The organism is Prevotella amnii DSM 23384 = JCM 14753 (assembly GCF_000378745.1).
GTDB lineage: Bacteria > Bacteroidota > Bacteroidia > Bacteroidales > Bacteroidaceae > Prevotella > Prevotella amnii.
This window is the reverse complement of sequence record NZ_KB905280.1, coordinates 1-46,404: the sequence shown is the minus strand read 5'-3', so window position 1 is coordinate 46,404 and position 46,404 is coordinate 1. Positions and strand designations below refer to the sequence as shown.

Here is a 46,404-nt window from a genome sequence, read left to right as displayed (position 1 = left end):
GAAACCGCAAATATCAGATTGGAAGTTCCTTATCGGCACAATCAAAAGAATTGGAAACCTACTTTTATTCCTTTTGCGAAGGCGAGAAAAAGGATTGAAACAGACTTCTCGCAGATGTGCGACCAATTTATGATTTGCCGCAACTATGCAAAGGAAACAGTAGGATTGTTTACAAGAATTATCGGTAAAATCAGTGCCTTTACCGCAATGCAATATTTAAATCACATTAATAATAGACCCATTGGAAGAGTCAAGTATGCACTGGCTTAATTCCGCCAACGGGTAGTAAATATATTTTAAATGAATATGATAATAAAACATATTAAAACTTTTTTCTCTCGCCCTTTCTTTAGTGATAAGCGCACACTCTTAGCAGTATGGGTTCTTATAGGCATTCTCTCGTGGGCATTTAAGTTTACCCGTCAGCATAATAACTTTGAGATATTCCGTGGAGTTTATTGGCATACCGTGCAAGGAACTTCTCTTTACGAAGCCTACCCTAAGGAGTATTTTGATGTTAATCACTACGGGCCTTTTTTCTCATTAGTTATAGCTCCCTTTGCTATTATGCCCGATTGGCTGGGTATGCTCTTCTGGTGTGTGGGCTTATCGTTAGTGCTTTTTGTTGCGGTAAGCCGTTCTAATATGAAGCATAACGAGAAGATATTTCTCTTTTGGTTTTGTGCTCACTCGCTCTCTACTGCCCTTTTTATGCAGCAATTTAATGTTGCTATTGCCGCTATTATTATAGGTGCTTTTTATATGATAGAGAATAAGCGCGACTTTTGGGCAGCTTTTCTTATCATGCTCGGCACCTTTGTTAAGCTGTATGGCATAGTGGGCTTGGCTTTCTTCTTTTTTTCTAAGCAAAAAGGTAAGTTTTTGTTATCGTTATTGTTTTGGGCAGTAATAATGTTTGTAGCTCCAATGCTTATTAGTTCGCCTGCATATATATTAGGGCAATATCAAGAATGGTTTACCAATCTGATAGAAAAAAATGGCGAAAACATTGGTTCCATCGCTCAAAACATATCCGCTTTAGGATTAGTTCGTCGCATTTCAGGTAACAATACCTATTCCGATTTATGGTTAATATTGCCATCTTTATTACTTTTTGCTCTGCCTTATCTGCGCATAAATCAGTATAAATATTTAGGCTTTAGGCTATCGTTACTTGCTTCTGTATTGCTCTTTGTGGTGCTGTTTAGCACAGGCAGCGAGTCGAGCTCTTATATTATAGCTCTTTGTGGTGTTAGCTTTTGGTGGTGTTCAGCTCCAAGCAAGCGTGGAAAGTGGGGGGTTGCACTACTTGTTTTTGTGTTTATGATTTCTGGTTTTGGCTCGTCAGACCTCTACCCTCCTTGCATAAAACGTGGACTTATACAGCAATATGCCCTCAAAGCCTTGCCTTGCCTTATTGTTTGGTTGAGGCTTTGCTATGAGATGATGGTGTATGATTATAAGGAGTCGCCAGCTCTTTCTCCGCAACAACATATACCGGACGATGTTTTATCTCATTAAACACCTTGCCGAGGTATACACCAATAATACCTAAAGATAGTAGCTGTATACCTCCAAGAAAAAGTATTACTGTAAGTATAGTAGGGTAACCTTGTACGGGGTCGCCATATATCCATGTGTGTATGAGTGTGTAAATAAGAAACATAAAGGCTACAACGGAGAAGAACATTCCCACAACCATTGACCATTTCAGTGGAGATACCGTAAACGAAGTAATACCATCTATAGCTAAAGATAGTAGAGAGCGTATAGACATATGGCTTTTACCCTCAGCCCTGTCTTGTGTTTCAAACTCCACTCCTATTTTCTTAAATCCTATCCACGCATACATACCTTTAGTATAACGTTCTGTTTCACGAAGCTTTTGCAGTTCGGTTATACACTTTCGGTCTAACAAACGAAAATCGCCTACGTTTTCAAGAATATCGTAACGTGTAGAATGTTGTAAAACCTTATAATATAATAGTGATATATGCTTTCTTAAAAACGACTCTTTCCCTCTTGTTTTTCGTTTACCATATACATCATCATATCCCTCTTCCCACTTTTTAAGCATCAAAGGAATGACGTGAGGAGGGTGCTGCAAGTCGGCATCCATTATAACAACACAGTCGCCACTGGCATTATCAAACCCTGCCAACATAGCATTTTCCTTGCCAAAGTTTCGAGACAAATTTATATAACAAATGCGGTTATCTTTTTTTCTTAGCTGCTGAATAATATTCAGTGTATGGTCAGTACTACCATCGTTAATAAATAATATCTCCCAAGCGTAGCTGTTATTTTGCTGCATTAAGTCTGCTAAGGCAGTGTATAACTTGTTAAGACATGCTTCTTCGTTAAAGCAAGGAATAAGAATGGTAACTTTTCTCATTGCATAAAAGTTATTATTGCTTTGTTTTTTGTTCTGTAAAATATCTATATGTAACAAACTTTTCACCTCTCGCCTTTAGCATCTTAACGAGCTTATCAAGGCGATGTACCATAGCCCAACCGCTATTTTTCTTTATTATATATGGCATTTTATATTCTGGGTGCTCTTTAAGGTCGTAAAACTCCCATGGGTGGAAATAAGTAACAAAATAGCCATCATGACGCAGCACACGGCGCACCATAGCATGATAGAGAGCTTGTGGAAGATTATGAAGTGAAAGCCAAAATAACGGAAAACGTATTATAGGGGTAACAGAGGCTGGAATTTGTAATACTTTTCCTTTCATAAAATACGTACGAGGGTCAGTAAGATGCATATAACGACCGGGAATAAAAGCAGGATTGAGCGATGAATTATAGCTATATCCTGCCTTTTCTATATCAGCATCTGATACAGGAAACATACGTGGCTGCCTATATCCATACACCTTAACGCCTGCTATGCGTTCTACAATCTCTTTTGATAGGAACACATCTTCTGGTTTAGGCTGCCAATGATCCACCCCATGACACGCCACCTCGTGTCCTTCTGCGACAATGCGCTGTATAATCTGTGGTGCGTGTTGAGCAAAATTGCCTGTACAGAAGAATGTTGCCTTTACATTGTTAGCTTTCAAGGAGTCGAGTATTCTGGTAGTTCCTTCTACAGAAACAGCCATACCCTCCTCAAGCGTAAAGGGCACACCGTGCTCCTTAGGGACATCAAATTCTTCTGTATCAAAACTCAATAAAATCATAACTTTTTGCTATATATTGATAACTTTGATATACACAAAGCCTATGCGTGTAATATTCTGTTTTATGCAAAGTTATCTATTATTAGCGGAGTATGCAAATATTATGACGAATAGTATATTGTGTAGTCCCATTGTTATGGTTTATTGCTTACCTAAAAAGCAAAGTATTGCCAATATATTTATTGTTACAATATAAAAAAAGATATAGTTTGCTTATTAATAAATAAAGTTTATTACATCTTTATACAAAAGTTTATCTTGAAAAATAAATTATTTTTAACGGAAAAATAAATTAAAAATAAGGCAAAAATAGATTATTTTTCATTGCAATGATTTATATTTTTATAAATAAGAGGTTATCTTCTTTTATTAAAAAGATAACCTCTTATATAATAACACATTACAAATGAGCGTACGTTTTATTCATCAAAGCCTGTGGGGCGAAACTGTTTTTGCTCCTCGCTATATATATACCCTTCTTCTTTCATGCGTTTTTTAACCTCTGCGGGGTCTTCATTAAAGTTATAACACAGCGATTCTAATGAATCAAATTCGCCATCTCGTAACAGCATATTCACTGCACTAACAAGTATAGCTGGTTCTTTTGGTAGATATTCCATATTCTTTTTTTAGTTTATTAAATTGGTTTTATATATGTTAAGACGGTTATATTCGTCTTAATAGTTTTTAAACGATGTAATTTCGTATAATTTATTTCATTGATTCTCCTACAAATTGTAATGGTAGAATGTCTTTAACAGAGTTGATGACATAAACACCTTCAGTACCATATAAAAGAATGCGAATGGGCTTTTTATAGCGATCTTCCATCTCGAGGAGTACCTGCCTACATGAGCCACATGGCACTATAGGGTTTTTAGTAAAGCCATAACCGTTGCGGGCAGCAATGGCAATGGTAGTGATAGGCTGGTCTGGCTGTGTAGATTGGGCAGCAAAGATAGCAGACCGTTCTGCGCATAAGCCTACGGGGAATGCTGCATTTTCTTGGTTAGCACCACGTATTTCAGTGCCATTAGATAGTAACAACGCTGCACCTACAGCAAAATTGCTATATGGCGAATAGCTCTTAGAGGTGGCAGATATTGCACCGTTAATGAGCTTTTGTTCTTGTTCGGATAGCTCATCGAGCTGACAAAATCCTATTTTGATGCTTAAATCTATTGTTTTCATGTTTTTTTATATTTTCGTTTTTCTATTGATTTAGCTACTATAAGAAACTGGTAAAAACCAGAAAGACAGCTTGAGATGAATCCTGGAAGTCCTTTCTTGTACTGCTGATCCATAATGTAAGCCTTAAAAAAACGCCATATAGGTCGCCATAAGAGTGCACCTAAGCCATATTGTTTGCTAATGCGTTTGTCTATTTCTCCGTCAGAATAGCGATTTATTTTTTCTATCCTCTCATGTAGATAGTTCTCATCAAGATGTATAAGCACAGCTCCATTGCTATCTGTAAGTTTGCCTATCCTTCCTTGCACTTGTGGGAAAGTATGCACGTATGGTGGCCAAATGGTGCCTTTACGTATAAAGAAACGTAGCTGAAAATCTCGTAATCGTCCCTTATCTAACACATTCATATCACGGTTACGGCGAGCTATGTATAATCCTTTAGGGCAGGCCTCTTGCTTGATAATATTATATAAGTAGGTACGAAGTTCTGTAGTAACAAGCTCGTCAGCATCTACTACAAGCACCCATTTATAACTCGCACTTTGTATGGCAAATGTACGTGCTGGCTCTGCGCTAAGGTGATTTGCTTTGGGAAAGGTAACTATTTTGCAGTTATATTCTTTGGCTATGGCGAGAGTATTATCCTTACTCTCCATGTCGCATATTACGATTTCATCGAAACATTTAACACTTTCGAGTACTTCACGTAGATATTTCTCTGCGTTATAAGTATTAATGACTACTGATATTTTATTTTCTTGTGGCATTGCTTTCATAAGAATATAGTTACTCTAATGTAATGCGTTTTACTGTGATTTCATCGGTAAGAAAGATGCGAGCATTCTCAGTAAACTTAGAGGGATTCTCTGTAGTATAATATTTTGTTGTGCCTTGCTTAGTACATTTTTTATCCATTTCAGGGTGTCGGTATAGATAATCTTTTAAAGACTGTGCAACATACTTTCCTTGTGCTACTATTTTTATTCCTTTGTTAATATGTTTTAGTATCTTAGGCATAAGTATAGGATAGTGTGTACAGCCTAAAATTATGGTATCTATTTGAGGATCGAGCCTCATAATATGCTCTATGCGCTTCTTAACAAAATAATCAGCACCCGGCGAATCCGCCTCATTATTCTCTATGATAGGTACCCAAAGAGGGCAAGCAATACCTGTAACTGATATTTTAGGCCATAGCTTTTGTATCTCAATATTATAACTTTTACTACGTACAGTACCTTCTGTAGCTAAAATACCTATATGATTAGAGTGGGTTAAAAGTCCTACTACTTCGGCTGTAGGACGAATAACACCTAACACACGGTTATCAGGTGCTATTACAGGAAGGTCGTTTCGCTGAATGGTTCGAAGAGCTTTTGCAGAAGCAGTGTTGCAGCCAAGAATAACTAAGCTACACCCCATATCAAAGAGTTTCAATACTGCTTGACGGGTAAACTCATATACTACATCAAACGAACGAGAGCCATAAGGAGCGCGTGCGTTATCTCCTAAATAGATATAATCATATTCTGGTAATAGCTTCTGTATAGCATGAAGGATAGTTAAACCACCATAACCACTATCAAAAACACCTATCGGACCAGTTTTTTGCAAGGATTGCATCATGTGTATATATAAAATTATAGATACTTTATATAGATTGTCTTTCAGCTATAACCCATCTTTTATAGCTATTTTAAAATTGCTGTAAGCATGCTCGTAATATCTTCACCTATAGCATCGTTTATGAAAGGAACAGCGTCGTTATCGGTATTAAAGATAAAAGCATAACCATTCTCCTTACCTATCTGCTGTAATGCCGCATTAAGCTGTTCTTTAACAGGCGCAAAAGTGTCTTGTTCGGCTTTCTGAAGGAGCCGTTCTGCCTCGCTTTTAAAAGTTTTGTTGCGCTGCAAGAGCTCTTCAAGCTCGGCCTGACGCTTATGAAGTATGGAAGGAGCAAGAGTGCGTTGTACCTCTAAAAAGTCTTCATAACGCATGTTAAAATCATCTTCCGACCGTTTTACCTCTGCATCATATTTGGCTTTAATAGAAGCATAAGTGCTTAATGCTTTTGTATAACCTGCCATAGCATGGAACACTTTGTTATAACTAAAATACCCAAACTTTAAGTTTTGAGCACTTATGAGCAAGGGAAAAAATATAATTAGAAGAGCAAAACAGATTTTTTTCATTCTTTTTTTATATAGATTTTTAACAAAAAGTGAAATCAACGCAAGAAATTTTATTCATGCGATGACTTCACCCTAAAGCCCTATTCCACAACAGAATGGGGTAAATATTTATGGGGGAAAGACACCCCACGACTTTTCTTTATTTAGTTTTTGATAGCTGAGCCTTAACCTCGGCGGTAACGTCCTTGCTGATAGCTTCATTTATATATATAGGCTGACCAGCTGCCTTTTCCATAATATAGGTATAACCACCTCTTTTAGCAACGGCAGCAATAGCTTTACGTACCTTATCAAGTACAGGACCAAGAAGCTTTTGTTGCTCTTCGTTAAAAGCCTTTTGATTGTCTTGTGCTGTCTGCTGTATCTTTGCATATAGCCCCTGAAGCTCTTTTTCGCTTTCAGCTTGCTTAGTTGGGTTCATAGTGTTCTTTGCTTTTTCATATGCCTCACCTTTACGTTGAAGCTCAGCTTGCATTTCTTCTATCTGCTTTTGGTACTCCTTTCCTTTAGCTTGTAGCTTGTTTTGGATAGCTATAGCCTCTGGAAGTGATTGTAAAAGAGCCTGAGAGTCGAGATGACCAAACTTCTGAGCAAACATTGTCATTGGTGCGCATAGCATCAATATCAATAATAACTTTTTCATTTTTTGTTGTTTTGTTAAAGTGTTTATAATTTTTTTTATTTATTAATTAGAAATACTACCGAGAGATTGCAACACTTCATTGCTTATATCGATAGCTGGTGAACCGTAAATAATACCTGCCGTTTCGCTCGAACGGTCGATAACCATACTATAACCACGCTTTTCTGATATTTGCTTAATAACCGTATATACTGCATCTTGTATCGGACTAAGCATTTCTGAGCGTTTTTTTGCTAATTCTCCTTGTGGCCCAAAGTATTTTAACTTAACCTCTGCAGCCTTCTTCTCCTTATCCATAATGGCATCTTGACGTTTCCTTTTTTCCTCAGGGGTTAAAGTAGATAAGTTCTTTTGATAATCTCGGTAGAGGTTAGCAGCATCTTTTTTTACTGCATCTATTTGCTCCTGTACCTTCTTACTTAACTGGTTAAGCTCATAATTAGCCTTTGTATAATTGTCTATATGATTGAGGATATATTCCATATCTACAAGTGCAAAGCTCTGCGCATTAGCTGATATTGACAAAATAGCCAGTATAGATAGCAATATTAGTTTCTTCATCTTTTATGTTTTTTTATTAGTTTCTTCTAAGTCTTAAAACTCTTGTCCAAGTATAAAGTGGAATTGACTTCCGCCTTTCTGACCATATACCTTATCAAAGCCATATGCCCAGTCGATACCCATCAACCCTATCATAGGTAAAAATATACGTACACCAAGACCTGCTGAACGCTTTAATTGGAAAGGATTGAACTTGCTGGCCTCTGTCCATGCATTACCAGCCTCAACAAAGCCAAGTCCATATATTGTAGTGTTGCCTAAAAGGAATGGATAACGTAGCTCAAGAGTTAAGCGATCGTAAGCATAACCTTCAGCACGATACGGAGTTAGCGAACCGTTTTCATACCCACGTAGTCCAATAGTTTCGGTAGCATATCCAGTAGAGTAACCACTCATACCATCACCACCCATATAATAGGTTTCAAATGGACTCTTTTTATACTTATTATAACTACCTAATATTCCAAATTCTACACGAGTCATCAATACAAGATTCTTTTGTCCATTAGTAAGAGAAGTAAAGGTACGTGCCTTAAATTTCCACTTATGATATTCTATCCACTTATATTTTTCCTGTTGCTCTGCACTATATGCACCCGACTTAAGATCCGTTGCCAAATGCTCATAATCCTTATTATCCCACTTACTCCATGGAGGAGTGATCGTAAGTGATGCTATAAATTCGGAGCCACGACGTGGGAAAAGCTGATTATCTGTAGAAGAACGGTTAAGCGAAATACTTAGATTTAAGTTGTTTGCAGTACCGTTAGCCATAATAAAATAACGCCAATTTTTAAGCATATAACGCTGATAAGATAACTGAAGAGATAGGGTAAAATAGTCATCTGGCCATGTTAGACGCTTACCCCAACCAACGTTAACACCTAATAATTGTATATATTTGTTAGGGTCAAGATAGTTTTCGTAGTTGTTATAATTATAATTACCATATCCATACCTATAGTTATAGTAATTATTCATATAAGCATTGTTATAGTAGTTGCTACTTACATCGGTCTGTTTGCTATAATAAGAACCCACGGAAAACTGAATAGGACGCTTCCCTCCAAACCAGTTAGTAGAGTAATTTACACTATAAGATTGATAGTATCTACCATTACTTTGTGCACTTAAAGACAAAACCTCTCCATCGCCAATTGGTAAAATACCACGGTGTTCACGGTTTTTATTAAAGAGGTTAGCTATAGAGAAATTGTTTAGCTTTAACCCTACTTTACCTACAATACCTGTTTGTTGCCAGCCAAGAGATAACTCTATTTGGTCATTAGATTTTGGTTTTAAGTTCCAATTAAGATCTACCGTACCTGTTTCATAATTTGGTTTTACATCTGGATTAACATGTTCTGGGTCAAAATGTCCCATAGATGCCAATTCTCGAGCTGTACGTTGCAGAGCTTCTTTAGAGAAAAGATCGCCTGGTTTGGTACGCATTTCACGACGTATAACATTTTCATATAAACGGTCATTACCATTTATACGAACATGATTAATATGAGCTTGTGTACCTTCAAATATACGCATCTCCAAATCAATGCTATCTCCATCTATATTTATTTCCGTAGGTTGCAGATTGTAAAACAAATAACCATTATTCCAATACGCATTTCCTACAGCATCTTCGTCCTCAGATAAACGCTTATTAAGGCGCTTTTGGTTGTACACATCTCCCTTATGCATATCAAGCAAACGTGATAGATAATCAGTACTATAAACAGTGTTTCCTACCCAAGTTATGTTTCGGATATAGTATTTCTTACCCTCATTAATCTTAATATATATATCAACGTGTTTTTTATCAACATTGATTACACTATCTTTAACGATGTTTGCATCTCGATAACCATATTCATTATATTTTGAAATAAGATTTTTCTTATCCTCTGCCCAACGCTCTGGGGTATATTTTTTAGATTTAAAAAAGTTAGCAAATTTACCAGATTCGTGTATTTTAGCAAAAGCACCTTTTTTAAACAAGTTTCCTTTCAGCTTTTTATCAGAAACCTCTTTATTACCTTCTATGATAATATTGCGGACTTTTATTTTTTGTCTTTTATCTATATTTACATCAAGGATAACATGTTCCTTACTATTATCATCATGTTGTATTATATTTATTTCTGCATTTTTATAGCCTTTGTCTTCAAAATATCTTTTTGCAATCATCTTAGCACGGTCTATCATGTTAGGTGTTATTTGCCCACCTTTTAATAGTCCGAGCTTACTTTCCATATCATCTTTTTCCTTTTTTGATACCCCATTATAGTTAATAGTAGATACACGTGGCCTTGCTTTTAAATAAATGTTGAGATAAATATCTTCACCAACAATAGAATCGGCACTTATAGAAACATCAGAAAAGAGACCATGCTTCCAATATCGTTTTACAGCATCTGATATAGCTGTACCGGGCACTTCTACTTTTTGCCCAATAGAAAGCCCAGAGATACCTGTTAAAACATAATCTTCATAACCTTTAATACCAGTAACATGCATTCCTGCGATGCGATAAGTAGCAGGGACACCTGAATATGAAATATTAGGTTTGATAATTTTCTCTTGTGCATTAACAGTATATATACCTCCAGTAGCAAAGGCTATAAGTATTAATATTTTATTTATATTTTTCATCTATATCACGTTTGCTTATTTATTTTCATTTTCTATTTGGTATCCAGTCTTTCCGAATCGGCGTTGACGACTTTGGAAATTAGCTATAGCTTTGTATAAATCTTCTTCTGAAAAGTCCGGCCAAAAGGTATTACAGAAATATAGTTCAGTATAAGCTATTTGCCAAAGTAAATAGTTCGATATACGTACTTCTCCCCCAGTCCTTATTAATAAGTCTGGATCAGGTATAGAAGCTGTAGTAAGGTGTTGTGAGATTGTTTCTTCTGTAATATAAGTCTTTATATTATCAGCATTGAGCTGAACGTTCTTTTGCTGTAACTCGCAGGCTATATCTTGTGCTGCTTTTGTTATTTCCCATCGTGCAGAGTAGCTAAGAGCTACAACCAACGTAAGCCTTTTGTTATTTTTTGTATTATTGATAGTACGTTTAAGAGCCAATTGTACATTACTTGGTAAACGTCCAATGTCCCCAATAACAAGTAATCGCGCATCATTTTTCATAAATATTTCATCTTCTAAAGAAGAGATAACAAGCCCCATAAGAGTGGATATCTCATTTGAAGGACGATTCCAATTCTCTGTTGAAAATGTATAAAGTGTTAGATATTTCACTCCTATTTTGCCACATATATTTGTTATACGTCGCACAGTTTCTACTCCAGCCTTATGTCCTTCTGTACGTGGCTGGTTACGTCTTTGTGCCCATCTGCCATTGCCGTCCATAATAATAGCTATGTGTTCAGGAATGCGGGTCATATCTATTTTTTCTTCCATAATGAAAAAAATAAGGTGCTTGATAAAGTTTTCTCTATATGTGCTATTTATGTTAATGTTGAATATTTATATATATATTAAAAGATTATCTTAGCAATCTTCTCCATACTTTACTACCATTAATTATCCATAGGTTATTATTTTTATCTATAGTAGCTGCCATTGTTTTTGCTGTAGTTGTAGAAGAAGGTATTGTGTATGCTTTATTCTTTTTCCATGTTATACCCTGATCGTAACTTATTAGCAGTGGAGCTATTTTGTTATCGCTTGTCAACCCTAATGCTATTGGACAATTATTATAGCTTGTTACAATAAGATTTTTATATTCAGGAAGCGTATAGCTTGAAAACGATTCTATAGTGTTCCAATTATAATTATTGCTATTGTTAGCAGTATTTATAAGTCGTGTCCATTCCACCATGTTTTTATTTGAGTTATATCCAATAAAAAGTAAACGTTTTAAGTTGTTTCCAGAGTTAGTGGAAAATAATAAAGCATCGCTAATACTACATATAGGCAAATCTGAAACATCACTTGATAATACTTCCTCTTTCCATGTTTTACCATTATCTGTTGAAATTTTAATTTTATTATCTGCTGTGATAGCATATAAAGATAATGGTGAAGCAAAGAGGCTTACTATATTATTATCTTCATTTACAACTGTCCAAAGCTCTCCATCATTAGAACTCAACACTTGATGGTTATCCAGTATAAAGAGTGTATTATCTAATGTTACTATATTTTTGTATGCGTCTTTTGAGAAAGTATGACTATATTTTTCCCATGTATTTCCATCTGTTATAGATGTAGAATATAATGTAGTAGTTGTTTCATTTACACCTGCTACAAAAATTTTATCATTAGTGCAAACAGCTTTTGTTGCAGAGAGAGTTTCAAAAGGTTTATAGTCCTTTAAATCTGTCCATGCTATATTATTATTATTTTGCTGCTTTTCTACATTCACAGTAACAGTATATATGCGATATACTTTTGAATTATTTGCATATACATATAGCTTTCGTTCTTTGGAAAAGTCTATAGAATCGTTTGTTCTATATGGTTTAAATGTATCATTAGTAAGCGATTTTATAGCAATAAATCCACCGTTTTTGGTTTTTATAGATGCTAAAACAGCATTAGTCTTTATGCCATAAGGCAGCATCTCTGTATTATAAATCTTAGCATTAGCATGATCTATATGAAATTTATATTTATTTCCAGCACATATTGCTATATAAGTGCTATCCTTGCCATTCTTTCCTATGGTGTCTCTAACTTGTTTTAGCTTTCCCAATGTAAAGCTCATTATGGCTGTATCATCATAATTTACATCTTTATTTTGCGTATCTTCTGTTAAGCACGAAGAAGTTGCAAACAATGTTGCAGCTGACGTGATGAGCGTAAATATCTTGTAGTTCATCTTTATTCTAATAAATAATTTATCTGCAAATTTAATTAGAAAACTTTATATATCACTGCCTTTTAGTGGTTTATTATGAAAATAAGCAAAATATATTAGTTTTTTAAGGTTGTTTAGTAGTGATAGATATGTATTATCATGCTATTTGTTTCTATTTTATCTCATTTGATATGTTTTATATTATATTATTTTCATCATGAATAGAGGTTTTATTAATATATAATATTTAGCCTGTATATATCTTTATAAAAATAGTCTTTATATAAAAAGGTCTTAAAGTCCACTTATAGAGTTTGAAATAATTACTGCAAGAACTATAGCAGTGATAACAACATATAGCCAATCGCGCTGAATAGCAAAGTCGAACAAAGAGAGGATTATGCGCGAAATAGGGGTTAGCAGCAGAATGATGACCCCTAATTGGATACAGTTTTCTGCTTGCTTTTGGTACACACCTGCAAAAATTCCTTTCAATGTTGTAAGATTAGTAGCCTCACCGTGGAACTTATGATAGTTTGGTATAGTATCTGCACCATGACAGATGAGATAATAAATACCACCTATTAAAGCTATCGTTGAAGCAGTAATAACACCAATGCGTAGCGTAGAACTGATGAGTAACTGCATCTTTTTACTTTCGTTATTCGTTTCCATATCCTAAAATTTACCAATTATTCCATTATATATCATATTAAGAGCTACTAAAACTATTGCTATTGAGAAAACTTTTCTTAGAATATTTACATTAAGACGTTTTAGCAATTTTGCTCCTGTTAATGAACCACATAGTACTCCAATGATAATAGGAAAAGCTATTCCTGGGTCAATATATCCACGTTGAAGATATACTACAGCAGAAGCAACAGCAGTTACGCCTATCATAAAATTACTCGTAGTAGTACTCACTTTGAAAGGTACTTTCATAGCAGTGTCCATAGCCAACACCTTTAAAACACCACTACCGATACCTAATAAGCCTGATAAAATTCCTGCACTAACCATTATAGAGAATCCTCCTCCCACATTTGTTAGTTCGTAAGATTTAATACCTTCTTTGGTAGGATAAGTGCCATAGAGTTTTAGCTTCTTAGCCATTGTACTACCTATAACGTTAGAATGGTCGGTTTTACGTCGTTGTTGTAACACAGCTGTCATCATCATAACAATGCCAAATATAACAGCAATAATATTTGTAGGCATCCAAATGGCAATAAAAGCTCCAAGAACAGCTCCTATCGTAGTAGCTATTTCGAGAAACATTCCTAAGCGTATATTTGTAATACCTTCACGAACATATGCACTTGCTGACCCTGATGAGGTAGAAATAGAAGCTATAAGAGCTGCTCCTATAGCATAATGAAAGTCTATACCAAAACCTAAAGTTAAAACCGGTATTACTACTACCCCACCACCTAATCCTGTTAAAGATCCTAATAGTCCTGCTAAATATGCAGCTAATATTAAGATAAGTGTAAACGTTAAAATTGTCATCCTTATATCTTTTATACAAAGGTAAATAAAAGTTTATCAAAAAGGTGCCAAAAGTTTATTTTTTTTACCATTACAATCTAAAACTTCATATAAAGAGAATGGATATTGTATTATAAAAAAATCCCAATTAGCATTATACTAAATGGAATTTTTCTGTACTCTGACTGGGAATCGAACCCAGATCAAAGGTTTAGGAAACCTACGTTCTATCCATTGAACTATCAGAGCAACATTTGTTTATATCTGCAAAGGTAATTATTTTCCTTCGTCAAACAAAGAACATGACTAAAATTTGGGCAATAATCACGCGAATAAACATACCTAAAGGATAAACAGTGGCATAGCTTATATTACTTGATTCGTCCTTAGAAGTATCATTGGCATAACCCAAAGCCATAGGATTAGCCATGGAACCACATAAGATTCCACACATAGTACCAAAATCTAATTTCTTTGTTTTTAGTGCTATAACGCCTATTATAACAGTAGGTAATACTGTTATAGCCAAACCTAACCCTATCCATAACAATCCTTCGGGACGTACTATAGTATTTAAAAAATCCTTTCCTGCTTCTAAGCCTAAGCACGCCAGATAGAGGGACAATCCTAATTTGCGAAGCATGAGAGAAGCACTTCGGGTAGTATAAGTTATTATTCTGAAACGCGGGCCAAAGGCACCTATTAGGATTCCCATAATAATAGGACCACCAGCAATACCTAAACGTATAGGAGCGTCCATGCCAGAGAATGTTAAAGGGATAGTACCTAAAGCAAGACCAAGTAGCATACCAAAGAGAATACTTGCTACGTTAGGTTCATTAAGTGTCTTAACAGAATTTCCAAGAAACTTCTCTGCATGAGCAATATCTTCATGCTGCCCAACAATAGTTAAACGGTCACCGTAACGAAGTACAAGATCTCCTGTTGCCAAAAGCTTGATATCACCACGAAGCACACGGCTAACTGTAACTCCATAAGTTTCACGAAGGTGCAAGTTTCCTAAATGTTTACCATTTAGAACGCTACGAGAAAGCACAACAACTCTACTTTCCATTTTTGTGTCAAGGTGATTCCAGTCTATCTTTTCTTTGTTAAGATCGCGATGAACCATCTTGCCAAACATTATTTCCATAGCTTCTTTCTCATGGTTACCTGTTACAACAAGTATGTTATCATCTTTTTTAAGCACTGTATCTGGCATAGGAGTAACCACATCCTCTCCACGCCATATACGTGAAATAATAAATTTTTGATGACTTCCTTCTGCTATTGCACCTATATTTTTACCAATTATTGCAGGGTTAGCTACAACAAATTGTCCTACAAAAGTATGATTATCATTTTCGCGCGACTTTGATTTCATATCCTCAGCCCTTGCAAATATTTTCCTTATAATTATCATTGAAAAGATAACCCCCACCACACCAAGCGGATAAGTAACAGCAGTTGCTAAAGCAGCACGTGCCCCACTCACACCAGCATGCTGAAGAGCTTGCTGAGCAGCACCAAGGGCAGGAGTATTAGTTGTTGCACCACTAAGAATACCAACCATATCCGACATAGGAATATTAAATATATACACAAGAGCAATAGAAAACAAAGTTCCTAATAATATTACAGCTAAAGACCATATATTAAGCCCTAAGCCTTCATGGCGCAATGACCCAAAGAAATTAGGTCCCACATGCAATCCAAGTGTATAAACAAAAAGAACAAGACCAAAAGTCTCGCAAAAAGAAAGCATTTGCTTATCAACACTTAAGCCAAAGTTACCTACGGCAATGCCTATAAAAAACACAAAGGCTATGCCAAGAGAAATACCAGCTACTCTTATCTTGCCAAGTGAAAGCCCTATAGAACAGACAAGAGCAACAATAGTAATACATTGTAGGGCAGAGTGTAAGGAAAAAAGCCCGTTAATCCAATCCATACTTGTTATAATAAGTGTAAATATTTTTCTAAAGGAATTCCTCTATTCTTATCTTCATTATCCTTGTTATAGTCTATAAGCATATATACCCCGTCCATAGCTTTACGAGTACTACTAACAAGAGCTTCACCTCGTAGCAGATGCCCTATAAGGATAGCAGAGAAAATATCTCCTGTACCGGGGAAGTGGACAGGAATTTCTGTATAAGGAAGTGTGAAATAATCATCATCAATATGGTTATAACCCACCACAGAGGGCTGACCATCTACAGTTATAGATGTTATTAAAGCCGACCTTGTGCCTATTCTACATAAATTGTCTAACAGCTCTTTTGCTTCTTTTTTAGTTACTCCCTTTTCCGAGAAAGACGCCCCTGTGAGATAACAAGCCTCTGTATAATTAGGAAAAGTAAGGTGAGCCACACTTATCATTTCACGCATAGAAATAATAGTAGAAGGAGTAACACCATTATAAAGTTTTCCCTCATCACCCATAATAGGGTCTACATAGATAGTTGTTCCGTTCTTTTCTTGTTCACGACAATACGCTGAAATTATTTTAGCCTGATGTTCCGAACAGATAAATCCTGTAGCAATAGCATCAAAACTAAAGTTTAGTTCTTTCCAAATAGGAAAAACTTCCTTAATATAATTAGTAGTTTCTAAAATCTTAAACTTACCATAATCTAATGTATTAGAGACTAAAGCTGTGGGCAGATTATACACAGGGTTACCAAAATAAGACAAGATAGGCAGCATAGCTGCTGTTGCTACCTTACCATATCCTGCTACATCATTAATAAGAAGAATTTGTTTCTTATCCATTCAAATAACTATTAAACGTTTGCAAAGATACAGCAAACTGTATAAAAGACAAAATATTTAGTTGGTTTTGATTATTCTAAAAAGTAAGATAGTAACACTATATATTACGAGAATTAGCTGAAACAACCTACTTAAACGAAAAAATATTAATAATTACCTTTTATTGCTTTCCTTTTATACTATTTACTCCTATTAATAATATAAATACCTATTGTGGCAAAAGTACCTGCTAAAACATATTTCCAATAAAAGGTCTCATTAAGGCATAAACAAGAAGAGATAGCTCCTATAATAGGAATTAGCGAATTGTAAATAGCTATTTTTCCTACAGGATTACAGCTGATTAGCTTGTTATATAAAGCAAAACCTGTTGTAGAAATACCTATTAGAAGCAGCAATATCACAACACCCCAAGTAGTAATTATAGGGAAAGTACCTCCTGCAAGCAGTCCAAACACTACAAGCAAAGCACCACCTAAGGCAAGGCTATAACCTGTTCCTACAAAGATATCTACTCTATGGCTCAAACTGCGGGTGAGTAACGACGCAAAAGCAGAACATAAAGCATTAAGAACTATTAAATTGTCGCCCAATATAGAATAATCAGTCTCTTTTGAAGTATCGCCAAGATTTAACATAGCAAGACCAGCGAAACCTATAATACAACCAAACAACTTGTTTTTAGTCATCTTATCGCTTTTAAAAAATAAGCAAGCAAGAATAACTACTGCAAACACACCTAAGGAATTGAGTAAAGCAGCACGAGAACCTTGACTATGTGATAAACCAAAATAAAAGAATGCGTAATGAAGAGTAGTATTAAGCAGAGAATAAACGAAAATAAAATAATAGTCAGAAGTTTTGCTAACAGAAAAAGAGCGATGCAATCGTTGTGCTATAACGAGGATTATCAATCCTGAAATAAAAAACCTTACCCCAGCAAAAAGCATCTTACTCCCTGTCATGGAAGTAGTAATTTGAAACTCTCTAAACCCTATTTTTATTAATGGATAAGCCCACCCCCACACTATAGCTGCTATAAGAGCAAAAACAGTTACCCATATAGGACACTGAAAAATACTTTGCTTTCGTTCCTGAAACATCATACTCTTTCTTATTTGCATAATCTTTTTCACCTTAACATATAAAATACTTTTACAAAGGTACTGCTTTTATATCATTATAAGGAATATTTTATATAATGCTATATTTTAAAAGTTTTACTCACACAGTTTTGTATTATCTTTATAAAAGTAGATAAAAGCAAAGATAAAAATATTATATTACAAATCCTTAAAAAGAAATTTCACCGAAAAGTTAGATTATAATAACTTTTCGGTGATTATTTTTATAAAACCTAAAAGAACCTTCACTGCTCTTTTAGAACTATATGTTGCTACTACCAGCATTAATTTATATCATCTCCTTTTACCATTTATAATGGTAAACACCTATATATTAATGCTTTGAAGTAACGTCTACTACACTATATTTACCTGTATCATCTGCCACACCAAGCTCATAATACGTATCTTTGCTAACACCAACTATATCCTTTGTTTGTACCGCATTTGCCACTTTCCCTTGGTTAAAAATCACATTTACAGTATATCCTCCTTTATTAATATCAAAGTCGTAATAATACCAACTCTCACCATTTATAGTAGTAGCATGCATTGAAACTCCTGGCCACTGAACTCCTAACAAAGCCGAATTATCAGCGTCCCATGCCCATATATACACCTCGTTCCAGTCTGCCGGCTTCTTAAAGTAAACTCTTGCCTTATGAGGTGTAAAAGATAAAACGGTATACTTATGACGTACTATTGTAGTAATAGCACCATTTTGAACAATACCCACCGATAATGTTGCTGTCTTGTTCAAAGTAATTATGCCATTATCTGGCACAGCAGAAGAAGTTACTAAAGGGTCAGAACCATCTAAAGTATATACTAATTTAGCACTTTTTGCTGTAGCTGGCGAACTCACTTTTACCGCTACACTATTATAATATGTGCCTTCTGACTTATCAAATAATATTGTATTACCTGCGTATTTACCTGTATTTTCCAATAAATAAGCATAGTTATTACCATTAAGAACGTTAGTATACCCTGCTTCTGCCGACTCTTTACCAGCTTTTGTACCTACACAAACTATAAGTTTTCCGTTTTTACCAGTAACTTCTGCTCTGAACAGATCATGCTCTGAAGTAAGTATTTTATAATCGGACATATTTGTTATACCTACTGTTTTGCGAATATCTATCATAGACTTTATTTCTTCCTTATATTTTTTCCAATGCGGAAGAAAAACACATGGAGTGCCTGGCATGGCTAACATATAGGCATTGGCTGCTAATATGTTATTATTAATAGGATCTTTTGTATATCCACTGGCATTGCCACGATCCTGCATATCATGGTTTTCTACAAAAGTTACAGCATATCTTCTGAAATTAACATCGTGTATTAAGTTGTTCTCCGTGTTAAGTTTTGTCCAATCTCCATTATTTGCTGCATCTCGCACATTATATCTAAACTGGAAATCGAATGCCGCACTCTTTCTGTTTGTACGATTTATCCAAATCTTTATGGCCTCATTATTGTCCCAATATTCACCTACAGAAAACTCAATATTTGCTGCATCATTATAATTACCTACATGATAACCATCATATCCTTTTACCATGTCATAACGAAAACCGGTATATCCAAGGTCGTTTTTAAGATATTTCAAATAAGCTTTTATAACCTTTTGTACATTCTCGCTTTTATGATCTAAGTCGCGACAACCACCCCAATCAGCTCCTTCATCATTATTTATGCTTAGCTTATATCCTTGTTTGGCTGTGTTTCCACCATCATCATTAGCAACAATATCTGTTGGCAACATTTGGAAAGTCTCACCCTTATATGTCTCGACAGGAAAATCTACCCAAGAACCACCTGCACCAAGATTGTTACGATGGTTAATAACTACATCTGCAACAATACCAGTACCTTTTTCCTTAAAAGTTTTTATCATTTCCCTAAGCTCTGACTCTGTACCAAAACTGGAATTTTGCTTAAAATAATATACTGGCATATACCCCATATTTTTATAAGGAGTATTACAATCGCCGCTCTGTGGTACCCAAATAAGTGAAAAATACTTAGATAGCTCATCTGCCTGACTGGATAGATTTGTCCACTTAGTATCATCAAAAGAGTCCCAAGAAAAACCTTGAAGCATCACCCCTTCATAGTCTTTAGGCCACCCCTGAGATACCCCGACTTCCTCTACTTTTGGCTTAGGCGGATTAGGTTCTTCTCCTGTAATGCCAAGATCACTGCCCTTAGCACAAGCAGATAGCAGCAATACTACGGCTGCTGAATAGGTAAAAGTACGAATTTTCATATCTTGATCGATTAATAAATAATAGTATATAAAGGTTGTATTAATAAATAAAAATAACAGCTCATGCTGAAGACTGCCATAAATAATTTTAGGCAACACTACATCATATCGCATGATAAAATTACATTTTGTTTTTTAACCTATAAAGGAAAATGATACAAATCAACACATAACCCTTGTGCAAACGTTTGCCCTAAATTTACCTACCCTCCTACTCTTCCATATAAAAAGTCCACAATTTTATAGCTAAAAATCACATCTTTCCAACCTAAACATAAACTGCTACATATCAACACATTATAAAATAGTTTGAAAAATAATTTATTTTTAGATGAAAAATAATTTATTTTTAGATGAAAAATAAATTAAAAACCATGTAAAAATAGTCTATTTTTGAGTACAATATAACATATTTTGCTCTTTAATAGTTTGCTGATGTTTGCTATAAAGGTAATCTTTCGTAAAACAAAACATATACTTCCTTACTTTTAAAAATTCCATTTACCTCTTCTAATATCCTATTTATATCTACTTTACAAATACTATTATAAAACATATATTTAACACCTTAACAATACCTAACATAACCTATTAGACAAACATGTCGTTATTAAAAAAAGATAATGTTGTTTGGCTTTTTGCATATTAATTACTATTTTTGCATGTTTTAAAAATTTATAATAACATAATATAACAATGTCATTAATAAAAATAAAAAAGGTTGAAACAAAGAAAGATTTAAAAACTTTCATTGATTTCCACCATGACCTTTACGAAAACAATCCCTACGATGTTCCTAACTTGTTTAGCGATGATATGAACACACTATCTAAAGATAAGAATGCTGCGTTCGACTTTTGTGAAGCAGAATATTATCTTGCTTATAAAGATGGTAAACTCGCAGGACGTGTAGCTGCCATTATTAATTATAAAGCTAACGAAAAATGGAAAATAAAAAATGTCCGCTTTGGCTGGATCGACTTTATAGATGATATAGAAGTGTCTAAAGCATTGCTAAATGCTGTAGCAGAATTTGGTAAAAGCAAAGGAATGGAACAAATAGTAGGACCATTAGGCTTTACCGATATGGACCCAGAGGGTATGCTGATATGGGGATTTGACAAGCTCGGTACAATGGCTACTATTTATAATTATGATTATTATCCTAAACACTTAGAACAGCTTGGAGGCTGGGAGAAAGACAACGATTACATCGAACAATTCATTACTATTCCTTATGGAGTTCCTGAGAAATATGCTCAAATAGCAAAAATGATACAACAAAGATATAATCTTAGAGTAAAAAAACTTACTAAAAAAGATGTCTTTGAAAAAGGATATGGACGCAAGCTGTTCGAGATAGTAAACAAAACCTACAAAGACCTATATGGATATTCACAGCTTACCGACAGGCAAATAGATCAATACGTAAACATGTATTTCCCTTTTGCTAACCTCGATTTCATAACAGTTATAGTAGACGGAAATAAAAACGATGCTATTGCAGGCATGGGAATAACTATACCTTCGCTAAGTAGAGCTCTTCAAAAATGCCATAGAGGAAGGCTGCTTCCTTTTGGTTGGTGGCATTTGTTGAAAGCTATTAAGTTTAACAAAACAGAAGGTGTCGACTGTCTATTAGTAGGTGTTTTACCCGAATATCGCACAAAAGGAGCAAATGCTCTTCTCTTTAGCGACTTAATTCCACGATTTAATAAAGCTGGATTCAAATGGGGAGAAACACAAGTAGAAATGGAAACCAACGAAAATATACAAAATCAGTGGGGACCTCTATCACCTGAAATTCACAAAAGACGTCGATGCTTTAAAAAGAGCTTACTATAAAAAGACACCATAACATTATCTCATAAAGAAAACTTTTCATAACCTCTAAAAAGGTAAAACTAAAAATCAATATGGTAGAAGAAACTAAAAACATAGTACAATACACCGATGATAACATACGACATCTTTCAGATATGGAACATGTTCGTACACGTCCCGGTATGTATATAGGAAGATTAGGTGATGGAAAGCTACCAGAAGATGGTATTTACGTTTTACTAAAAGAGGTTATAGACAACTCTATTGACGAGTTTAAAATGGAAGCTGGCAACAGAATAGAGATAGATATAGAAGATAATCTTCGTGTTACAGTACGCGATTACGGACGTGGCATTCCACAAGGAAAGCTCATTGAAGCCGTTTCTATGCTTAACACAGGAGGTAAATACGATTCTAAAGCTTTCAAAAAAAGTGTCGGACTAAACGGAGTTGGTGTAAAGGCTGTAAACGCTTTAAGCTCTAAATTTGAGGTGAAAAGTTTCCGCGATGGTAAAGTAAGACATCTATGCTTTGAAAAAGGCTGCTTGAAAGACGACAAAACGTCTAAAAGCAACGATGAAAACGGAACTTTTATATATTTTGAACCTGATAACACTCTATTTAAAAACTATAAATTTCTTGATGAAATAGTAGAAACAATGCTCCGAAATTACACTTACTTAAATACGGGACTAACCATCATGTACAATGGACGCCGTATATTAAGTAGGCATGGTTTGAAAGATTTACTAACCGATAATATGACCGTTGATCCGTTATACCCTATCGTACACATGAAAGGAGAGGATATAGAGATAGCATTTACTCATACAAATCAGTATGGTGAAGAATATTACTCGTTTGTAAACGGACAACACACCACACAAGGAGGAACTCATCAAAGTGCGTTTAAAGAACATATTGCTAAAACCATAAAAGAATACTATGGCAAATACGAATACATAGATATTAGAAATGGATTAGTAGCAGCCATAGCTATAAACGTAGAAGAACCTATATTTGAATCACAAACAAAAGTAAAGTTAGGAAGCACACTTATGGAACCTAACGGAGACACCATAAACAAATATATAGGCGATTTCATAAAACTTAATGTTGATAACTACTTACATATTCATAAAGAAGACTGTGCTGATATTTTAGAGAATAAAATAAAAGAAACAGAACGGGAACGAAAAGCGATGGCAGGTGTAACTAAGTTAGCACGCGAAAGAGCAAAAAAAGCTAATCTACACAATAAAAAACTACGAGACTGCCGTATACACTTTAGCGATATAAAGAATGATAGAAAAGAAGAAAGCTCTATCTTTATAACAGAAGGCGACTCTGCAAGTGGGTCTATTACCAAAAGTAGAGATGTTAATACACAAGCAGTATTCTCACTAAGAGGAAAACCACTTAACTCGTTTGGACTTACAAAAAAAGTGGTATATGAAAATGAAGAATTTAATCTTTTACAAGCCGCTTTAGATATAGAAGAAGGACTTGATACACTAAGGTATAACAAAATAATAGTAGCTACAGATGCCGATGTCGATGGTATGCACATCAGATTGCTAATTATTACATTCTTCCTACAGTTCTTTCCTGAACTAATTAAGAAAGGACATGTATATGTTTTACAAACACCTTTATTTAGAATACGTAACCGAAGAACAAAAATAAAAAACAAAAAAACAATCATAGAAGCTGACCAAAACAGAGTAAAAGGTGAAAAGAAAAATGACTTTATTACACGCTATTGCTACTCTGAAGAGGAACGATTAGAAGCTATTAACGACTTAGCACCTGAACCAGAAATTACACGATTTAAAGGATTAGGCGAAATATCGCCTGACGAATTTATACATTTCATCGGTCCAGAAATGCGATTAGAACAAGTAACACTTCATAAAACAGATCAGGTACAAAAGCTTTTAGAATACTATATGGGTAAGAACACCATGGAAAGACAAAATTTTATTATAGATAATCTCGTCGTAGAAGAAGACGTTATTGACGAAGATAGTTAGTAAAAACACAAACTTTTCAATAGCTAAACATATACTTATCAATATATATAAAACATAATTACACTTACTAAAAAGCCACAAAGTAATGAAAAAAACAACCATATTAATAATACTTATCACACTATTTCCTATATATTCTTTAGCACAAATAAAGTTTAATTTTGGGAAAAACTCACCTCTTCGCAAACTTCAACTCGCCGAAATGGCTATAAATTCTCTTTATGTAGATTCTGTAAACGAAGAAAAATTAGCAGAAGATGCTATACGAGGAATGCTTAAAGAGTTAGACCCTCATTCAACTTATTCCGATGCAAAGGAAACAAAAGCGATGAACGAACCTTTAGAAGGCGACTTTGAAGGCATAGGTATACAGTTTAATATGATTAATGACACTTTAGTAGTTGTTCAGCCAATAGTAAAAGGACCGTCTGAGAAAGTTGGTATTTCATCTGGTGATCGCATAATAGCTGTTAACGACACTACCATTGCCGGTGTAAAGATGGATAAAATAGATATAATGAAACGACTACGCGGTCCTAAAGGCTCAAAGGTAAAACTAACCATCATACGACGCGGAACAAAAGAACATTTACATTTTATTGTTACTCGTTCAAAAATCCCTGTACACACAATAGATGCTGCATATATGATTCGTCCAAAAATAGGATATATACGATGGAGCAGCTTCGGAGCAAAAACTTATACTGAATTTATGAGTGCTATTGACACACTTCAGCACAAAGGAATGAAACAATTAATAATTGATTTGCAAGACAACGGAGGTGGATATTTACAAGCTGCCGTACAAATTGCTAATGAATTCCTAAAAGATGGGGATATGATAGTATACACTAAAGGACGAAATATGAAGCAACAAGAGTTTCGCTCAAATGGTAAAGGAAAACTAAAAGATATAAAGATATATATACTTGTAAACGAGTTTACAGCTTCTGCAAGTGAAATAGTGTCTGGTGCTATACAAGATAATGACAGAGGAATTATAATAGGACGCCGTACATTCGGCAAAGGATTAGTACAACGCCCCATTGATTTGCCTGATGGAAGCATGATACGTCTTACCATAGCTCATTATTATTCTCCAAGTGGAAGATGCATTCAAAAGCCTTATAAAAAAGGTTATCAAGAGGATTATGATATGGATATTGAAAACAGATTGAAACATGGTGAACTAACAAATCCTGACAGTATACACTTTGATAAATCACAAAAGTTTTATACAAAAAGACAACATCGATTAGTGTATGGTGGTGGGGGAATAATGCCAGATATATTTGTTCCACTCGACACAACGCAATATACAAGATTACATCGACAATTAGCCATTAAGAATATAATTATGAATGCATATCTAAAATATGCAGATCAAAATCGTAAACAGCTAAAAAACACATACCAATCATTCGAAACTTTCAATAGAAACTATACTATACCTTTATCGCTTATCAATCAAATTATAACAGAAGGAAAGAAGCAAAAGATAGAAGCAAAAGATGACAAAGAGCTGCAAAACACTCAAAAATATATAAAACTACAATTAAAAGCTCTTATAGCTAGGGATCTTTGGGACACAAATGAATATTTCAGAATATGGAATGAGCAAAGCCATATTATAAAAAAAGCATTAGAAATAAGTCGCAAATAATAAAATTATATGTCTTTTACAAATACATATAAAAAATATTTATATTACTATTATTAAATAGTATACTTATAAAACTTTTGGGCAAAAGTTAGTTAATAAAAACAATAAAACTACTTTTGCTCAAAATACTCATTAATTTCCTTAAGTATATTACCATCTTTATGACTAATATCATTAACCACTTTCCCTTTTTCAAGTAAAAGAATGCGAGTAGAAATATCTGCTATAAACTGAATATTATGACTGGATATAAGTACTGTTGTACCATTCTCGCTACAAATATTCTGTATTTTTTTAGCTACAAAGATTTGAGACGAAGGGTCTAAATAATTAAAAGGTTCATCTAATATCAACACTTTAGGGGCAATTATCATTGCACCTATAATACCTATCTTTTGCTTATTACCCTGCGAAAAATCTTTAATTAGCTTATTTGTACCAAGTATTTCACCCCTATCTATATCATAAAATTCAGCTAAACGCTGTTTAAGAATAGGCTCTTGGATATGATATACCTTAGCAATAAATTCAAAATACTCCTCTGGTGTATAAAAATCAATCAAAAAACTACCATCTATAAAAGAGCCAACCCAATTTTTCCATACATCTGTATCACATACTTTATTACCTGATATAAGCACCTCACCTTCTGTACTCTGTATTAAATCGAGCATAAGACGCATCAAAGTAGTTTTGCCTGCACCATTATTACCTACTAAGCCCACCAACTCCCCACTTTGGATTGTTAAGGCTTCTATATCCAATACTGTATTATCACCATATTGCTTTTTAAGGTTACTAATCTGAATTTCCATCGTTTGTCGTATTTTTTAGTCGTTTATTTTCTTACTTTCTCAACTCTTCTAAGCGGGCATACTTTTGCTTCATAAATCTATTTACTAACATTTTAATAACTCGTTTGTGAAACATGAAAGCTAAAACACCAATCATACACAGGACAGCCTCTGCCATATAAAAGGACGGAAGCATTATTAGTAGAGCTATATAGACCACTACTCCTATAATAGGCATTAATCCATATACATTAAAACCCATATTAGCACCTTGATAATTAAAGAAGCCACTGGAGAAAAGATCTATCCTCTTCGATTTTAAACAAGTAATAAATAGCAACAGATCGACGGCAAAACTAAAGACTACAGATACTATTATAAGGTCTAATCTCCATAAATTAAAGAATACACCAGGTAACAATAACAACGAAGAAGCAACATTTAAGCACATAAAAAAGTAATATTTCGTGTTTAAATGCTCCTCAAGTACATAAGGTTTAGTAAAGAGTCCGTCGATAAAATTTGCTTCTATGCCTAACATAAACTGTCCCAACATAAATGGAGCGTAAAGAATAATAAAAATAAAGAATAAATAATAGCTTGACATAGCTGACCAACCCATATCTGTTTCATTTAGATTTACCAGTAGATAAAGATCTCCTGTAAACAACAATAAGAATAAAATAATGGGATTTTTAAAACGTTTTGTACGCCATAAAGCAGCCCATTCCATCGTAAAACGCCCTACCTTACTATTTTTCCTACTACTTCTTTTATACTCTTTTTGCTCATTATAATTATCTAAATTATAAATAAAAACAAACAAGCTACAAGCATATAACACTGTAATAACATCTATCTCAAAGGCTAAAGCTACCTCTGTAAGCATCGATATGCCAAATATCATTACAAATGTAATAAACATAAGGAAACAAGCAAAGCCTACCCAAGTAGCAATTCTTAAGAGATAATTATTGGATAAACGCACACTAGTAACAAAAAGTGCCATCGTTGTACTAAGTATATATGCCAAAACAAAGGTTAATAGAGCATACCCAACAGGCATAATAAGGCAAGCCACTATACCTATGAGTATGGGTGGAAAGGCTGTCCAATAATCTATTACACTTGAAGCTACGATAAACTGACCCCACGTCAGTTTTGAAATAGGACGAGATTTGATAGCATTATCCATACCGTTCTCCTCTATCTTCATCATAAACATTGACATAAGGCAAATAGGAATACTCCCCAATGCAATGGGAACAGCTGCTATTTGTAATGTTCTATCGTGTAAAATCTTAGTGATATTAGCATTTACCTCAAAAAGGAAACCACCTATCATTATCACTATACATAAGAAAAAATAGATCAATATACCCATTTTCTTCCAATCGAAGGTGCGCCTCTTTTGTGTCCACCATAATTGAAGTAATACTTTTAACATACTTATAAAATTATTATTGCTCCAACAAATATAAGAAGAAATGTATAATATATAACGCTTTAGAACATCATTTTGCCAAAACGATTAAAAAGCTACGTCTATAAAAACGCTAACATACACTTTTACTCTTTATTTTGCTTTAAAGACCTCTTTTTATGTTTAACCTTTAAACGATCAAAACCATTACCATAAACACCTGTTACCTGACTTTGTGTTACAAATGCATGCGGATCTATTTCATCTACTAATCTATACATTGCTGGTGCCTCTCTCTTGCGCGTTACCGTAAGAATAAGTTTTGTTTTATGACCTGTATAATAGCCTTCTGCATCAAGAAAAGTACAACCGCGTGGTATTGCACCACCTGATATCTTCTCTGCTATTTCTTCATAACGTTCTGATATAATAAGAAACTGTACCGACTGCCGACCTACACTCACAACCTGATCTACAACAAAGGCTATAGTAAACAATGTTATATATCCATAAATAACATGTTCCCAGTCATGTAAAACAAGATAACTAAGCGTTACTATAATAATATCTACTAACAAGATAACACGCCCTAACGAAATATTACGATACTTATTAACCATTGCAGCTACAATATCAGACCCTCCTGAGCTGCCATTAAATGCCAATCCAAAACCAACACCAACACCACAGAACAGACCTCCTATTATAGTTACCATGAAAGGTTGTGAATGAAGAATCATTGGATGAGGAAAGAAATGCCTCACAAGCCATGTGCAAATAGTTAACGTTACCACACCATAAATAGTACGAACACAAAAGCGCCAACCTAAAACCTTGAGTGCTATTGCTAATAAAACAACATTCATTAAGAAATAAGTGTAGGTAATAGGTGTACCTGTACCCCAATAAATAATAGATGAAAGACCTGCTACCCCACCATTACCAATATTATTTGGCAATAAAAAAATAGCCCAACCTATAGCATATGACATCATACCTACGGCTATCATTACATAATCGATGATCTCACGATACAAAAGTTTCTTACTTATACTCACAGTTTATCTAAATAAAATAGGTGAATGATTATGTGTGCAAAAGTAGACATTTTTTCCCATATATATATACTATAAACATGTATAATACTCATTTTGAGTTTTTTTTTGTACCTTTGACTTTCAATTAAACATAACTATAGCAAATGAATATTTTCACAAAATATAGTATTGAGTTAGCTAATCAAAAAGATTATTTAGATCAATTATTCTCTGTATATCCTCTAAGTCCTGACTCTATTCGTGAAATAAATAAGGATACTTGGCATAATATTGAAGAATATTACAAGTCTTATAATAACGTAGAACTTTTCAAATCTTTATTAAAATTAAAACTGTTTCCTATAAAAGACAGTTATGTTTCTTTCTTTAAACATGCAAAATCAGCAGTAGAAAGGAATCCACTAACTGTCAATAGAATTTGTGGACGTATTAGAGAATTAGGACTTGATAAACTATATGAAAGATGTACACAACCAAAAGAGACTAACAGACAGATAGGACCACTATTTACAAACTGGTTAAACTCTGGTACTTTAGGCTGCTTACCTATTGAAGAAGATGCTTTCTTAAATGCAAAAGACTTTGCTATTCTGAAAGGAACAGACCAATCTTTAAAAGAATTTGCACATAAATATTTAGGCTATAATAGAAATAAAGGGTTAGACTTCATTGCTAAACGCAAAAATAAATATATCATAGGTGAGGCTAAATTCATTACAGATGAAGGTGGACACCAAAACGATCAGTTCTTAGATGCAATAACAACACTTAATACTCCAACAAATAAAGATGTCATAAAAGTAGCTATTTTAGATGGTGTCCTATATATAAAAAGTAGAAAGAAAATGTATACAACTATTACAACCAACAGTCTTAATATAATGAGTGCATTGTTATTAAAAGACTTTGTTTACTCTCTTTAAACTTATGAAAAATCTACTTATAAAAGGTAACAATATTGATGGTCTACAGCTCCTTTTAGATAAAGGCTATAAAGGAAAAATAGATCTTATATATATAGACCCTCCTTTTGCTACTGGAGGGACATTTTCCATAGACTCTGGAGGAAGAGTTGCTACTATTAGTAAATCGAATGATGCTAATATTGCTTATACTGACACGCTAAAAGGGAGAAACTATTTAACATATATAAGAAAACGCATTGAACTCTTATACCTATTATTATCAGATAAAGGGTCGTTTTATCTACATATAGACTACAAAATTGGACACTATATAAAGGTGATGTTAGATAGTATTTTTGGTATAGAAAACTTTAGAAATGACATCACTCGCATAAAATGTAATCCTAAAAATTTTCAAAAAATAGGATACGGTAACATAAAAGATATGATTCTTTTTTATACTAAAGGAGATAATCCTATATGGAATAATCCTATATTTGAATATTCTGAAGATGAAATAATCAAACGCTATAATAAGATAGATGCAAATGGCAGGAGATATACCACGGTTCCTCTTCACGCTCCTGGAGAAACTAAAGGCAAAACCTCACTTCCTTTTAAAGGCATATACCCTCCTAAAGGGAGACATTGGCGCACTTCTATTGAGGAATTAGAACAATTGGATAAGAAAGGATTAATAGAATGGTCAAGCAATGGGAATCCACGCAAAATAAACTATGCAGACGATAGAATAGGGAAAAAAGCGCAAGATATTTGGGATTTTAAAGATCCTCAATATCCTATTTATCCTACCCAAAAGAATGAAGACCTTTTACATTTTATTATCAAAGCATCTTCATCAATAAATTCTATTGTATTAGATTGCTTTGCAGGTTCAGGTACAACTCTAAAAGCTGCTAATCGCTTAGGCAGGAAATGGATAGGGATAGATCAGTCGGAACTTGCTATTAAGACTATTAAAGAGAACTTAAGAAGTGAAGGATTATTCGCTGCAAAATATGATTATATCACATTATAATTAACCAAATATAGATGACTGAAGATTTTGATATAAGAGAAGAACGATTACGATCGGCTGAAAAAGATTTTGAAAATGCGCTACGACCACTGAAGTTTAGCGACTTTAGCGGGCAAGATAAGGTGGTAGAAAACCTTAGTGTCTTCGTAGAAGCTGCTAAATATAGAGGAGAACCTTTAGATCATACCCTATTACATGGACCTCCCGGATTAGGCAAAACCACATTAAGCAATATTATTGCTAATGAGCTTGGAGTAGGATTTAAAATAACATCAGGACCTGTACTTGACAAGCCGGGCGACTTAGCCGGCATTCTTACCAGTCTTGAGCCTAATGATGTTTTATTTATAGATGAAATACATCGCCTATCACCTGTTGTAGAGGAATACCTATACTCTGCAATGGAGGATTATCGCATTGATATAATGATAGACAAAGGACCATCTGCACGCAGCATACAGATAGAACTTAACCCATTTACTTTAATAGGAGCTACTACAAGAAGTGGTTTACTTACAGCACCATTACGAGCACGATTTGGCATAAATATGCACTTAGAATATTATAACGCAGAAACTATTCAACGCATTATTAAACGATCGGCTGCACTACTAAAGGTGCCTATAATAGACGAAGCTGCAGAAGAAATAGCTCTTCGCTCACGTGGCACACCGCGTATATGCAACTCTTTATTACGCCGTGTACGCGACTTTGCACAAGTAAAAGGCAACGGAACAATTACTCCAAACATTGCCACAATGTCTCTACAAGCACTTAACATCGATCAATACGGACTTGATGAAATAGACAATAAAATATTACTTACCATCATTGATAAGTTTAAAGGTGGTCCTGTTGGGGTTTCTACCATTGCTACTGCTATAGGAGAAGATAGTGGAACAGTAGAAGAAGTATACGAACCATTTCTCATTATGGAGGGGTTTATTAAACGAACACCACGTGGACGCGTTGCTACACAACTGGCTTATGAACATCTTGGACGCAATTATCAATCTGCTAATCCTATGCAGCCTAATCTCTTCGATATGTAATTTATTTAAACAAAACTAACTATTTACTCGCTATAATCATAAATATTGAGCAAATAAATATATCGAAAAAACGTATAAACAGTAAATATAAAGACATTTTTACGAATTATAAAAGAAACTGATATAACAACGTCCTTAAAAGAAATATTATACTATAATAATAAGCAAAGTACAATTAAAGAAAAAGAAAAGGTATCCTTAAAGAAAAGAAAAGGATACCTTTTTTATTGCTATAAGCGAAACATTGAACCGAAAAATAACTTATTTTTATATCATTTTTAATCTATTTTTATATAAAAAATAATCTATTTTTCAAAACAAAATATATGCCGTTAATATACAGATAGTTATGAATACAGGCAAGATAGATGCTTTTTTGTATATTTAAAAGCTATATTTTAGCACACTTTATCATATAATGCTCACCGTTAATAAGCGTGGTAGCAAATAAATAATCCTTACCACCTTCGCTTAATTTAAGCCGTTTACGCAGCTCACTAACAGTTTGGGGGAAGTTTCGAGTAGCTATATTTGCTTTAGAAAGACCAGATAAAAAGCGTTTAAGGCTCTTTTTATTAAACGAAGAAAAACCTGTTATTACAAACGATCTACCAGGAAAATTAGCGATTTCATCGAAAGAAACAAACAAATGAGAGTTAGGAGCAAGAGCATATACTGGATATTTTTGAGTAATAACACCAAAAGAAGCTGCTTTCATCAACGAAGAATTAGGTTCATAAAGATACATACCTATCTGCAATTGTTCGGTAAAAAGGCGTAAAACAGCATTTTTAGCCTCTTCGATAGAAAAACTTACTACCTGATCATCATTTATACTAAAAATCTTCATATTTGATGATGAAAGCCCTAAAAGTCTCGCTTTTTCTTCAGATTGCAGAACTAAAAGAAGTTCCTTACACTCGTTTTTTACCGATAAAATATGTACTTCTCGTACAACATCACCCACACTACAAAGATCAGTCGCAGCTTTATGCCAATCGAGCATAGGTGATAATTTAATTACTACATACTGTGCTTTTAAAAGCAACTCTTCCTCTATGGGAATAATATTAGGACTACAATCGGATATAAACACCGTTTTACCACCATTATAATCACGACGTGCAGGATCGATAAAAATAACAGTAACAGGATCTGTTATATGTAAATAGTTAATACCTTCGGCATTAACAATCTCTATGATGGTACGCTCATAGTGAAAAAGATCAAAATTATACTGTGCTATTTCACACAACTCTTCTTGCTGCTCTACATACACTGCTTTGTCGAAAGCTCGAGCCATAAAAGAGAAATCTACGCCAAAACCACCAGTAAGGTCGAGCAAAGAGGTAGACAAAGTAACTTTTTCTCTATCACAGTTACCAATAATACGTCTAACAAGATGATACTTATATATGGCAGTAGCCTCACTGGAACACTGCTCTAAAGAAATATGCTTTGGATAAATAATACCCTGAATATTTGCCCATGATGGCAACTTTATGCAAGCTTTCTGCCAACCAGCAATCTGGCTAAGTGCAAAAGAAATATTAATATCTTTATAAGTATTAGCTTTAAGAGCTAAAGAGCGAATATTATCAGTAAGATGCTCTGTTATAAATTTCCTTGTTTTGTCGCAGTTATCTGTAAGTGTACTCATTTACAACATATTACAATTTTACTAAACAACAAGTATAACATTGCCTTGTTTCTTTACATTACCTTTTATAACAATAAAAGAAAAGACCTACAAGGCACCTATATTTGCCTATCATTTAACAATAACCGCTCAGTTATTGCTATTACCTAACACTCTTATTACAGCCATACTTACTACAAAAGCAGAGCGAAACCTAAATTACTTCAATGCAGCTTTTTTTGCTTTAACATAATTACCAAAAATATTATCAAGTGCTAAACGCTGCTCGTTATCTAATGTGTCATTTGCAGCTATCAGACCTTTATAATAAGCCTTTATACGTGCATTTAACTTAGTTTTATTAGCAACCGTCATAGCCTTATTATCAAATTTAGAAAAAATACCGTCTAAATCCTTATATAAAGCAGGCTTCATAGTTTTTAAGAAAGCCATTTTTCCTGTAGTAGGAAAACTATCTCTTCTTGCCTCTATCTTCGGCTTTTTATCAACCTGTAAAGTATCAACAGAAGCCTCTACCTTATCTCTTGAAAATAAAGAAGATAAATTAATCTTACCAAACTCAACAGAAAGCGTATCTTTAAAACACAATACGGCAATTACTATACATATAAGAATAATAACTAATCCAAACACTTTTACCATACCACCGCTAATCTTTGGCATAGACATAGACGAACCTGATTTATTGAAATCGGCTAAAAACTCGCCTACATCAGCATAACGCTCACTACGCTTAAAAGCACAACAGCGTTTTATATGCTCACTATATGCAAGTGTTAATCCCATAGATTTAATAACTACACCAAGAGAATATATATCTACTAAAGCATCAGCAGCTATTGTTTCGTCCTTTAGTTCTGGAGCTATAAAACGCATAGCTTCACTACCTGGCTTAAGAGCATCTACCGAAAGTACACTAAAATCGGTTATCTTAGCTACATTATCATGCGTGGATATTAAAACATTATACGTATTTAGGTTACGATGTATAACACCTTGTCCATGAATATACTCCAAAGCAGAAGCTATCTGATTAACAATAGCTATCTTATCATCATCAATATGTCCTTCTAATAAATATGATTTCAAGGTAATACCATCTACATATTCTTGCTCTATACAAAGACCATATTCATCTGTCTCAATAATATCATTATAACGAACAACATTAGGATGACTAAGATTTTTAGAAATTTCAAATTCCTTTTTTAAGACATTACAAAACAAAACACGATCACGCAATTCCTCTTTTAAGGCTTTCAAAACTACAGTTTTATCGTCCTTAACTGCCTTTATATAAAGAAATATTCCCTTAGAAGGGAGCTTATGATAAGAAGAATAAGAAACCTTTTTTATGGTTTCAGAAGGTCTATTATCAGCCATTACTATTATTTTTATTAATTTATACGCTTAGTAAGTGTACAAAATTAGTAAAAAAACACACAATATTCAATGAATAGATAAAAAGAATAGTTATAAAATAAAAAATATCCTATAGCTTGATATACAAACTATAGGATAAAATACTATTAGAAAAAATGTTAAAACACCTCGTCTTTGTTATAGACAAAGTTTTTTTAATCAGCCAACTTAGCCTTAATAAACTCACGATTTAAGCGAGCTATATTAGCTATAGACTCATTCTTTGGACACTCTGCCTCACAAGCACGAGTATTAGTACAGTTACCAAAACCTACTTCTTCCATCTTAGCAATCATAGCCTTAACACGCTTTGCAGCCTCTGGCCTACCTTGAGGAAGTAAAGCAAACTGACTTACCTTAGAAGAAACAAAAAGCATTGCAGAACCATTCTTACAAGCGGCAACACATGCACCACAACCTATACAAGAAGCACAATCCATAGCTTCATCGGCATCTTGCTTAGGAATAAGAATAGCATTAGCATCTTGAGCCTGACCAGTACGCACTGTAGTATAACCACCTGCTTGCATTATCTTATCAAAAGCAGTACGATCTACCATACAGTCTTTAATTACAGGAAAAGCTGCCGAACGCCAAGGCTCTACCGTAATTACATCACCATCGTTAAAACGACGCATATAAAGCTGACATGTAGTAGCACCTGTTGCAGGGCCATGAGGGTGCCCATTTATATAAAGCGAACACATACCGCAAATACCTTCGCGACAATCGTGATCGAAAACAAAAGGTTCTTGACCTTCATTAATAAGTTCCTCATTAAGAATGTCGAGCATTTCAAGAAATGAAGTGTCGTCTGGAATGTTCTTCATCTCACGGGTATCAAAGTATCCCTTTGCCTGTGAACCACTCTGACGCCAATATTTTAATGTGAATGATAATGTCTTTGCCATGATTAATTCTTGTAATTACGTGTTTGTACCTTTATTGCTTCATACTCAAGGGTCTCTTTTAGGAGTATAGGAGCAGTCTCATCATTGCCCTGATATTCCCAACAACCTACATAAAAGAAATTCTCATCGTCGCGCTTAGCTTCGCCTTCTTCTGTCTGATACTCCTCTCTAAAATGTCCACCACAGCTCTCATTACGAGAAAGAGCATCATTAGCTACAAGCTCACCCATAAGAATAAAATCACGAAGATGAATAGCTTTATCAAGTTCTACATTCAAACCTTCCTTAGTTCCAGGAACAAAAAGATTTGTATCAAACTCCTTTCGTATAGCTTTCAACTTATCAAGACCTATACGCAAACCTTCTGCTGTACGACCCATACCAACATATTCCCACATGATATGACCCAACTCCTTATGGATAGAATCAACAGAACGCTTACCTTTAATACTCAATAGACGATCCATTTCAGACTCTACCTTCTTTTCTGCTTCATCAAACTCAGGAAGATCGGTAGAAAGATGAGCCCAAAGAGACTGATCTGCTAAATAATTCTGAATAGTATAAGGTAAAACGAAATAACCATCGGCAAGACCTTGCATCAATGCTGATGCCCCTAAACGGTTAGCACCGTGATCTGAGAAATTACATTCACCAATAGCAAATAAACCCTTAATAGAAGTCATCAGCTCATAATCAACCCAAATACCACCCATAGTATAGTGAATAGCTGGATAAATCATCATCGGATTATAATACTTAACACCATTTATCTCATTAGCAACCTCTCCAGGATTAACATTGGTAATTTCTTCATACATATCAAATAAATTACCATAACGTTGCAAAACAACATCAAGACCAAGGCGTTCTATAGATTCAGAAAAATCTAAAAATACAGCCAAACCCGTATTATTTACACCAAAACCTTTATCACAACGCTCCTTTGCAGCTCGAGAAGCAACATCACGAGGCACTAAGTTACCAAAAGCAGGATAACGACGTTCCAAATAATAATCACGATCCTCTTCGGGAATATCAGACCCCTTCTTTGTTCCTGCTTGAATAGCCTTAGCATCTTCAAGCTTTTTAGGAACCCAAATACGACCATCATTACGCAAAGACTCTGACATAAGAGTTAGCTTAGATTGCTTATCACCATGTACAGGAATACAAGTAGGGTGAATCTGAACGTATGATGGATTTGCCATATAAGCTCCCTTACGATAACACTGAATAGCCGCTGTACAATTACAACCCATCGCATTTGTAGAAAGGAAATAAGCATTACCATAACCACCTGTAGCTATTACTACTGCATTTGCAGAAAAACGCTCTAACTTACCTGTTACAAGATTCTTTGCTATAATACCACGAGCAGCACCATCTACTATAACTACATCTTCCATCTCATAACGAGTATATAGCTTAACCTTTCCAGCTTGCACCTGAGCACTTAACGAAGAATAAGCACCAAGCAACAACTGCTGACCAGTCTGCCCCTTAGCATAGAATGTACGACTTACCTGCGCACCACCAAAAGAACGGTTTGCTAACATACCACCATACTCACGAGCAAAAGGAACACCCTGTGCAACACATTGATCAATGATATCATTAGAAACTTCCGCTAATCGATAAACATTAGCTTCGCGAGCACGATAATCGCCACCCTTTACCGTATCATAGAATAAACGATAAACAGAATCACCATCATTCTGATAATTCTTAGTAGCATTAATACCACCTTGCGCTGCTATAGAGTGTGCACGACGAGGGGAATCTTGAATGCAAAAATTATAAACATTAAATCCCATCTCGCCTAAAGATGCCGCTGCAGATGCACCAGCAAGACCTGTACCTACAACGATAATATCTAACTTTAGTTTATTTTTAGGGTTCACCAAACGTTGGTGATTCTTATAATTGGTCCATTTTTCGGCCACTGGGCCCTCAGGAATCCTTGAATTTATTTGATTAGTCATAATCTTATTTCATGCTTTAATTTTTCTTTTTATTGATCTTAGGTATTAATTAGGATAACAGCTACTTACATACTAGGAGCAAAACCTAACCAAAAAGCAACTACTAAAAAAGCAAAGATAGCCATAAGTATAGTTACATAAACTAAACCTATACACTGCCAACGCTTCAACCAAATCTTACCACTCCAGCCAAAGGTTTGCATTGACGACCAAAACCCATGAGAAAGATGAAACCATATCGCAACAATCCAAATAAGATAAAGGATAGAATAAACTGGACTGGCAAAAGTATCTTGTATCCAAGCAAAACCATCTGCAGGACTATGAGCAACCTCTACCTTAGCTAACTCTGCAAACATCATATGTCCCCAGAAGTTATAAAGATGAAGAGCAAGACCTATAAAGATGATCAAACCTAACACTAACATGTTCTGACTAGCCCAACTTACCTCAGGACGACGGCTTGTTACAGCATAACGTTCATTACCACGAGCACGCCTATTCTGTGCTGTTAAGATAAAAGCATACACAATATGCACTACAGCCAAGGCTCCAAGCCCCACTGTTCCTGCAACTGCATACCAGTTAGAACCTAAAAATTCACACACCATGTTATAACCCTCACCAGAAAAAAAGGCCACAACATTCATACAAAGGTGGAAAGTTAAGAATAGAATAAGTGCAAAGCCTGTTACAGCCATTATCACTTTTCTTCCAATTGGTGAATTAATTAACCACATAAATGAACTGATTTTGATTTTATTTAATTATTAGAATTTCTTCATCGTTTACTGTGGAGATCTATATCATAATAAGATATAAAAGTTATTATTTATTACATTTGCACAAAAAGCATATAACAAAATAGTAATAAAATACTAATTTCTTGGTATTGCCTCGCACAAAATCTGTACAAAAGTACTATATTTTAGTGATTAACCCAAGCGAAAACAAAAGAAATCGGATTAAATTTCCTACTTTTGCATAGAAATTAGAAAATGTATAAACAATGATTTTTCAATATGATGTTCTTGTTATAGGTGGAGGGCATGCAGGTTGCGAGGCAGCAACTGCTGCTGCTAACATGGGAGCAAAGACCTGTTTGCTGACAATGGATATGAACAAAATAGCCCAAATGAGCTGTAATCCAGCCATAGGCGGAATAGCCAAAGGGCAAATAGTACGCGAAATTGATGCTCTAGGGGGGTATATGGGACTTATTACTGATGCCTCCTCTATTCAGTTTCGTATGCTCAACCGTTCGAAAGGGCCAGCAGTTTGGAGCCCAAGAGCACAATGCGACCGACAAAAATATATTGATAATTGGAGGAAAACAATAGACAATACTGAAAACCTATACATTTTTCAAGATCAAGCTACAGAACTCCTTGTAGAGAAAAACAATACTTCTAAAGAAACTGCACAAAGAGTTATAGGAGTAAAAACTATTTGGGGTATAGAAATGTATGCACGTACTGTAATTATTACAGCAGGAACTTTCCTAAACGGATTAATGCATATTGGAAATAAACAAGTAGAAGGAGGGCGAATATCAGAACCTGCCGTACATAATTTTACTGATAGCATAACTCGTTGGGGAATTACTGTAGCACGCATGAAAACAGGTACTCCTGTACGTATAGATAAGCGCTCGGTACATTTTGAATATACAGAAGAACAGCCAGGTGATTCAGATTACCACCAATTCTCATTTTTTGGAAAACAACGTTCTTTACCTCAAATGCCTTGCTGGACATTTAATACCAATGAAAAAGCACACAGAATCATACGTAATAGTTTATCAGAAGCACCTATACTTAATGGACAAATTCAGAGTACAGGACCACGTTATTGCCCTTCTATAGAGACTAAACTTATAACTTTCCCTAATAAATCATCACACCCTTTGTTTCTTGAACCTGAAGGAGTTGATACAAACGAGATGTATCTTAATGGCTTTTCATCAAGTATGCCATGGGATATTCAGATAGAAGCAATACACCAAATTCCTGCTCTAAGCGATGCAAAGATATATAGACCGGGATATGCTATTGAATATGATTACTTTGATCCTACCCAATTAAAACCTTCTTTAGAATCTAAAATCATTGAAGGTTTATTCTTTGCAGGGCAAGTTAATGGTACTACAGGTTACGAAGAAGCTGGTGGACAAGGAATAGTAGCAGGCATTAATGCTGCTAACTTATGCAGTAATAACCAGCCTTTTATAATGAAAAGGGACGAAAGCTACATAGGAGTGCTTATAGATGACCTAACTACAAAAGGTGTTGATGAACCTTATCGTATGTTTACCTCACGTGCAGAGTATCGCATTTTACTCAGACAAGATGATGCTGATGCTCGCTTAACAGAAAAGGCATATACTTTAGGAATAGCTAAACGTGAACGTTACGACTGGTGGTTAGAGAAAAAAGAACATATTCTACGCATAGAAAACTTCTTTTATAATAACACTGTAAAGCCTGAATACGTAAATAGTTTGTTAGAAAAAATAGGATCTTCTCCCATTAAGGGAACTACAAAATTAATCGATTTAATCGGTAGACCTAATGTAACTATAACAGATTTGGCCAATATCCTACCTACTTTAAAGGAATGTTTAGAAACATGTCCTAACAGAAAAGAAGAAATAATAGAGGCAACCGAAATAAAAATGAAATACAAAGGATATATAGAACGTGAACGTATTTTTGCAGAAAAGATGCACCGCTTAGAGAATATAAAGATAAAAGGGCACTTTAACTATAACAAAATACATGACCTTTCTACTGAATGCAGACAGAAGTTAGAGCGTATACAACCCGAAACTTTAGCACAAGCAAGCAGAATACCCGGAGTTAGTCCTAATGATATTAATGTACTATTAATATTAATGGGTCGATGAAATGAAAAAAAAAGACAATAAAAACATTATAATAAAAAACATTTTATATTATAAATAAGCAACTAAAGTAAAAAGAAAAATACACTAATGAACAAACAACTATTACTTGACAACCTGAGATGTATTCCAGATTGGCCAATAAAGGGCGTTAATTTTCGTGATGTTACAACACTATTTAAATCGGCAGAAGCTTTAAAAGAGATCTCTGACGAGATGTACGAGCTTTATAAAGATAAAGGTGTAACAAAAGTTGTTGGCATCGAAAGTCGCGGTTTTGTCATGTCTTCTGCCCTTGCAGAACGTCTTGGCGCAGGCATAGTGCTTTGCAGGAAACCAGGTAAACTACCTTGTGAAACCGTACAAGAAACATACGAAAAAGAATACGGCACAGACACAATAGAAATACATAAAGATGCTATTAACGAAAATGATGTTATCCTTCTTCACGATGACCTCCTTGCTACAGGTGGAACTATGAAAGCTGCATGTAAATTAGTAAAGAAATTCAACCCAAAGAAGGTATATTGCAACTTTATAATAGAACTATTAAAAGAATTTCCAGAATGTAGATCACAATTTGACAAAGATATAGAGATCTCATCTCTGCTCCAATTCTAAAAAAATAATATTTAAACAATAGAATAATAAATAATAACCAAACAAAGGCGGAGCAACTTTTAAGAGAAAGATGTTCCGCCTTTTAATTTTAAAAACATATATAGATATGTATTCTTACATAAACACAGAAAGTAAAAACATAAACCTAAAGAAAAGATGCAAGCCAAAGAAAACACGAAAGAGTTTATAGAAACCTTACACCGTTTATCCTCTTTTTAAAATCCACTTGCTCATAATCCTTTACTAACAAAAAACCACCTATAAGGCTAAAGATAAATAAAGATCCTTAAACGTTCCACGTGGAACAAAGGAGATAGAAACAGTTAGAAACAAGATAGTTACAAAAAATGGATAAAGAAAATAATCAAAAGCGCATAGAACGTTTGAAAACTATAGTAGCAAGCATGCCAGAGAAGCCTGGCACATACCAATATTATGATAAAGATAATATTATCATTTATGTTGGGAAGGCTAAAAACTTAAAGCGCAGAGTAGCGTCTTATTTCCATAAAGAAGTAGATCGTTTTAAGACAAAGCTCCTTGTTTCTAAAATTTTCGACATTTCTTATTCTATAGTAAACTCAGAAGAAGACGCCTTATTAATAGAAAATCAGCTTATAAAACAATACCAACCACGTTATAATGTCTTGCTTAAAGATGGCAAGACATATCCCAGCATTTGTGTAACTAATGAGCTTTTTCCTCGCATATTTCACACAAGAACAATTAATAAAAAGCTTGGTACATACTTTGGACCCTACTCACACATTAGCTCCATGTACGCTATTTTAGACATTATAAAGAAAACTTATAAGCCGCGAAGCTGTCGTTTCCCTATAACAAAAGAAGGTATACAGCAAGGTAAATATAAGTCGTGCTTAGAATACCACATGGGAAATTGTGGAGCACCATGTATAAACAAGCAAAGCTATAATGAATATCAAGAGAACATAAAACAGGCAAAAGAGGTGCTAAAAGGCAATACACGTTCTGTGCAACACATCATACGTAAGCAAATGGAAGAGCTATCAGAGCAGCTACGTTTTGAAGAAGCTGAGATATGTAAACAGAAATACATTGCTTTAGATAATTTTGCTACAAAAAGCGAGATAGTATCCTACACCATTACCGATGTTGATGTCTTTTCAATAGATAATGATGAAACTAATAAAAATGCTTTTATCAATTACATTCATGTTACTAATGGAGCCATTAATCAAAGCTTCACATACGAATATAAACGCAAACTTGATGAGAGCGATGCAGAACTATTAAATGAAGCCATACCTGAGATTCGTGAAAGATTTAAAAGTAAAGCAAAAGAAATTATAGTGCCATTCGAGCTTGATTTTAAAATAAAAGATGCTGACTTTTTCATTCCTCAGCGCGGAGACAAACGCCATTTGCTTGAGTTATCGCAAATGAATGCTAAACAATATAAGTTCGACAGACTAAAACAAGCTGAAAAACTCAATCCTGAACAAAAACAAACACGCCTTATGACAGAACTTCGCGACAAACTAAAACTTCCCAAATTACCTTATACTATTGAGTGTTTCGACAATTCTAACATATCTGGAACAGATGCAGTAGCAGGGTGTATAGTATATAAAAAGATGAAACCTTCAAAAAAAGACTATCGTAAATATAACATCAAAACAGTAGAAGGTCCTAATGACTACGCATCGATGCAGGAGGTGGTACGCCGCCGTTACAGCAAGATAAAAGCAGAAGGCACTCCTCTACCCGACCTTATCATTACCGATGGCGGTAAAGGTCAAATGGAAGTAGTGCGCACTGTTATAGAAGACGAGCTACATCTTCATATCCCTATAGCAGGCTTGGCAAAGAATGATAAGCATCGCACTAACGAACTTCTATATGGCTTCCCAGCCCAAACCATTAGTATAAAACCCACTTCTGAGCTATTTAAAGTACTCACACAGATACAAGATGAGGTGCACAGATATGCCATTTCCTTTCACAGAGACAAACGGTCTAAACATCAGCTACATAGCGTATTAGATGAGATTCCAGGCATTGGACCTAAGACAAAAGAAGCTCTTTTAAAAGAACTAAAGACCTTAAGTAATATAAAAACTACTGATTTACAGACACTTACAGGTATCATTGGCAAATTTAAAGCTGAAATAATTTTTAATTATTTCCACAACAAAACAGATAAGTAGCGGAATATTTCGTATATTTGTAACATGAGAATAGTAATACAACGCGTAACAAAAGCCTCAGTATCTATAGATGGCAAGGTAAAATCAGCTATAGGCTCAGGGTATCTTATCTTACTTGGGATAGCAGATAACGATACTCAGGAAGATGCTAACTGGCTTGTAAAAAAAGTTATTGGTCTTCGTATCTTCAATGATAATAATGGGATAATGAATAAAAGCATTATCGAACAAGGAGGCGACATACTTGTCGTTTCACAGTTTACGCTACTTGCAAGCTACAAAAAAGGCAATCGCCCCAGTTGGCTTCACGCAGCCAAACATGAGCTGTCTATCCCTCTCTACGAACATTTCTGTCAGGCTCTTTCCACCCTACTTGGTAAAGAAGTGAGAAGAGGAGAGTTTGGTGCCGATATGAAAGTGGAATTGCTAAATGATGGTCCTGTAACTATTTGTATGGATACACATAATAAGGAATAGAAACAAAAATATCTAACGATACTTGCAAAAAGAGGAAATGGTAAAAGAAAATAATAATAAAGCTCTTAAAGTACTCATTATTTATATCGCTATAGTTATCATAGCCTGGATAATAGGATTAGCATTTATCGTATGTTGTGGTGGAATTAAAGGATTTACATAAAATATAATGACAATAAAAGAAGCACAATCAGCAGTAGACCAATGGGTAAAAACCTATGGCGTGCGCTACTTTAGCGAGCTTACCAATATGGCTTGCCTTACAGAAGAGGTAGGCGAACTTGCTCGTGTAATGGCTCGCCAGTATGGAGACCAGAGTTTTAAAAAAGGAGAAAAACCCAACATCGGTGAAGAAATGGCTGACATACTATGGGTACTTATGTGTATGGCAAATCAAACAGGGGTAGATCTCACCGAGGAATTGCAAAAAAGTTTCTATAAAAAAACTACCCGCGATAAAGATAGGCATATTAATAACCCTAAACTTAAAGATAAAAGAAATAAATAAGCGAAATCAATAAATAATATCATAAATATAATTAAAATCAATATGGTAAGTATAAAAGAACAATTCTCTAACGACATTCACAAACAGAAAAATACCGGTAAGGTGGATAGTAGTAAATACGAGCAAGCCCTTTCATTGTATGATCTCAATATTACTGATGATGAGGTAAAAAATGCTGTACGGAAAATTATTGAGGAAAAGGTAAGTGAGAATAATAACAAGGAGGTAAAGAAGTTTCTCCTCAGCACAGTAGAATATACCACACTAAGTGTCAGCGATACCGAAGAGAAGGTGCTTAAAATGGTGGAAAACGTTAATAAGTTTGAGGAAGAATATCCTAACCTACCTAATGTTCGCACCATAGTAACCTACCCTAACTTTGCAAAACTTGTAGCCAACAGTCTTGAAATAGATGGTGTGGATATTACAGTGGTATCGGGAGCTTTTCCTTCATCACAGAGCTTTTTAGAAGTAAAAACAGTAGAAACAGCTCTTGCTATAAAAGACGGGGCTACTAATGTAGACATTGTTCTACCTGTAGGAAAATTCTTTTCAGAAGATTACGAGAGCGTTTGCGATACCATTTCAGAGCTTAAAGAAGTGTGTGGCGACGTAGACATGAAGGTTATCCTTGAAACAGGTGTATTAAAAACAGCTAAAAACATTAAAACAGCAGCCCTGCTTTCTATGTATTCTGGTGCTCAATTTATAAAAACCAGCACAGGCAAAGAAGGTGGTGGTGCTACAGCAGAAGCCGTTTATGTAATGTGTCAAGCTATAAAAGAATATTATAACAAGACAGGCATACAGATAGGATTAAAACCTGCTGGCGGCATTAACAGTGTCATGGACGCTGTAATATATTATACTATCTTTAAAGAAGTGTTAGGCGAAAAGTGGCTATCTAACTATTATTTCCGTCTTGGCACAAGCAGGCTTCCAAACTTAATCTTATCAGAACTATTAGAAAAGGAGATAAAATACTTCTAAAAACATGATAAAACATTGTTTTTTAGGGTTTTAAAAGATGTCCTTTTTTTGTCGCAGTTTGCCTGCTTTCGGGGTTTGAACATTAGTTTGTAACGGTGTAATACATACTATAAGTATGCTGTACACGATATATAAAAACATACTATCCCATGTTCAAATCCCGCTTTTTAATGCCCAACCCTTACTTTTAACAACACAAGCTATACTCTCTTTATAAAACAAGAGATATTTTTTTAACTTCATTTTTAATTTATTTTTAATACAAAAATAGATTATTTTTAGTACAAAAATAATCTATTTTTTAAAACAGCAAATAACATAATGGTTTACAAATAGTTACATATTTACATTAAAAAGACATCTTTTACCATAAAAAATAGTATGCCTTAAAGATAAATAGTCCACCCTTAAAAGCCTAATATTCATCTGATTCATAGTATATTATGCTATAAATTATTTGCAAATATCTGCAAGTTTTTGTACCTTTACATTATAATTCTTGCAGATATTTATGCTTAAACGTACATCCAAACAGCTCTCTTTGTTCTCTTCTTTAGAGGACATGCTTAGTCATCAACATCCCCTTTTCCAACTTAGTAATAAGATTAATTGGGAGTGTTTTGAAAATGCTTTCTCTCCTTTGTATTGCAGCAATAATGGTCGCCCGGCTCATCCTA

The 46,404-nt window shown here is 34.6% G+C and carries 41 protein-coding genes, 1 tRNA gene and 1 pseudogene; 16 read left to right on the top strand and 27 right to left on the bottom strand.

The window, feature by feature from the left end; translation table 11 throughout:
- Together F596_RS10920 and F596_RS0106630 are read left to right on the top strand one after the other, a co-directional pair.
- A pseudogene (locus F596_RS10920) lies at positions 1–270 on the top strand (IS982 family transposase); the annotation flags it as partial.
- 30 nt (positions 271–300) lie between these two features.
- Positions 301–1,521 (top strand): glycosyltransferase family 87 protein, encoded by a 1,221-nt coding sequence (locus tag F596_RS0106630; RefSeq protein ID WP_019036330.1) that lies wholly within the window; start codon positions 301–303, stop codon positions 1,519–1,521.
- Here F596_RS0106630 and F596_RS0106625 read toward each other — a convergent pair.
- The 19 genes from F596_RS0106625 to F596_RS0106535 form a co-directional block, all read right to left on the bottom strand.
- Positions 1,415–2,395 (bottom strand): glycosyltransferase family 2 protein, encoded by a 981-nt coding sequence (locus tag F596_RS0106625; RefSeq protein ID WP_081618432.1) that lies wholly within the window; start codon positions 2,393–2,395, stop codon positions 1,415–1,417. The genes F596_RS0106630 and F596_RS0106625 overlap by 107 nt on opposite strands.
- A 13-nt stretch (positions 2,396–2,408) precedes the next feature.
- The gene (locus F596_RS0106620; RefSeq protein WP_019036329.1) at positions 2,409–3,191 is read right to left on the bottom strand and encodes a polysaccharide deacetylase family protein; all 783 of its coding nucleotides are present in this window, start codon (positions 3,189–3,191) and stop codon (positions 2,409–2,411) included.
- Positions 3,192–3,610: 419 nt separating this feature from the next.
- On the bottom strand, positions 3,611–3,811 hold the full coding sequence (locus F596_RS0106615; RefSeq protein WP_019036328.1) for a DUF4250 domain-containing protein: 201 nt from the start codon (positions 3,809–3,811) through the stop codon (positions 3,611–3,613).
- A gap of 91 nt (positions 3,812–3,902) precedes the next feature.
- Positions 3,903–4,382 (bottom strand): cytidine deaminase, encoded by a 480-nt coding sequence (locus F596_RS0106610; RefSeq protein ID WP_019036327.1) that lies wholly within the window; start codon positions 4,380–4,382, stop codon positions 3,903–3,905.
- Complete coding sequence (locus F596_RS0106605) at positions 4,379–5,158, bottom strand: glycosyltransferase family 2 protein (RefSeq protein ID WP_008447342.1); 780 nt, start codon at positions 5,156–5,158, stop codon at positions 4,379–4,381. The genes F596_RS0106610 and F596_RS0106605 overlap by 4 nt, the downstream gene beginning before the upstream one ends.
- A 10-nt stretch (positions 5,159–5,168) precedes the next feature.
- The gene (gene murI, locus F596_RS0106600) at positions 5,169–6,008 is read right to left on the bottom strand and encodes a glutamate racemase (RefSeq protein ID WP_019036326.1); all 840 of its coding nucleotides are present in this window, start codon (positions 6,006–6,008) and stop codon (positions 5,169–5,171) included.
- 65 nt (positions 6,009–6,073) lie between these two features.
- Positions 6,074–6,577, bottom strand: coding sequence for an OmpH/Skp family outer membrane protein (locus F596_RS0106595; protein WP_019036325.1), 504 nt, complete (start codon positions 6,575–6,577; stop codon positions 6,074–6,076).
- Between the two features lie 139 nt (positions 6,578–6,716).
- The gene (locus F596_RS0106590) at positions 6,717–7,220 is read right to left on the bottom strand and encodes an OmpH/Skp family outer membrane protein (RefSeq protein WP_024992667.1); all 504 of its coding nucleotides are present in this window, start codon (positions 7,218–7,220) and stop codon (positions 6,717–6,719) included.
- 42 nt (positions 7,221–7,262) lie between these two features.
- Positions 7,263–7,781 (bottom strand): OmpH/Skp family outer membrane protein, encoded by a 519-nt coding sequence (locus F596_RS0106585; protein ID WP_008447210.1) that lies wholly within the window; start codon positions 7,779–7,781, stop codon positions 7,263–7,265.
- A 33-nt stretch (positions 7,782–7,814) separates the two neighbouring features.
- Positions 7,815–10,430, bottom strand: a complete 2,616-nt coding sequence (locus F596_RS0106580; RefSeq protein WP_019036323.1) for a BamA/OMP85 family outer membrane protein — start codon at positions 10,428–10,430, stop codon at positions 7,815–7,817.
- Between the two features lie 15 nt (positions 10,431–10,445).
- Positions 10,446–11,204, bottom strand: a complete 759-nt coding sequence (gene uppS / locus F596_RS0106575; protein WP_008447208.1) for an undecaprenyl pyrophosphate synthase — start codon at positions 11,202–11,204, stop codon at positions 10,446–10,448.
- An 85-nt stretch (positions 11,205–11,289) separates the two neighbouring features.
- The gene (locus F596_RS0106570; RefSeq protein WP_019036322.1) at positions 11,290–12,627 is read right to left on the bottom strand and encodes a DUF6242 domain-containing protein; all 1,338 of its coding nucleotides are present in this window, start codon (positions 12,625–12,627) and stop codon (positions 11,290–11,292) included.
- Positions 12,628–12,900: 273 nt separating this feature from the next.
- The gene (locus tag F596_RS0106565) at positions 12,901–13,281 is read right to left on the bottom strand and encodes a DUF1634 domain-containing protein (protein ID WP_008447234.1); all 381 of its coding nucleotides are present in this window, start codon (positions 13,279–13,281) and stop codon (positions 12,901–12,903) included.
- A gap of 3 nt (positions 13,282–13,284) precedes the next feature.
- Positions 13,285–14,118, bottom strand: coding sequence for a sulfite exporter TauE/SafE family protein (locus tag F596_RS0106560; RefSeq protein ID WP_008447255.1), 834 nt, complete (start codon positions 14,116–14,118; stop codon positions 13,285–13,287).
- A gap of 156 nt (positions 14,119–14,274) precedes the next feature.
- Positions 14,275–14,346: transfer RNA gene (locus F596_RS0106555), tRNA-Arg, on the bottom strand.
- 40 nt (positions 14,347–14,386) lie between these two features.
- Entirely contained in the window at positions 14,387–16,048 is a 1,662-nt protein-coding gene (locus tag F596_RS0106550) for a putative transporter (RefSeq protein WP_019036321.1), read from the bottom strand.
- A 5-nt stretch (positions 16,049–16,053) separates the two neighbouring features.
- A complete protein-coding gene (locus tag F596_RS0106545) occupies positions 16,054–16,872 on the bottom strand; it encodes a pyridoxamine kinase (protein ID WP_008447277.1) in 819 nt (272 codons plus the stop codon).
- Between the two features lie 179 nt (positions 16,873–17,051).
- Positions 17,052–17,996 carry a DMT family transporter gene (locus tag F596_RS0106540; RefSeq protein WP_019036320.1) on the bottom strand — a complete coding sequence of 315 codons (945 nt, stop codon included), beginning with the start codon at positions 17,994–17,996 and terminating at the stop codon, positions 17,052–17,054.
- A gap of 334 nt (positions 17,997–18,330) precedes the next feature.
- Entirely contained in the window at positions 18,331–20,271 is a 1,941-nt protein-coding gene (locus tag F596_RS0106535; RefSeq protein ID WP_024992666.1) for a starch-binding protein, read from the bottom strand.
- A 696-nt stretch (positions 20,272–20,967) separates the two neighbouring features.
- On the opposite strand from F596_RS0106535, the gene F596_RS0106530 reads away from it, so the two are divergent.
- The 3 genes from F596_RS0106530 to F596_RS0106520 all read left to right on the top strand — a co-directional run bounded on the left by F596_RS0106530 (position 20,968) and on the right by F596_RS0106520 (position 25,791).
- Entirely contained in the window at positions 20,968–22,116 is a 1,149-nt protein-coding gene (locus F596_RS0106530; RefSeq protein WP_019036318.1) for a hypothetical protein, read from the top strand.
- 71 nt (positions 22,117–22,187) lie between these two features.
- Entirely contained in the window at positions 22,188–24,128 is a 1,941-nt protein-coding gene (locus F596_RS0106525) for a DNA topoisomerase IV subunit B (RefSeq protein WP_008447307.1), read from the top strand.
- Positions 24,129–24,213: 85 nt separating this feature from the next.
- The gene (locus F596_RS0106520) at positions 24,214–25,791 is read left to right on the top strand and encodes a S41 family peptidase (protein WP_019036317.1); all 1,578 of its coding nucleotides are present in this window, start codon (positions 24,214–24,216) and stop codon (positions 25,789–25,791) included.
- Between the two features lie 110 nt (positions 25,792–25,901).
- Here F596_RS0106520 and F596_RS0106515 read toward each other — a convergent pair whose 3' ends face one another.
- The 3 genes from F596_RS0106515 to F596_RS0106505 form a co-directional block, all read right to left on the bottom strand.
- Positions 25,902–26,606, bottom strand: a complete 705-nt coding sequence (locus F596_RS0106515) for an ATP-binding cassette domain-containing protein (protein WP_008447338.1) — start codon at positions 26,604–26,606, stop codon at positions 25,902–25,904.
- A 31-nt stretch (positions 26,607–26,637) separates the two neighbouring features.
- Positions 26,638–28,032 (bottom strand): DUF5687 family protein, encoded by a 1,395-nt coding sequence (locus tag F596_RS0106510; protein WP_019036316.1) that lies wholly within the window; start codon positions 28,030–28,032, stop codon positions 26,638–26,640.
- 122 nt (positions 28,033–28,154) lie between these two features.
- Positions 28,155–29,018, bottom strand: coding sequence for a YitT family protein (locus tag F596_RS0106505; RefSeq protein ID WP_019036315.1), 864 nt, complete (start codon positions 29,016–29,018; stop codon positions 28,155–28,157).
- A gap of 191 nt (positions 29,019–29,209) precedes the next feature.
- Here F596_RS0106505 and F596_RS0106500 point away from each other — a divergent pair, with 191 nt between their 5' ends.
- Genes F596_RS0106500 through ruvB form a run of 3 tightly spaced genes read left to right on the top strand, consistent with a single transcriptional unit; the run spans position 29,210 to position 32,062 of the window.
- Entirely contained in the window at positions 29,210–29,989 is a 780-nt protein-coding gene (locus F596_RS0106500) for a type II restriction endonuclease (protein WP_019036314.1), read from the top strand.
- Between the two features lie 4 nt (positions 29,990–29,993).
- Positions 29,994–31,010, top strand: a complete 1,017-nt coding sequence (locus F596_RS0106495; RefSeq protein WP_008447183.1) for a site-specific DNA-methyltransferase — start codon at positions 29,994–29,996, stop codon at positions 31,008–31,010.
- A 14-nt stretch (positions 31,011–31,024) separates the two neighbouring features.
- Positions 31,025–32,062, top strand: coding sequence for a Holliday junction branch migration DNA helicase RuvB (gene ruvB / locus F596_RS0106490; RefSeq protein ID WP_019036313.1), 1,038 nt, complete (start codon positions 31,025–31,027; stop codon positions 32,060–32,062).
- Between the two features lie 391 nt (positions 32,063–32,453).
- On the opposite strand, the gene F596_RS0106485 is transcribed toward ruvB, so the two are convergent.
- From F596_RS0106485 to F596_RS0106465, 5 genes are all read right to left on the bottom strand, one after another.
- Positions 32,454–33,722, bottom strand: coding sequence for a THUMP-like domain-containing protein (locus F596_RS0106485; protein WP_019036312.1), 1,269 nt, complete (start codon positions 33,720–33,722; stop codon positions 32,454–32,456).
- A gap of 198 nt (positions 33,723–33,920) precedes the next feature.
- A complete protein-coding gene (locus tag F596_RS0106480; RefSeq protein WP_019036311.1) occupies positions 33,921–35,105 on the bottom strand; it encodes a protein kinase domain-containing protein in 1,185 nt (394 codons plus the stop codon).
- 194 nt (positions 35,106–35,299) lie between these two features.
- Positions 35,300–36,055, bottom strand: coding sequence for a succinate dehydrogenase/fumarate reductase iron-sulfur subunit (locus F596_RS0106475; RefSeq protein ID WP_019036310.1), 756 nt, complete (start codon positions 36,053–36,055; stop codon positions 35,300–35,302).
- A 2-nt stretch (positions 36,056–36,057) separates the two neighbouring features.
- Positions 36,058–38,040, bottom strand: coding sequence for a fumarate reductase/succinate dehydrogenase flavoprotein subunit (locus tag F596_RS0106470; RefSeq protein WP_019036309.1), 1,983 nt, complete (start codon positions 38,038–38,040; stop codon positions 36,058–36,060).
- A 65-nt stretch (positions 38,041–38,105) separates the two neighbouring features.
- Entirely contained in the window at positions 38,106–38,780 is a 675-nt protein-coding gene (locus tag F596_RS0106465) for a succinate dehydrogenase cytochrome b subunit (RefSeq protein WP_024992664.1), read from the bottom strand.
- A 269-nt stretch (positions 38,781–39,049) separates the two neighbouring features.
- Between F596_RS0106465 and mnmG the strand changes: the two genes are divergently transcribed.
- The 8 genes from mnmG to F596_RS11875 form a co-directional block, all read left to right on the top strand.
- Complete coding sequence (gene mnmG / locus F596_RS0106460) at positions 39,050–40,945, top strand: tRNA uridine-5-carboxymethylaminomethyl(34) synthesis enzyme MnmG (RefSeq protein ID WP_019036307.1); 1,896 nt, start codon at positions 39,050–39,052, stop codon at positions 40,943–40,945.
- Between the two features lie 87 nt (positions 40,946–41,032).
- Positions 41,033–41,563 carry an adenine phosphoribosyltransferase gene (locus tag F596_RS0106455; protein ID WP_008447279.1) on the top strand — a complete coding sequence of 177 codons (531 nt, stop codon included), beginning with the start codon at positions 41,033–41,035 and terminating at the stop codon, positions 41,561–41,563.
- A gap of 347 nt (positions 41,564–41,910) precedes the next feature.
- Positions 41,911–43,752 carry an excinuclease ABC subunit UvrC gene (gene uvrC, locus F596_RS0106450; protein ID WP_019036306.1) on the top strand — a complete coding sequence of 614 codons (1,842 nt, stop codon included), beginning with the start codon at positions 41,911–41,913 and terminating at the stop codon, positions 43,750–43,752.
- A gap of 24 nt (positions 43,753–43,776) precedes the next feature.
- Positions 43,777–44,229 (top strand): D-aminoacyl-tRNA deacylase, encoded by a 453-nt coding sequence (gene dtd, locus F596_RS0106445; RefSeq protein ID WP_019036305.1) that lies wholly within the window; start codon positions 43,777–43,779, stop codon positions 44,227–44,229.
- 37 nt (positions 44,230–44,266) lie between these two features.
- Positions 44,267–44,392: a hypothetical protein gene (locus F596_RS12230; protein ID WP_019036304.1), complete on the top strand. Its 126-nt coding sequence runs from the start codon at positions 44,267–44,269 to the stop codon at positions 44,390–44,392.
- A 6-nt stretch (positions 44,393–44,398) separates the two neighbouring features.
- Positions 44,399–44,737, top strand: coding sequence for a nucleotide pyrophosphohydrolase (locus F596_RS0106435; protein ID WP_008447269.1), 339 nt, complete (start codon positions 44,399–44,401; stop codon positions 44,735–44,737).
- A 42-nt stretch (positions 44,738–44,779) separates the two neighbouring features.
- The gene (gene deoC / locus F596_RS0106430) at positions 44,780–45,727 is read left to right on the top strand and encodes a deoxyribose-phosphate aldolase (protein WP_019036303.1); all 948 of its coding nucleotides are present in this window, start codon (positions 44,780–44,782) and stop codon (positions 45,725–45,727) included.
- A 511-nt stretch (positions 45,728–46,238) separates the two neighbouring features.
- A partial coding sequence (locus tag F596_RS11875; protein WP_019036301.1) for a transposase occupies positions 46,239–46,404 on the top strand: 166 nt, incomplete at its 3' end.

Excerpts from the sequence above, each read along its gene's own strand:
- F596_RS0106630 (WP_019036330.1), top strand. The coding sequence starts at position 301 with ATGAATATGATAATAAAACATATTAAAACTTTTTTCTCTCGCCCTTTC.
- F596_RS0106625 (WP_081618432.1), bottom strand. The coding sequence starts at position 2,395 with ATGAGAAAAGTTACCATTCTTATTCCTTGCTTTAACGAAGAAGCATGT.
- F596_RS0106620 (WP_019036329.1), bottom strand. The coding sequence starts at position 3,191 with ATGATTTTATTGAGTTTTGATACAGAAGAATTTGATGTCCCTAAGGAG.
- F596_RS0106615 (WP_019036328.1), bottom strand. The coding sequence starts at position 3,811 with ATGGAATATCTACCAAAAGAACCAGCTATACTTGTTAGTGCAGTGAAT.
- F596_RS0106610 (WP_019036327.1), bottom strand. The coding sequence starts at position 4,382 with ATGAAAACAATAGATTTAAGCATCAAAATAGGATTTTGTCAGCTCGAT.
- F596_RS0106605 (WP_008447342.1), bottom strand. The coding sequence starts at position 5,158 with ATGAAAGCAATGCCACAAGAAAATAAAATATCAGTAGTCATTAATACT.
- murI (WP_019036326.1), bottom strand. The coding sequence starts at position 6,008 with ATGATGCAATCCTTGCAAAAAACTGGTCCGATAGGTGTTTTTGATAGT.
- F596_RS0106595 (WP_019036325.1), bottom strand. The coding sequence starts at position 6,577 with ATGAAAAAAATCTGTTTTGCTCTTCTAATTATATTTTTTCCCTTGCTC.
- F596_RS0106590 (WP_024992667.1), bottom strand. The coding sequence starts at position 7,220 with ATGAAAAAGTTATTATTGATATTGATGCTATGCGCACCAATGACAATG.
- F596_RS0106585 (WP_008447210.1), bottom strand. The coding sequence starts at position 7,781 with ATGAAGAAACTAATATTGCTATCTATACTGGCTATTTTGTCAATATCA.
- F596_RS0106580 (WP_019036323.1), bottom strand. The coding sequence starts at position 10,430 with ATGAAAAATATAAATAAAATATTAATACTTATAGCCTTTGCTACTGGA.
- uppS (WP_008447208.1), bottom strand. The coding sequence starts at position 11,204 with ATGGAAGAAAAAATAGATATGACCCGCATTCCTGAACACATAGCTATT.
- F596_RS0106570 (WP_019036322.1), bottom strand. The coding sequence starts at position 12,627 with ATGAACTACAAGATATTTACGCTCATCACGTCAGCTGCAACATTGTTT.
- F596_RS0106565 (WP_008447234.1), bottom strand. The coding sequence starts at position 13,281 with ATGGAAACGAATAACGAAAGTAAAAAGATGCAGTTACTCATCAGTTCT.
- F596_RS0106560 (WP_008447255.1), bottom strand. The coding sequence starts at position 14,118 with ATGACAATTTTAACGTTTACACTTATCTTAATATTAGCTGCATATTTA.
- F596_RS0106550 (WP_019036321.1), bottom strand. The coding sequence starts at position 16,048 with ATGGATTGGATTAACGGGCTTTTTTCCTTACACTCTGCCCTACAATGT.
- F596_RS0106545 (WP_008447277.1), bottom strand. The coding sequence starts at position 16,872 with ATGGATAAGAAACAAATTCTTCTTATTAATGATGTAGCAGGATATGGT.
- F596_RS0106540 (WP_019036320.1), bottom strand. The coding sequence starts at position 17,996 with ATGCAAATAAGAAAGAGTATGATGTTTCAGGAACGAAAGCAAAGTATT.
- F596_RS0106535 (WP_024992666.1), bottom strand. The coding sequence starts at position 20,271 with ATGAAAATTCGTACTTTTACCTATTCAGCAGCCGTAGTATTGCTGCTA.
- F596_RS0106530 (WP_019036318.1), top strand. The coding sequence starts at position 20,968 with ATGTCATTAATAAAAATAAAAAAGGTTGAAACAAAGAAAGATTTAAAA.
- F596_RS0106525 (WP_008447307.1), top strand. The coding sequence starts at position 22,188 with ATGGTAGAAGAAACTAAAAACATAGTACAATACACCGATGATAACATA.
- F596_RS0106520 (WP_019036317.1), top strand. The coding sequence starts at position 24,214 with ATGAAAAAAACAACCATATTAATAATACTTATCACACTATTTCCTATA.
- F596_RS0106515 (WP_008447338.1), bottom strand. The coding sequence starts at position 26,606 with ATGGAAATTCAGATTAGTAACCTTAAAAAGCAATATGGTGATAATACA.
- F596_RS0106510 (WP_019036316.1), bottom strand. The coding sequence starts at position 28,032 with ATGTTAAAAGTATTACTTCAATTATGGTGGACACAAAAGAGGCGCACC.
- F596_RS0106505 (WP_019036315.1), bottom strand. The coding sequence starts at position 29,018 with ATGATAGCCGTAGGTATGATGTCATATGCTATAGGTTGGGCTATTTTT.
- F596_RS0106500 (WP_019036314.1), top strand. The coding sequence starts at position 29,210 with ATGAATATTTTCACAAAATATAGTATTGAGTTAGCTAATCAAAAAGAT.
- F596_RS0106495 (WP_008447183.1), top strand. The coding sequence starts at position 29,994 with ATGAAAAATCTACTTATAAAAGGTAACAATATTGATGGTCTACAGCTC.
- ruvB (WP_019036313.1), top strand. The coding sequence starts at position 31,025 with ATGACTGAAGATTTTGATATAAGAGAAGAACGATTACGATCGGCTGAA.
- F596_RS0106485 (WP_019036312.1), bottom strand. The coding sequence starts at position 33,722 with ATGAGTACACTTACAGATAACTGCGACAAAACAAGGAAATTTATAACA.
- F596_RS0106480 (WP_019036311.1), bottom strand. The coding sequence starts at position 35,105 with ATGGCTGATAATAGACCTTCTGAAACCATAAAAAAGGTTTCTTATTCT.
- F596_RS0106475 (WP_019036310.1), bottom strand. The coding sequence starts at position 36,055 with ATGGCAAAGACATTATCATTCACATTAAAATATTGGCGTCAGAGTGGT.
- F596_RS0106470 (WP_019036309.1), bottom strand. The coding sequence starts at position 38,040 with ATGACTAATCAAATAAATTCAAGGATTCCTGAGGGCCCAGTGGCCGAA.
- F596_RS0106465 (WP_024992664.1), bottom strand. The coding sequence starts at position 38,780 with ATGTGGTTAATTAATTCACCAATTGGAAGAAAAGTGATAATGGCTGTA.
- mnmG (WP_019036307.1), top strand. The coding sequence starts at position 39,050 with ATGATTTTTCAATATGATGTTCTTGTTATAGGTGGAGGGCATGCAGGT.
- F596_RS0106455 (WP_008447279.1), top strand. The coding sequence starts at position 41,033 with ATGAACAAACAACTATTACTTGACAACCTGAGATGTATTCCAGATTGG.
- uvrC (WP_019036306.1), top strand. The coding sequence starts at position 41,911 with ATGGATAAAGAAAATAATCAAAAGCGCATAGAACGTTTGAAAACTATA.
- dtd (WP_019036305.1), top strand. The coding sequence starts at position 43,777 with ATGAGAATAGTAATACAACGCGTAACAAAAGCCTCAGTATCTATAGAT.
- F596_RS12230 (WP_019036304.1), top strand. The coding sequence starts at position 44,267 with ATGGTAAAAGAAAATAATAATAAAGCTCTTAAAGTACTCATTATTTAT.
- F596_RS0106435 (WP_008447269.1), top strand. The coding sequence starts at position 44,399 with ATGACAATAAAAGAAGCACAATCAGCAGTAGACCAATGGGTAAAAACC.
- deoC (WP_019036303.1), top strand. The coding sequence starts at position 44,780 with ATGGTAAGTATAAAAGAACAATTCTCTAACGACATTCACAAACAGAAA.